At 62.8% G+C, this 56,482-nt stretch carries 54 protein-coding genes and 4 pseudogenes (1 of these 58 cut by a window edge); 17 read left to right on the plus strand and 41 right to left on the minus strand.

Annotated features, from left to right (window positions below; all coding sequences use genetic code 11):
• The coding region (locus J3E64_RS06200) for a hypothetical protein (RefSeq protein WP_253341035.1) at positions 1 to 222 on the plus strand (222 nt) is incomplete at its 5' end.
• A gap of 131 nt (positions 223 to 353) precedes the next feature.
• Here the strand turns inward: J3E64_RS06200 and J3E64_RS06205 are convergent.
• Positions 354 to 1,277: a flavin reductase gene (locus J3E64_RS06205; RefSeq protein ID WP_367398605.1), complete on the minus strand. Its 924-nt coding sequence runs from the start codon at positions 1,275 to 1,277 to the stop codon at positions 354 to 356.
• An 81-nt stretch (positions 1,278 to 1,358) separates the two neighbouring features.
• Positions 1,359 to 2,186 carry an enoyl-CoA hydratase gene (locus tag J3E64_RS06210; RefSeq protein ID WP_253341039.1) on the minus strand — a complete coding sequence of 276 codons (828 nt, stop codon included), beginning with the start codon at positions 2,184 to 2,186 and terminating at the stop codon, positions 1,359 to 1,361.
• A 211-nt stretch (positions 2,187 to 2,397) separates the two neighbouring features.
• On the opposite strand from J3E64_RS06210, the gene J3E64_RS06215 reads away from it, so the two are divergent.
• Positions 2,398 to 3,564, plus strand: coding sequence for an acyl-CoA dehydrogenase family protein (locus J3E64_RS06215; protein ID WP_367398606.1), 1,167 nt, complete (start codon positions 2,398 to 2,400; stop codon positions 3,562 to 3,564).
• Between the two features lie 78 nt (positions 3,565 to 3,642).
• On the opposite strand, the gene J3E64_RS06220 is transcribed toward J3E64_RS06215, so the two are convergent.
• From J3E64_RS06220 to J3E64_RS06300, 20 genes and pseudogenes are all read right to left on the minus strand, one after another.
• Positions 3,643 to 5,814: a 3-hydroxyacyl-CoA dehydrogenase NAD-binding domain-containing protein gene (locus tag J3E64_RS06220; protein WP_253341049.1), complete on the minus strand. Its 2,172-nt coding sequence runs from the start codon at positions 5,812 to 5,814 to the stop codon at positions 3,643 to 3,645.
• Positions 5,815 to 5,845: 31 nt separating this feature from the next.
• On the minus strand, positions 5,846 to 7,054 hold the full coding sequence (locus J3E64_RS06225; RefSeq protein WP_253341051.1) for an acetyl-CoA C-acetyltransferase: 1,209 nt from the start codon (positions 7,052 to 7,054) through the stop codon (positions 5,846 to 5,848).
• Between the two features lie 415 nt (positions 7,055 to 7,469).
• Complete coding sequence (locus tag J3E64_RS20800; RefSeq protein ID WP_367398607.1) at positions 7,470 to 7,610, minus strand: hypothetical protein; 141 nt, start codon at positions 7,608 to 7,610, stop codon at positions 7,470 to 7,472.
• Positions 7,607 to 8,188 carry a transposase gene (locus J3E64_RS20805; RefSeq protein ID WP_367398612.1) on the minus strand — a complete coding sequence of 194 codons (582 nt, stop codon included), beginning with the start codon at positions 8,186 to 8,188 and terminating at the stop codon, positions 7,607 to 7,609. The genes J3E64_RS20800 and J3E64_RS20805 overlap by 4 nt, the downstream gene beginning before the upstream one ends.
• 80 nt (positions 8,189 to 8,268) lie before the next feature.
• Positions 8,269 to 8,676 (minus strand): integrase arm-type DNA-binding domain-containing protein, encoded by a 408-nt coding sequence (locus J3E64_RS20810; protein ID WP_367398608.1) that lies wholly within the window; start codon positions 8,674 to 8,676, stop codon positions 8,269 to 8,271.
• A gap of 200 nt (positions 8,677 to 8,876) precedes the next feature.
• Positions 8,877 to 9,950, minus strand: coding sequence for a site-specific integrase (locus J3E64_RS06235; protein WP_253341054.1), 1,074 nt, complete (start codon positions 9,948 to 9,950; stop codon positions 8,877 to 8,879).
• A gap of 65 nt (positions 9,951 to 10,015) precedes the next feature.
• Positions 10,016 to 10,171, minus strand: a pseudogene (locus J3E64_RS20815) (helix-turn-helix domain-containing protein); the annotation flags it as partial.
• 12 nt (positions 10,172 to 10,183) lie between these two features.
• Positions 10,184 to 10,492, minus strand: a complete 309-nt coding sequence (locus tag J3E64_RS06240; RefSeq protein ID WP_253341056.1) for a DUF736 family protein — start codon at positions 10,490 to 10,492, stop codon at positions 10,184 to 10,186.
• 3 nt (positions 10,493 to 10,495) lie between these two features.
• The gene (locus J3E64_RS06245; RefSeq protein ID WP_253341058.1) at positions 10,496 to 10,717 is read right to left on the minus strand and encodes a DUF2274 domain-containing protein; all 222 of its coding nucleotides are present in this window, start codon (positions 10,715 to 10,717) and stop codon (positions 10,496 to 10,498) included.
• A gap of 15 nt (positions 10,718 to 10,732) precedes the next feature.
• Positions 10,733 to 12,004, minus strand: a complete 1,272-nt coding sequence (locus J3E64_RS06250) for a TrbI/VirB10 family protein (protein WP_253341060.1) — start codon at positions 12,002 to 12,004, stop codon at positions 10,733 to 10,735.
• Positions 12,004 to 12,966, minus strand: coding sequence for a P-type conjugative transfer protein TrbG (trbG, locus tag J3E64_RS06255; RefSeq protein ID WP_253341062.1), 963 nt, complete (start codon positions 12,964 to 12,966; stop codon positions 12,004 to 12,006). The genes J3E64_RS06250 and trbG overlap by 1 nt, the downstream gene beginning before the upstream one ends.
• Positions 12,963 to 13,814 (minus strand): conjugal transfer protein TrbF, encoded by an 852-nt coding sequence (trbF, locus tag J3E64_RS06260; RefSeq protein WP_253341064.1) that lies wholly within the window; start codon positions 13,812 to 13,814, stop codon positions 12,963 to 12,965. The genes trbG and trbF overlap by 4 nt, the downstream gene beginning before the upstream one ends.
• 5 nt (positions 13,815 to 13,819) lie before the next feature.
• Positions 13,820 to 15,130, minus strand: coding sequence for a P-type conjugative transfer protein TrbL (gene trbL / locus J3E64_RS06265; RefSeq protein WP_253341066.1), 1,311 nt, complete (start codon positions 15,128 to 15,130; stop codon positions 13,820 to 13,822).
• Between the two features lie 39 nt (positions 15,131 to 15,169).
• Complete coding sequence (gene trbJ / locus J3E64_RS06270) at positions 15,170 to 15,901, minus strand: P-type conjugative transfer protein TrbJ (RefSeq protein ID WP_253341068.1); 732 nt, start codon at positions 15,899 to 15,901, stop codon at positions 15,170 to 15,172.
• Positions 15,898 to 18,366 carry a conjugal transfer protein TrbE gene (trbE, locus tag J3E64_RS06275; RefSeq protein ID WP_253341078.1) on the minus strand — a complete coding sequence of 823 codons (2,469 nt, stop codon included), beginning with the start codon at positions 18,364 to 18,366 and terminating at the stop codon, positions 15,898 to 15,900. The genes trbJ and trbE overlap by 4 nt, the downstream gene beginning before the upstream one ends.
• Positions 18,360 to 18,626: a VirB3 family type IV secretion system protein gene (locus J3E64_RS06280; RefSeq protein WP_253341080.1), complete on the minus strand. Its 267-nt coding sequence runs from the start codon at positions 18,624 to 18,626 to the stop codon at positions 18,360 to 18,362. The genes trbE and J3E64_RS06280 overlap by 7 nt, the downstream gene beginning before the upstream one ends.
• Positions 18,626 to 18,961, minus strand: a complete 336-nt coding sequence (locus tag J3E64_RS06285) for a TrbC/VirB2 family protein (RefSeq protein ID WP_301287163.1) — start codon at positions 18,959 to 18,961, stop codon at positions 18,626 to 18,628. The genes J3E64_RS06280 and J3E64_RS06285 overlap by 1 nt, the downstream gene beginning before the upstream one ends.
• A 2-nt stretch (positions 18,962 to 18,963) precedes the next feature.
• The gene (gene trbB, locus J3E64_RS06290) at positions 18,964 to 19,941 is read right to left on the minus strand and encodes a P-type conjugative transfer ATPase TrbB (RefSeq protein WP_253341082.1); all 978 of its coding nucleotides are present in this window, start codon (positions 19,939 to 19,941) and stop codon (positions 18,964 to 18,966) included.
• Positions 19,938 to 20,348: a CopG family transcriptional regulator gene (locus J3E64_RS06295; protein WP_253341084.1), complete on the minus strand. Its 411-nt coding sequence runs from the start codon at positions 20,346 to 20,348 to the stop codon at positions 19,938 to 19,940. The genes trbB and J3E64_RS06295 overlap by 4 nt, the downstream gene beginning before the upstream one ends.
• The gene (locus tag J3E64_RS06300; RefSeq protein WP_253341086.1) at positions 20,348 to 22,384 is read right to left on the minus strand and encodes a conjugal transfer protein TraG; all 2,037 of its coding nucleotides are present in this window, start codon (positions 22,382 to 22,384) and stop codon (positions 20,348 to 20,350) included. The genes J3E64_RS06295 and J3E64_RS06300 overlap by 1 nt, the downstream gene beginning before the upstream one ends.
• A gap of 397 nt (positions 22,385 to 22,781) precedes the next feature.
• Here J3E64_RS06300 and J3E64_RS06305 point away from each other — a divergent pair.
• The 12 genes and pseudogenes from J3E64_RS06305 to J3E64_RS06360 form a co-directional block, all read left to right on the plus strand.
• Positions 22,782 to 22,936: pseudogene (locus J3E64_RS06305) on the plus strand (IS3 family transposase); the annotation flags it as partial.
• Between the two features lie 95 nt (positions 22,937 to 23,031).
• Positions 23,032 to 23,577, plus strand: a complete 546-nt coding sequence (locus tag J3E64_RS06310) for an RNA polymerase sigma factor (protein ID WP_253341094.1) — start codon at positions 23,032 to 23,034, stop codon at positions 23,575 to 23,577.
• An 80-nt stretch (positions 23,578 to 23,657) separates the two neighbouring features.
• Positions 23,658 to 24,737 carry a FecR domain-containing protein gene (locus J3E64_RS06315; protein WP_253341096.1) on the plus strand — a complete coding sequence of 360 codons (1,080 nt, stop codon included), beginning with the start codon at positions 23,658 to 23,660 and terminating at the stop codon, positions 24,735 to 24,737.
• Positions 24,738 to 25,015: 278 nt separating this feature from the next.
• On the plus strand, positions 25,016 to 27,409 hold the full coding sequence (locus J3E64_RS06320; RefSeq protein WP_253341098.1) for a TonB-dependent receptor: 2,394 nt from the start codon (positions 25,016 to 25,018) through the stop codon (positions 27,407 to 27,409).
• Positions 27,410 to 27,438: 29 nt separating this feature from the next.
• The gene (locus J3E64_RS06325) at positions 27,439 to 29,082 is read left to right on the plus strand and encodes a PepSY domain-containing protein (protein ID WP_253341100.1); all 1,644 of its coding nucleotides are present in this window, start codon (positions 27,439 to 27,441) and stop codon (positions 29,080 to 29,082) included.
• Complete coding sequence (locus J3E64_RS06330) at positions 29,079 to 29,381, plus strand: hypothetical protein (protein ID WP_253341102.1); 303 nt, start codon at positions 29,079 to 29,081, stop codon at positions 29,379 to 29,381. Before J3E64_RS06325 ends, J3E64_RS06330 begins: the two co-directional genes overlap by 4 nt.
• Positions 29,378 to 29,689 (plus strand): DUF3325 domain-containing protein, encoded by a 312-nt coding sequence (locus tag J3E64_RS06335; RefSeq protein WP_253341104.1) that lies wholly within the window; start codon positions 29,378 to 29,380, stop codon positions 29,687 to 29,689. Before J3E64_RS06330 ends, J3E64_RS06335 begins: the two co-directional genes overlap by 4 nt.
• Positions 29,686 to 30,477, plus strand: coding sequence for an energy transducer TonB (locus J3E64_RS06340; protein WP_253341106.1), 792 nt, complete (start codon positions 29,686 to 29,688; stop codon positions 30,475 to 30,477). The genes J3E64_RS06335 and J3E64_RS06340 overlap by 4 nt, the downstream gene beginning before the upstream one ends.
• Before the next feature lie 593 nt (positions 30,478 to 31,070).
• Positions 31,071 to 31,301 carry a hypothetical protein gene (locus J3E64_RS06345; protein WP_253341108.1) on the plus strand — a complete coding sequence of 77 codons (231 nt, stop codon included), beginning with the start codon at positions 31,071 to 31,073 and terminating at the stop codon, positions 31,299 to 31,301.
• A 15-nt stretch (positions 31,302 to 31,316) separates the two neighbouring features.
• Complete coding sequence (locus tag J3E64_RS06350; RefSeq protein WP_253341110.1) at positions 31,317 to 33,143, plus strand: hypothetical protein; 1,827 nt, start codon at positions 31,317 to 31,319, stop codon at positions 33,141 to 33,143.
• A 111-nt stretch (positions 33,144 to 33,254) separates the two neighbouring features.
• Positions 33,255 to 36,791: an ATP-binding protein gene (locus tag J3E64_RS06355; RefSeq protein WP_253341112.1), complete on the plus strand. Its 3,537-nt coding sequence runs from the start codon at positions 33,255 to 33,257 to the stop codon at positions 36,789 to 36,791.
• Positions 36,788 to 38,533, plus strand: a complete 1,746-nt coding sequence (locus J3E64_RS06360) for a phospholipase D-like domain-containing protein (RefSeq protein ID WP_253341114.1) — start codon at positions 36,788 to 36,790, stop codon at positions 38,531 to 38,533. Before J3E64_RS06355 ends, J3E64_RS06360 begins: the two co-directional genes overlap by 4 nt.
• A gap of 176 nt (positions 38,534 to 38,709) precedes the next feature.
• Here the strand turns inward: J3E64_RS06360 and rlxS are convergent, their stop codons facing one another.
• From rlxS to J3E64_RS06390, 6 genes are all read right to left on the minus strand, one after another.
• The gene (gene rlxS, locus J3E64_RS06365; protein WP_253341116.1) at positions 38,710 to 40,677 is read right to left on the minus strand and encodes a relaxase/mobilization nuclease RlxS; all 1,968 of its coding nucleotides are present in this window, start codon (positions 40,675 to 40,677) and stop codon (positions 38,710 to 38,712) included.
• A 322-nt stretch (positions 40,678 to 40,999) separates the two neighbouring features.
• Positions 41,000 to 41,149, minus strand: coding sequence for a hypothetical protein (locus tag J3E64_RS06370; protein WP_253341118.1), 150 nt, complete (start codon positions 41,147 to 41,149; stop codon positions 41,000 to 41,002).
• 186 nt (positions 41,150 to 41,335) lie between these two features.
• Positions 41,336 to 42,070: a lytic transglycosylase domain-containing protein gene (locus J3E64_RS06375; protein ID WP_253341119.1), complete on the minus strand. Its 735-nt coding sequence runs from the start codon at positions 42,068 to 42,070 to the stop codon at positions 41,336 to 41,338.
• Positions 42,058 to 42,627, minus strand: coding sequence for a S26 family signal peptidase (locus tag J3E64_RS06380; RefSeq protein ID WP_253341121.1), 570 nt, complete (start codon positions 42,625 to 42,627; stop codon positions 42,058 to 42,060). The genes J3E64_RS06375 and J3E64_RS06380 overlap by 13 nt, the downstream gene beginning before the upstream one ends.
• Positions 42,624 to 42,836, minus strand: a complete 213-nt coding sequence (locus tag J3E64_RS06385; RefSeq protein WP_253341123.1) for an AlpA family transcriptional regulator — start codon at positions 42,834 to 42,836, stop codon at positions 42,624 to 42,626. Before J3E64_RS06385 ends, J3E64_RS06380 begins: the two co-directional genes overlap by 4 nt.
• Positions 42,837 to 43,031: 195 nt before the next feature.
• Positions 43,032 to 43,358, minus strand: a complete 327-nt coding sequence (locus J3E64_RS06390) for a DUF736 family protein (protein ID WP_102156385.1) — start codon at positions 43,356 to 43,358, stop codon at positions 43,032 to 43,034.
• Between the two features lie 378 nt (positions 43,359 to 43,736).
• Here J3E64_RS06390 and J3E64_RS06395 point away from each other — a divergent pair, with 378 nt between their 5' ends.
• Positions 43,737 to 44,039 (plus strand): DNA-binding protein, encoded by a 303-nt coding sequence (locus J3E64_RS06395; protein ID WP_253341125.1) that lies wholly within the window; start codon positions 43,737 to 43,739, stop codon positions 44,037 to 44,039.
• 21 nt (positions 44,040 to 44,060) lie between these two features.
• Here J3E64_RS06395 and J3E64_RS06400 read toward each other — a convergent pair whose 3' ends face one another.
• From J3E64_RS06400 to J3E64_RS06440, 9 genes and pseudogenes are all read right to left on the minus strand, one after another.
• A complete protein-coding gene (locus tag J3E64_RS06400; RefSeq protein WP_253341127.1) occupies positions 44,061 to 44,669 on the minus strand; it encodes a hypothetical protein in 609 nt (202 codons plus the stop codon).
• Between the two features lie 164 nt (positions 44,670 to 44,833).
• A complete protein-coding gene (locus J3E64_RS06405; protein WP_253341129.1) occupies positions 44,834 to 46,642 on the minus strand; it encodes a ParB/RepB/Spo0J family partition protein in 1,809 nt (602 codons plus the stop codon).
• 100 nt (positions 46,643 to 46,742) lie between these two features.
• Positions 46,743 to 47,183, minus strand: a complete 441-nt coding sequence (locus J3E64_RS06410) for a DUF2958 domain-containing protein (protein WP_253341131.1) — start codon at positions 47,181 to 47,183, stop codon at positions 46,743 to 46,745.
• Positions 47,180 to 47,485 (minus strand): annotated as a pseudogene (locus J3E64_RS06415) (zincin-like metallopeptidase domain-containing protein); the annotation flags it as partial. The pseudogene J3E64_RS06415 and the gene J3E64_RS06410, both read right to left, overlap by 4 nt.
• Positions 47,486 to 47,595: 110 nt before the next feature.
• A complete protein-coding gene (locus J3E64_RS06420; RefSeq protein ID WP_253341139.1) occupies positions 47,596 to 48,585 on the minus strand; it encodes a tyrosine-type recombinase/integrase in 990 nt (329 codons plus the stop codon).
• Positions 48,582 to 49,511 carry a tyrosine-type recombinase/integrase gene (locus J3E64_RS06425; RefSeq protein WP_253341148.1) on the minus strand — a complete coding sequence of 310 codons (930 nt, stop codon included), beginning with the start codon at positions 49,509 to 49,511 and terminating at the stop codon, positions 48,582 to 48,584. The genes J3E64_RS06420 and J3E64_RS06425 overlap by 4 nt, the downstream gene beginning before the upstream one ends.
• A complete protein-coding gene (locus tag J3E64_RS06430) occupies positions 49,508 to 50,440 on the minus strand; it encodes a tyrosine-type recombinase/integrase (protein WP_253341150.1) in 933 nt (310 codons plus the stop codon). Before J3E64_RS06430 ends, J3E64_RS06425 begins: the two co-directional genes overlap by 4 nt.
• Positions 50,441 to 50,556: 116 nt before the next feature.
• Positions 50,557 to 51,243, minus strand: a pseudogene (locus J3E64_RS06435) (ArdC family protein); the annotation flags it as partial.
• Positions 51,244 to 51,683: 440 nt separating this feature from the next.
• Entirely contained in the window at positions 51,684 to 52,460 is a 777-nt protein-coding gene (locus J3E64_RS06440; protein WP_253341152.1) for a DUF2285 domain-containing protein, read from the minus strand.
• 456 nt (positions 52,461 to 52,916) lie between these two features.
• Here J3E64_RS06440 and J3E64_RS06445 point away from each other — a divergent pair, with 456 nt between their 5' ends.
• Positions 52,917 to 53,819 carry a helix-turn-helix domain-containing protein gene (locus J3E64_RS06445; RefSeq protein WP_253341154.1) on the plus strand — a complete coding sequence of 301 codons (903 nt, stop codon included), beginning with the start codon at positions 52,917 to 52,919 and terminating at the stop codon, positions 53,817 to 53,819.
• On the opposite strand, the gene J3E64_RS06450 is transcribed toward J3E64_RS06445, so the two are convergent.
• Positions 53,793 to 54,104: a helix-turn-helix domain-containing protein gene (locus tag J3E64_RS06450; protein ID WP_253341163.1), complete on the minus strand. Its 312-nt coding sequence runs from the start codon at positions 54,102 to 54,104 to the stop codon at positions 53,793 to 53,795. The two genes, J3E64_RS06445 and J3E64_RS06450, sit on opposite strands and share 27 nt — an antisense overlap.
• Before the next feature lie 61 nt (positions 54,105 to 54,165).
• On the opposite strand from J3E64_RS06450, the gene J3E64_RS06455 reads away from it, so the two are divergent.
• On the plus strand, positions 54,166 to 54,519 hold the full coding sequence (locus J3E64_RS06455; protein WP_367398613.1) for a DUF2285 domain-containing protein: 354 nt from the start codon (positions 54,166 to 54,168) through the stop codon (positions 54,517 to 54,519).
• 109 nt (positions 54,520 to 54,628) lie between these two features.
• Here the strand turns inward: J3E64_RS06455 and J3E64_RS06460 are convergent, their stop codons facing one another.
• The 3 genes in view from J3E64_RS06460 to J3E64_RS06470 are tightly spaced (each overlapping or abutting the next) and all read right to left on the minus strand, a layout consistent with a single transcriptional unit that may run on beyond the window.
• Entirely contained in the window at positions 54,629 to 55,495 is an 867-nt protein-coding gene (locus tag J3E64_RS06460; RefSeq protein ID WP_253341167.1) for an energy transducer TonB, read from the minus strand.
• A complete protein-coding gene (locus tag J3E64_RS06465; RefSeq protein ID WP_253341170.1) occupies positions 55,492 to 55,914 on the minus strand; it encodes a YbaN family protein in 423 nt (140 codons plus the stop codon). The genes J3E64_RS06460 and J3E64_RS06465 overlap by 4 nt, the downstream gene beginning before the upstream one ends.
• Positions 55,898 to 56,482, minus strand: partial view of a biliverdin-producing heme oxygenase gene (locus tag J3E64_RS06470; RefSeq protein WP_253341172.1) — the 3' portion only. It continues 21 nt past the right edge of the window; the window shows 585 of its 606 coding nt (coding positions 22–606); its start codon lies beyond the right edge, outside the window — the gene reads right to left on this strand; it ends in the stop codon at positions 55,898 to 55,900. The genes J3E64_RS06465 and J3E64_RS06470 overlap by 17 nt, the downstream gene beginning before the upstream one ends.

The raw sequence follows: 56,482 nt of genomic DNA on the forward strand, positions 1-56,482 counted from the left end.
CTCGGCAATGCTGTCTTCGCCGCGCAGGCCATCCAGCACGATCCGGATTTTGTCCTCGGCCGAGAAGTGGCGCCAGGTTGCGCGCCTAATGTCCTCAAAATTAGGATCGAAGGCGTCCAGAAATCCAGGGGCTATTCACCATACCGGTCACCCGCGCACTGTGTCGGAGGTGCAGCCGACCTGCTCGACGATCCATGTCACCGCCGCCCGCTCGATAGGTAATAGCCTCGATGCTTATTGGCCATAAACGCTGCGCTGTCCCGACGCTCAGGCGAAGACTTGGTCCCCTTAGCCAGATCTCCATTCCTTGTCACAGGCAGGAGCCTCTGGAAACCCGGGATTCTTCGAGCCCATCATCGAGTCAATATGCCCGGCATTTTGCTACCGATGCGGTCCAGCGCACTTTTGAGCCACTGCCCTTCCCAAGGTTCGAACTGCCCCAATACCGTCGCCTCCGAGTCCTTGCCGATTGCAAGAAGTCGGACCATCGTCTGGCGCCCCGGTGCAGTCAGTGCAAGGTTCCCCGCCGGACCATCGGCTTGACGTTCCACAAGGCCCTTCTCAATCAGCTTTTCGACGTCCGATGGTTCGAACGACCGGTCGTAGTAGGCGCCATGCCCTTGAATCTCTTGCGCTGTCATCGGTCTGGCGCCGAGGGCCGCCAGCGCAAAATACTGGTCGAGACTGATATCTATCCGCTTCAACTCCATATGGACGTCCCTGAAAACCGCATAGTGCGCACGGGCCAGCAGGAAAGCGAACGACGAGTCGGCGAATTCTGCACCGGCCATGCCTGCGGCAAGCGCCGAGTATTTGCCGCGATGAAACAAAAGCGGTTTTCGATCGAAATGGTCGAACTCCAGCACTTCACCCACGATGATATCGTGATCGCCGCCTTCATAGCGGTATGCAGTCCGGCATTTGAAGCGCGCCGCGCAGCCATTGAGCAACGGGGTATTGCCTGGACCGCGTCCCAGCGCGAGGTCCGCGAACTTGTTTTCTCCCCGGCGAGCAAAGCGGTTCGACAAGTCCTCCTGGTCTGACGCGAGGATATGGACAGCGAAATGCTCGGCAGCAGCAAATACCGACTGACTGAGCGCGGTCTTGCTGATGCTCCACAACACCATCGGAGGGTCCAGCGACACGGAATTGAAGCTGTTTGCCGTCATCCCTACGTCCGACCCGTCTGGCGCCCTCGTGGTAACGATTGTCACCCCAGTCGCGAACGATCCCAAAGCCGCGCGAAAGTCAGCTGCATCCATGTTCGTTCCTTTCATCAAAACCTTTGGCGCCGTGAGGCCAGGAGCACTGATCAGTTGCCTCGCGCTCCCGCACTTCTCCGCCCGCCCCGTTGCGCCTCAAATTCCCTTGAATACCGGCGCGCGCCTTTCCTTGAAGGCCTGGATCGCTTCCTTGGAGTCTTCGGTCTGAAAGCATCGCATGATATTGCGCGCTTCCTGATCGAGATAGGCGTCCATGTTGAAGTCCTCAGCGGCAACGAGATTGGCCTTTATGTAGCGCAATGCGATTGGCGGACCATCGGCCAGGCGGCGTGCGAACGCCATCGTCCCGGTTTCCAGTTCGTCATCGGCAATAACCTTGCTGACAAGGCCGATCCGCAACGCCTCGTCCGCATCGATTTTGTCGGACAGCATCAATATCTCCCGCGCCTTTGTCGGTCCGACCAGTTGCTGGAGATAGTAGGCACAGCCGAGGTCGCCAGATGCGCCGATGCGGCTGAAGGCCGAGGTAAATGTGGCGGTTGGCGAAGCGAAGCGGAAATCGCACGCGACCGCCATCGACAAGCCCGCGCCGGCGGCGGGTCCACGCACCATGGCGATAGTTGGCTTGCCCATGGTGTGCAGCAACGTGGCTACCTCCCCATTGCCCTTGATGCGCAGGCTGCGCTGTTCTATCCCGCTCATGATAGGGTGGCCGGCCCATTTTGCGGAAACCTTGTCATCGGGGTCGAGCACGCCAAGCTTGCTGACATCAGCACCCGCGCAAAAGGCCTCGCCCACTCCGGTGAGCACGACCACCCGCACACCGGGATCGTTGGCTGCGTCGCGCAGTTCCCGCTGCAGCTGCACCCCCATGGGCTGGCTGAGTGCGTTGCGAACCTCAGGATTGTTCAGCTGGAGGGTCAAAATGCCTTCGTCCAGACTGGAGAGAATAGGTGACTTCATCGTGCCTGCTGACTCCGCTGCTAATTCGATTCATCCCAACCTACACCGGAGCGGAGCAACACGCACGAACGCTCAGCATAAATCAGCCGGCTGACGTCTAATTCCCCGTCGCGTTTTCGATCAAACACTAGCTAGACATCGTTGGCGATTGCGGCGATTGGAGTGAGAGGGTTTTCGGAGGCGCCGTCGGTCGCCTACTGGGAGAGGCAGAATGATGGACATCCTGGGCGTTGCACCACCGGCGTTCATGCAGGACGAGGATATCCTGCTCTTTGCCGACACCGTCGACAAATTCTACCGGAAATACGCAACCCCGGAGCATTGCGTGAAATGGCGCGAGCAGGGACAGGTCGATCGGGGACTTTGGGAGCAAGCTGCCAGGGACGGTCTGCTATGCGCGTCGATGCCGCCGGAATATGGCGGCGGCGGGGGAGATTACCGACACGAGACCATTCTGTCGACGGCCGCAATCCGCCTCGGCGCCGAAGGCTTCGCCGTGACTCTCCACAACAATATCGTGGCACCCTATATCCTTGCGTACGGGACGGAGGAGCAGAAAGCGCACTGGCTGCCGCGAATGGCGTCGGGCGAAATGATCGCCGCTATCGCCATGACCGAGCCTGGCACTGGATCGGATCTTGCGGCCGTTACGACAAGCGCGCGCCGGGAGGGCAATGACTATGTCATCAACGGCGCGAAGACATTTATCTCCAACGGCCAGCTTGCCAACTTGATCTGCGTCGTCGCCAAGACCGATCCCGCCGCCGGCGCTCGGGGCATCTCGCTCCTGATGGTGGAAACCGACCGGGCGGAGGGGTTTCGCCGGGGCCGCAATCTCGACAAGGTTGGCTGCGAAGCTCAAGACACATCGGAACTCTTCTTTGACGATGTCAGGGTTCCGACTACCAACCTGCTGGGTCTGGTGGAGGGCCAGGGTTTTCGTCAGCTCAGTGCCGAGCTGGCCAAGGAACGGCTCACGATTGCATGGCAGGCCGTTGCAGCCATGGAGCGTGCGCTCGAGGAAACCATCCCCTATGTCAAAGAGCGGCAAGTGTTCGGACAGAAACTGATCGAGTTCCAAAATACCCAGTTCAAGCTGGCGGAATGCAAAACCACTGCGGTTATCGCCAAGGTATTTTGCAATCACTGCATGGGTCTCCTGCTCGATGGTAAGCTCGATGCGGATACCGCCGCGATGGCTAAATACTGGGCCACCGAAGCGCAGGGCAAGGTGATCGACGAATGCGTTCAGCTCTTTGGCGGCTATGGTTACATGAATGAATATCCCATCGCCCGCCTCTATCGGGATGCGCGGATATCCCGAATATTTGGCGGGACAAATGAAATCATGAAAATGCTGATTGCGCGTTCGTTATAAACACGGCCGCCCATTAACGCTCAAGGCCATGATCGTCTCGCCTGAGACAATCATGGCCTAGCCACTGTGCCCGTGATTTCAGTAGAAGGTCCGCCCATCCGCGGCCATGGTGCGCAGCATCTGGCCCGGACGGAAGCGTTCGCCGTGACGATCAGCGAGAGCATCGCATTCTTTCACGAACTTTGCGACGCCGACCTGCTCGATCAGGGAGATCGGACCCCCGGTCCACCTTGGGAAACCAAAGCCGAGGACCGCACCGACGTCCGCTTCGCGCGGATCGGAGATGACGCCCTCCTCCATGCACCTGGCAGCTTCCAACGTCATCCGGTACAGGATGCGTTTCTTAAGCTCAGTCTTCACGTCATCGCTGAACGCGTCAGTCATGACAGGTTCCGCCAGTTCGGACAGGCCCGACCAGAGCGTCTTGACCTTCCCGTCATCCGAGTAGTCATAGAAACCCTTGCCATTGCGCCGTCCGTGTCGGCCGTGCTTCGCGACAAGAAAGTCGAGAACCGTGTCGGACGCGGTTTCCTGGTACGCATCGCCGAGGTCGCGTTTGGTCTGGGCTGCCACATGATAGGACAGTTCCAACCCGATCGCGTCCGGCAGGGAAAGCGGTCCGACTGGCATGCCAGTCATCAACCCGATATTCTCGATGATCGTTGGCGCGATGCCTTCGATGAGCATCTCACACGGTTCGTCGAGGTAGCGGGTGATCGTGCGAGATGTGTAAAACCCTCGCGAATCCTTAACGGAAATCGGAGTCTTGCGAATGGCCGCGATGTAATCATAGGCCGCTGCGAGCGCGGCATCCGACGTTCGCTCGCCCCTGATAATTTCGACGAGGTCCATGCGCTCGACCGGGGAGAAGAAGTGAAGGCCGATGAAGTTCTCGGGACGGACCGATGCTGTCGCCAGTCCCGTGATAGGAAGCGTCGAGGTGTTCGTCGCCATGATGGCATCTTCGCCGAGCTGGGCTTCGGCCAGCCGGGTGACATCCGCTTTCACGTCGCGATCCTCAAACACCGCCTCGATCACGATATCGGACCCTTGGACATCGGCGTAGTCGGTGGTCGGTAGAATGCGTGCGAGTATGACGTCGGCTTTTTCCTGGGTCATGCGGCCGCGCGACACCTGCTTGCCGAGATACTTGGCGGTGTAGGCCTTGCCGCGATCCGCTGCTTCCGGCGTCCTGTCTATCAGAACGGTTTCGATGCCCATCTTCGCCTGCACGCAGGCAATTCCGGCGCCCATGAGCCCCGCGCCCAGCACTGCTGCCTTTTTGAAAGTCCGGACTGGATGGCCTGCGGGACGATTAACACCGCTCTTGATCTCGCGCGGGGAAAGAAACAGCGTGCGGATCATCGCGAGGGCCTGAGGTGTACGGACGGTCTTGATGAACTCGTGCATTTCGATCCGCAGGCCGGCATCGATGGGCACCTGAATGCCCTCATAAAGTGCCGCGAGAATATGACGCTGCGCGGGGTAATTGTCGTAGAACTTCACGCGCGACAAGGCCGTGTGCATTGCAATTGCTTCGCTATTGGCCTGCACGTACGGGCCACCACCCGGAACCTGAAACTTGGGCTTGTCCCATGGCTGCACCGCCTCGGGGGAAGACAGAACCCACGCGCGCGCCCGATCGACCGTCTGGCCGGTTGGAACGATCTCATTGATCAGACCGATCGCCAACGCTTCCGCTGCGGTCTTCGTTGCTCCGTCGAGCAGGATGGGCAGGGATTCGCGTATCCCCACAAGGCGCGGCAGACGCTGGGTTCCACCCCCGCCCGGTAGCAAGCCTAGGCCCCCTTCCGGCAAGCCCAGGACAACGTGCTCGTTATCGGCCGCCACCCTGTAGTGGCAAGCCATGGCCAGTTCTGCGCCGCCGCCCAGGGTCGTGCCCTCGATCGCACACGCCACCGGCTTTCCGGAAGTCTCAAGCCCACGGAAGAGCGTTAAATCCTTCGTCATGCGCTCGATGTCATGGGCCAGCGTTTCAGCCTCCTTGCCTGGCTCACCAGGGCCGGCGAAGCTTTCTATGTCGCCCAGATCCCCGCCTGCGCAGAACGAACCGGCCTTTGCCGAAGCAATGACCACGCCTTTGATTGCATCATCCGACCGGATTCGCTCAACAATGGAAGTAAATTCGGAAATCACCTCGGCATTCAAGGTGTTGACCTTCCTTCCAGCCATATCGAAAGTGACAAGAGCGACGCCCTCACCATCTACCTCAACGCGCCAATTGTTCATCTTATCTGCCCTATTTTCGGAGATGTGATAGTCAAACGCGCTGAACAAGCGCCGCTGTGCCCATGCCGGCGCCGACGCACAGCGCCACGACGCCAAATTCCTTTCCGGTCCGCTCAAGCTCGTCGAGCACCGTACCCACGAGCATGGCCCCGGTAGCTCCAAGGGGGTGGCCCATTGCGATGGCACCGCCGTTCACGTTCATCTTCTCGTGCGGAATATTGAGCGCCGACATCATGCGCAGCACAACCGCAGCGAACGCCTCGTTCAGTTCAAAAATGTCGATGTCCGAGGGAGCGAGGCGCTGGGCACGCAGCAGCTTTTCAACGACCGCGGCCGGCCCGGACAGCATGAGTGCCGGCTCCGACCCGATTGATGCGGCACCCCTGAGAATGCCTCTGGGCTTCAATCCCGCACGCTCGCCCGCTTCTGCGCTCCCGATCAGCACAGCGGCAGCACCATCGACGATCCCGGCCGAATTGCCCGGATGATGGATGTGGCTGATCCTGTCGATTTGCGGATAACGCTGGCGAGCCACGCCATCGAAGAGCATTTCACCTATCTGCGCAAAGGAAGGCTTGAGTTTCGCCAGCGTCTCGACGGTGGTATCGCCACGTACGTGCTCGTCATGATCGAGCGCGATCATCCCGACGTCATCCTTCACCGGCACGATCGAGCGCGCGAAACGACCATCCTTCCACGCATTGGCCGCGCGACGCTGGCTTTCAGCTGCATAGGAGTCCACGTCCTCACGGGACCGGCCATCCAAGGTCGCAAGCAAATCAGCGGCTACGCCCTGAGGCAGGGTATAATTGTCGAACATCGACGTCGGATCGGTGGCGATCGCGCCACCTTCAATTCCCATCGGAACGCGGCTCATGGATGCCACACCGCCGCCGATGGCCAATTCGGCTTCCCCGGACACAACCTTTGCTGCAGCGATACTGCACGCCTCCAGCCCCGAGCCGCAGAAGCGATTCACCTGAACGCCTGCGACCCCGGAATCGTATCCCGCGCGCAGGACGGCAGTCCGAGTGATAACACCGCCCTGCTCCCCGACGGCGTCCACACAGCCGAAAACCACATCGTCCACCAGCGCAGTATCCAAGTCGTTCCGGTCTCGCACAGCTTCCAGCATCTGCGCGGCCAGCGACACAGATGTGACGGAGTGAAGGCCTCCGTCTGGCTTTCCTCGGCCGCGCGGACTGCGCACCGCATCGTAAACAAAGGCCTTTCGCGTCATCAAAGGAATCTCCCAAAGTTTTTTTACCTAGCATTTGATCGATTGTTATTGCAACCGCCAACGAAGTGATTTTGCCGTTCGCGTGTCCATGCCCGCTCTATGGCTCAGACGGTGGCGCGAGGCGGTCGCACGACGGGAGAATTCCAGCGAACGTGGCTCGGACGGGCGCCGTTGCCCTGATCCTGGACAACGGGAACGGTTGGGGCAGGTGATCGTCGTCCATTCGGTGCGCGAGGTGAGCAATCTTGCCTGTCGCGACGAGCTCGAGAGCCACCTCGCTGGCGATCCTCTGGTGCAAGACCAGGCGCTGCTGCGGCTGCACTATGTGCCGACAGTCACTCGTGACAGCTTCCGCACTCAGGGTCGAATCTCCACGCTGATCGAGGATGGCCAATTGTTCGAGACCGTCAACGGTCTAAGGCGCCTCTATCCCGCTACCCTTGTGCTTGACCCAGCGGCTGTCATCATCCTGCTCGCTGGCCGAGGTAATGATGGTGGCGTCGACCAGCGTCCCAGTCTTGATCGTGACCGCCTTCGCCTTGAGTTGGGCCGTCACAGCCTCGAAGAGGCTGCTGTCGAGTCCGTCGGCGACCAACACCTTGCGGAAGCGCACGAAGGCTGTGCGCTCCGGCGTCGCTCGGTGCTGGAGAAGCCGCAGAAACGGCGAAACGACGTGCGATCATCAAGCGCGTCGGCCAACTTCATGTCCGACAGATCGTACCAGATCGACAGCAACAGCGCCTTGAATATCGCCAACGGCGGCCAGGCGGGCTCCCCCTTTGCGGCCGAATACATCAGATCGAGGAGAGCCGCGACCGGCTGCCAATCAATCAGCGTTGCCAACTCGTCGAGCGAAGAACCAGACCGCGTGCGACCTGCGAAACCGAACCGCTCCTGACCTATCGAACGATACGCCACGTCTCGCTCTCCTCTTCGGAAAGCCCATAGAATCAGCAACCAACGCCCGTGTCTACACCCACCCGCGCACAGGTCTCTTGAGGACGGCTCCAATTCCAAGCCGGGCCATTTCGTGATTGAGCGCGCCTTCGTTGATTGATCGGGCAAAGCACCCAGCCCCAGCCCGCTAGTCGAGATCCTCATAGCAGTGTTCACGGTCGCTCGGAGGGTGCGCATGACGCTCCCGGCCGTCGTCTGCCCGTGCTTCCGCTTCAGCGTGTCGTAGAGCTCTCGGACTTCCTGCCGGGTGATGTCGATCACCGCGTGCTTCCGAAACTTCGCAAGGTAGCGGTCGAGGTGGTACTTATAGCCGTCGCTCGTGCGCGGACTGTAGGTTCGCTCTGACAGGTGGGCGTCCAGCGCCTGCTCCGGGTGATGCCACTCTCGTCCGGTCCTGCGGTCGGATCGACACCCGACTGAATTTGGCTCATCAGCGCCTTAGCCCGATTGCGGGCCTCGCGGAGACCGATCCGGTCGCAACGGTCTATCTTCATCCGTACGGTGCGGATGTGGCGTCCGTTCCGCCTAACGTCTCCTTGGACGGCGTAGGTGCGAGATGCTTGGTGGCAGATCACCATCAGCCCTTTCACCTGCTCGTCGCGGTGGATACCAGAACCAAGGGGGAGCTCGCGGATGCGAGCCTCGGTGAGGTTGATGACGGCCATCTAGGTCTCCGAAAAGCACCGGCCTGAGCACCGGAAACGCGCCCTCTCTGAGCGGCTCAGGTTGACTTAGATGTCGCGAAAACCTAGCCCCGCGAACCAATATTGACCCTGATTTCCTAAGGTCTTCCGCCGATTCCGGATCTCTTAATCAGCGGGTCCTAGGTTCGAGCCCTAGTGCGTCCACCAATCTTTTCAGTCACTTACTTGACCACACGCAGGTGCCCATAGGGGCCACTGGGGGTGGTTTTGTGCCGTTCCGTTTCCCGGATTACCGTGCTTTCCAGTTGGGGCACGTTAATCAGCAGGTCGGAATAGGGCTGCAAGTGCTTCACCGACATGTGGGCATAGCGCCGCACCATCGATTCCGACTTCCAGCCCCCCAGCTCCTGAAGCACCCAGGTGGGCACGTCATTCTGCCGCAGCCAGCTCGCCCATGTGTGCCGCAGATCGTGCCAGCGGAAATCCTCGATCCCGCAAGCCTTCAACGCCGCACGCCATTTGCGCGTGTTCGCCGAACGGAGCGGATTGCCCCGATAGGTGAACACATGGGTCGGATGCTTGCCCCATTGGCGTTGCAGCACGGCCAGCGCGATCTCGTTGAGCGGAACGCCGAGCGCGCTGCCGTTCTTCGTATCGCCATGCCCGATCGTGGCCATGCGGCGGGCCATATCGACCCTGTCCCATGTCAGACCGAGAATGTTGCCCTGCCGCAGCCCCGTCGTCAGGGCGAAAAGCACCACTTCACGCTGGTGATCGGGCAAGGCTTCCAGCAGGGCTTCGGCCTGTTCGTGCGTTAGATGCCGCACCCGAATCTTGCTGCCCTCGCCATAGGCCTTGAACGCCGGTATCTGGTCGATCCACTCCCATTCGCGCTGGGCCTTGCGGAAGATGGCGCGAATGAGCGCCATATATCGGTTCCGCGTGGCGTCCGTCGCCTTGGGCAAGCGGGTCGTCAGCAACCGGTCGATCATGTCCCGGCTCACCTCGTCGAGCCGCTTGCCGCGAAGATGGGTGGTGAACCAGCGGATACGTTGCACATCGTCCCTGCGGGACTTCTTGTGCGCCTTCTCCTTCAGCCACCGCAAAGCCGCTTCGTCCCAGGTCCGCTTCGGCTTCTTCTTCAGTCGGCTCGCTTCCCACAGCTCGGCTTTCAACCGGTCGTGATATTCCTCGGCCTTCCGCCTGTCGGACGTTCCAGTAGAGCGTCTAACTCTCGTTCCGTCCGGTGCTGTGAACTCGACATAGTATTTCGATGCACGTTTCCAGAGTGCCATATTGCCTCCTTTCGTGAGGCACCCGGCTGCGTCCGTGCGGCATCAGGATAGCCGGAGCGAATCCAGGCGACAAGCTCGGCCTCCACGAAGCGCCATTGGCGCCCGACACGCGCGGCCGGGATGGTGCCCGCCTTGATGAGATTGCGCACCGTGTTGGGATGAACCTTGAGCAGCCGGGCGGCTTCGACAACGGTCAGGATATGCTCGCTCGCCTGGCTCATAGCTCGGCCCCGTCAGCGGCGCCACATCAGCCGTGCCGATGCGCCGTCATCGTCGGGAAACAGTGCAGCGGTCAGCGGGCGCGCAAAGCTCGGATCGTCGAGACGCAGCCGCAGATAGTCGCGCTCCTTCTCGTCCTGCGTGCAGGCCTCCCAGGCATCGCCGATCCGCTGGCGACCGAGCATGACGCGAAAGGCCGGCGCGTTGTCGGAGGAACGGTCGTCATTGGGCACGAGCCGCAGCCGCTCGTTGATGCCAAGCGTGCGAAGATTGCCTTCCCAGCCTCCTTCCTTCGAGGGCTTGAAGATACCGATGACGGACATGGCCTAGCCCTCCCCCGCCTGTTCCTTGCGCGCCTTCGCAAAGGCACGATCGCTGGCGAGGAAACTTTCGAGCATGGCGGGTATGAGATCAGCGACTTCCGCCTTCTCGCCATAGGTTCGGGCGTAGATCGCGGCGTAGTCGGCGAGCGTGTGAGCGAGATCGGGCATCACCGTGATGGAAATCTTGACCGGCGTGCGGTCGGGCAGCTTGTCGAGCTTGAGCAAGGCACGTCTCCTTTCTTAGCGCCCGCCCCAGGGCCGGAGCGTCAGATCCTTGTGAACGAGGACGCGCAGCGGCCATCCGGGACGGACGGTAATGGTGGGCTGGATGTTGAGGTTCTTGGACACGATCGGTTGGCCGGCCTGGGCGGCGGACTGCTGGGACGATTGGCGAATGGCGCGCACGAGATCGCTTGCGTCGTCGCCGATCGACAATTCGGTGCCGACGCCAAGCAGGGTCGAAAGGCCGACGCCCTTGAGCAATTGCCAGCTATGGAAGTCGACCTCGTCCTCGAGGCCGGCATAACCGGCGGCATCGGTGGCGGGCAGATTGTCGATCCGGATCGAAGAGCCATCGGGCAGGATGATACGCTGCCAGACAAGCAGCGCGCGACGCTGGCCGAAAGCGACTACGCTGTCGTAACTGCCGATCAGGCGCGCGCCTTGCGGGATCAGCAAGGTCCGGCCGGTCACGGTATCGAACACATTCTCGGTCACTTGCGCCACGACCATACCGGGCAGATCGGAATTGAGGCCTGTGAGCAGGCTGGCGGCGATGACGCTGCCAGCCATCACCTCATAGGGCGAAGTCGGGGTCTGGAGCGGATGGGCGTTCGTCACGCCGCCAGCAATCTGCTGGCCGAGAAAATCGAGTTTGCGCTGCTGGTTGTTCTGATCGCGGCCCGGATCGAGGGCCAAGCGGTCGCCGTCCGATCGTTCGGTTTCGTCCGCGCCCGGCACTGACGGTATGGGCGCACTCCCCAATGCCGACGCAATCGAGGCCGCCGGCGAGCCGCCCGCGGACCGGATCATCACGCCTGCTTCGCGCGCCTGCCTCGCCTGTGCGGCGATGCGCTGGCGCTCGGCTTCGGCCGCCTGCTCTGCTGGCGTCATGCCTGAAGTACTTCCCGGTTCGAGGCCAAGCTCGCGCTGGCGTTCGAGGATCGGTCCGCCCAGATCGCCCGGCAAGGGCGCGCCCAGGATCGGCGTATCGGGCGTCACCTTGCTGTAGTCGCCAGGAAGATTCATCACCTCATCGGCGGGCGTATGGCGTTCGGTGATCGCCTTGCCGTCATCGCCGCTGACGATTCCGACCGTCTTCGGCCCGAGCGCCATCCAGGCCACGCCGGCAATGGCGAGCGCACTCGCCGCCGCGCCGCCGATAATGACGCCGCGACGAAAGCGCACGACGCGGCGCGGTGCAGCTCGAAGCTTCAGCGTATCGGGGGCAGCCTTGCGCGGCGTTTCCGGTGTTTGCGGATCGGGAGCATAGGGTTCGACGGGATCGATCATTACTGCCTCCCGTCCGTCCGGCTGATACGCACGACCTGCTGTGGGTCTTCGCCAAGCCGCAATTCGGCCGCCGCGAAGAGGCGATCGACGATATAGTGATTGCCGCTAACCCGGTAATTGACGAGCTGGTTGTCGCCCAATGGCCCGACGACGAAGAGCGGCGGCGCCTCGCCCTGATCGAGCCGCGCGGGAAACTCGATATAGACCTTCTTGCCGTCATCCCATGCGCGCAGCGGGCGCCAAGGTGGATCGTCGCCCGATATCGCGTAGCGGAAGTGCAGATCGCTCAGCGCGATATTCTCGGCGACTGGCCTTGCCTGTTCGGTGCGGGCATTCTGACGGCGTAGCGCCACAAGCCGGTCCTGCGGATAGGTCCAGCTGATCGCCGCCATCCACGTGGCATCGGTGCTCTCGAGCGCGAGATGATAGGCGCGCCGGTCGGTCGTGATGACCATGTTCGTCGCAAGGCCGGGTGCGAAGGGTTTGACCAGCACATGCACACGGGCACCCTCGCCCGCGCCGCTGGTCGTATCACCGATAATCCAGCGCACTGTGTCGCCCGCCGAAACCGCCACCAGCTGCTCGCCGGGCTGAAGCGCGATATCGCTGAGGCGTTCGGGCGCGGCATAAAGGCGATAGAGCGCGCCTTCGGTCCAGGGATAGACCTGCACCGCATTGATATAGCCCGAACTGCTCGGTTCTTTCGTCGCCGCCCGGTTCGCGGCATCGACGCGTGCGGTCGGCGGACCGGCCTCCGGCTTCACCGATGGCGGCGGCTGAAGCTGTCCGGGAAGCGGAAGCGGCACGGGCGTCTCGACGATCTCCACCGGCTTCGCCGGTTCGGCCTCCTCAATTGCCGCACGAAAATCGGCGGCGTCATAGTGGATCGCGGGCGGCGGGGTCTTGCCCGCGCAGGCAGCAAGCGCCAGCGCGGAGGCTGATACGAACAGCAGACGCGTCATGGGTTGGTTCCTTTCTGATCGGAAGTCTCGGCATCGGGCGCGGCGGGGTTCGCACGCGCAGACAGAGCCGGCAGTGGTTCGATGCTCCCCGGAGCGATCATGGGCTGCGGAAGGCTTGTCGGCGCCGGAGGCTGCGTTTCATCTGCGGGCTTTGTGGGCGGCGCGCCTTCGAGTTCGCGCGCCCAGTCGACCGCGTTGACGAACAGACCGAGCGGATTCTTGCGCAAGGAATCGGCCGTTTTCGGCGGCCGCATCACCACGGTCAGCATGGCGGTCCAGCGTTCGGTTCGCGCCAGACTGCCGCGCTCGAAAATGCTCTCGGTCCATTTGACCTGAAAGCTGTTGTCCGAAGCGCGCACGACGCTCGTCACCTGCACCGACACGCTGCGCTGGCCGATCCCGGCAAAGGGATCGTTGGAACGCGCATATTCATTGAGGAACGTCGCCGCGCGGTCGGTCGCGAAATCATAGGCGGTGAGCCAGTTGGTCTTCACCAGCACCGGATCGGTCGAGACCGAACGCACATTGGAGATGAACCGGGCCAGATGCCATGCCACCTGCCCGTCGGTCGGTTTGTAGTTCTGGATCACCGGTGCGACGCTGCGCGCTTCACCCAGGCGATCAACCTCGACCACATAAGGCGCGACGCGCGACTGCATCGACTGCCAGACATTCGATGCGATCAGCACGCCCGTCAGCCCAAGACAGGCGAATGCGACGAGCCGCCAGTTCCTCGCCTGTACACGCGCCGAGCCGATACGCTCATCCCAGAGCTGGCCGGCGCGCTGATAGGGCGTCTCGGGTTCGGGCGTCTGCCCATATCGCTGGATGGATCTTTTGAAGAACATGGGAATCAGTCCTTTTCGCTGAGGTCGGGATTGGCGCCGCTGCCGGGCCGGTCGCCTTCGCGCACGGTCTGCATCGCCATGTGGCGGCGGTGTCGGGTATTCTGTTCGTTGCGCAGGCGCTGCGCCCAGGCCGGCGTACCTGCGCTTTCGGTCGCAGTTGAGGATGCGGCGCTCGCACCGCCCGATCCGCGCATGGCAAAATCGCGGCCTCTTGCGGCGCTGTCGCGGAATGGCGCTGCGACGCGCGAGGCCATCGCGCGGGCACCCTGTGCCGCCGCACCACCAGCAGTGCTGGCGATGCCGCCAAGGCCTGCTGCAACCGTCGAATTGCCAGACGTCGCCTGCCCGAGCCGGTAGGAGGTGGATGCGGCCGATCCCATCGCCGTGCCGGCGCGGATCGCCTTCATGCCGCCCGATCCGGCAGCCATCGCGGCGCGCGCACCGATCAGCCCGGCCCCGCCCGCCATAATCGCCGCCCCTGCCGCCGTACCGACGGCGGCGCCCGCGCCAAGCTGCGGTGCGCCCGAAACAAGCCCCGATGCGATACCGGGACCGAAGATGCCAAGCCCCATCAGCGACAAGGCGCCGAGCAGTAGCGTCATCGCATCCGAAGTATCGGGATCGGGACCGATCAGCGCGGCCAGCTCGGCGAAGAAATTGCTGCCGATGCCGATGATGACCGCCAACACCATGACCTTGATGCCCGAGGACACGACATTGCCCAGCACCCGTTCGGCGAGGAAGCTGGTCTTGTTCCACAGCGCGAAGGGCACGAGGATGAAACCGGCGAGCGTCGTCAGCTTGAACTCAAGCACGGTGATGAAGAGCTGGATCGCGAGGATGAAGAAGGCCAGGACGACCAGGAACCAGGCGACCAGCAACACGACGACGATCAGGAAATTGCCGAAGATCTCGGGAAAACCGAGCAGGTCGCTCACCTTGTCGATCATTGGATGCGCGGCTTCGAAGCCGGTCCCGGCGATGGCGCCGGGATGCAGGAGGTCATCGGCCGACAGGCCGCCTCCGCCGGCAGTGATGCCGAGCCCGGCGAAGCTGCGATAGATGATGTCGGCGAGCCGCTGAAAATTGCCGATGATGAAGGCGAAGGCGCCGACATAGAGCACCTTCTTGATCAGCTTGCCGAGCACATCCTGGTCGTTGTCCATGGCCCACCACAGCGCGGCCAGGGTCACGTCAATGCCGATCAGGACCGTGGTGAGGAACGCGACATCGCCCGACAGCAGCCCGAAACCGCTGTCGATGTAATTGCCGAACGCCTCCATGAAGCGGTCGATGATGTTGAGATCAGGGTTCATCCAGGCTCGCCTTCTCGAATATGTCCGACGCGCGGTCGGTTACGGCTGCGTGTAGGCGGTGGCCGTCCCGACGAAGCGTTTGGTCTGTTCGCGGGCCGCGTCCATTGCCTGCTGCTGGCGGGCGCGTTCGATCGCATCGGCGCGGTATTGCGCCGCCATCATCTGCTGGATCTGAAGCTGCTGCTTGGTCGAAAGCGCGATAAGCTGGTTGGTCGCTTGCTGCGCCTGCAGGCTACCGTTCGCGGACTGGCTTTGCGAGACCAGTTCGGTCAGCAGACCAGAATCGGCCTGGACATTCTCGACCACCTGCGCCTGAACGCGCATCGTCTGGCGATAGCCTTGCTTCGCCGCCTGCCACTGCGCCTGCGCCGCCGCCAGCATCTGGTCGGTGGTCATCGCAGTGTCGAACACGTCCGGGAATTGTTCGCGCAATGCCGCTTCGGTCGAAGTGAGATCGAAGGCAATGCCCTCCGCCTGGTTCATCAGCGTATCGATGCGCTGCATCGAACGGGTGAGCTGGGTCAGCGAGGAGAAGTCGAGGCGCTGGAGGTGCTTGGCCATATTGGTCAGCATTGACGCTTCGTTCTGCAGCGACTGGATCTGGTTGCTGATCTGCTGCAGCGTTCGCGCCGCGGTCAGGACATTCTGCGCGTAGTTCGACGGATCGAACACGACACCGCCAAACTGCGCATGAGCTGGTGTAACCGGCATGATGACCGCGCCAGTGAGTGCGGTGGCCGTTAGGGCGGCCGCGAAAATGGGGGATTTCATAGGTCTAACTCCTTCTGTTCGGGGGTGGAAAGGTCAGGCTCGGCCCTTGGCGTGCTGGGGAATTCCGCCATCACGTCGGCCGCCCAGGGCAGGCCGCGCGCGGCGAGGAAAGCGGCGGCGAAATCATGTCCGCCATGCTCGGCAAGCGTTTCGTCGATCAGCTTCTGCGTGTCGGGATCGGACGCGCCGCACAGCGCGAGCGCGACCGGGCCGAGCGCCAGCTCGAACAGCCGGTTGCCGCGCCGCGATTGCAGGTAATAATGCCGTTTGGGCGTCGCTCGCGCGACAAGCTCGATCTGGCGTTCGTTGAGCCCGAAGCGTTCATAGGCTGCGCGCGCCTGCGGTTCGATCGCCCGGTCATTGGCGAGCAGGATTCGCTGCGGACAGCTTTCGATGATGGCGGGCGCAATCGCACTGTCGGCGATATCGGCGAGCGATTGCGTCGCGAATACGACCGACACGTTCTTCTTGCGCAGCACCTTCAACCATTCCCTGATGCGGGCGGCGAACAGCGGATTGTCGAGGAAGACCCAGGCTTCATCGAGTACGAGCAGCGTCGGGCGTCCGTCAAACCGCTCTTCGAGCCGGTGGAACAGGTAGGTCAGCACCGGCAGAACGACGCCGGCGGTGTTCATCAGCGCTTCGGTCTCGAAACACTGCACGTCGCAAAGCGTGAGGCTGTTTTCGGCGGCGTCGAGCAACCGGCCGAACGGTCCTTCCAGCGTGTAGGGCAGCAAGGCCGCCTTGAGCGCGTTCGATTGCAGCAATACCGATAGTCCGGTCAGCGTGCGTTCCTCGGGCGGTGCGCTGGCAAGGCTGGTCAGCGCCGACCACAGCGCCTCCTTGACCTCCGGAATGACATCGACCTTTTCATGCGCCAGCAGCGAGGCAACCCATTCGGCGGTCCATGTGCGCTCGCCGTCATCATGGATGTTGCGCAGGGGCTGGAACGCCAGCGCGTCACTCTCGCCCAGCGCATGATGCTCACCGCCCATCGCCAGCACGGCAGCGCGCGCGGAGAACCCTTTGTCGAAGATATAGACTTGGGCACCGGGGTAGCGCCGGAACTGCAAGGCGAGCATCGCCAGCAGCACCGATTTGCCTGCGCCGGTCGGACCGACAATAAGCTGATGGCCGACATCGCCGACATGGGTAGAAAGGCGGAACGGGGTGGAGCCCGACGTTTCCGCATAGAGCAAGGGAGGCCCGGCCAGATGATCATTGCGCGCCGGTCCTGCCCAGACCGAGGATAGCGGCATCAGATGCGCAAGGTTCAGCGTATGGATCAGCGGCTGCCGGACATTGGCGTAGACATGGCCGGGCAGGCTCGACAGCCAGGCTTCGACCGCGTTGACGCTTTCGCGGATGCAGGTGAACCCCAATCCGTTCACGATCCGCTCGACGATGCGGACCTTTTCGTCAGCCCTTGCGCGATCCTCGTCGCTGACCGTGATCGTGGCGGTGTAGTAGCCGAACGAAACATGGTCGCCGCCAAGGGCCTGCAAAGCGAGATCGCTATCGGCAACCTTGTTGTCGGCATCGCTGTCGGTCAGCGGCACCGGCTCGTTCATCATCACCTCGCGCATGAGCTGCGCGATCGACTTGCGCTTGTTGAACCATTGCCGGCGGATGCGGGCCAGGGCCTTGTTGGCGGCGGTCTTGTCGAGCGCGATGAAGCGCGTCGCCCAGCGATAGGCGAAGTTCTGATGGTTGAGCGCATCGAGAATGCCGGGCCGCGTGGCGCCCGGAAATCCCATCACCGTGACGGTGCGCAGATGCTGATCGCCCAGCATCGGCTCGATCCCGCCACTGAGCGGCGTATCGACCAGCAACCCGTCCAGATAGATCGGCGTGTCCAGAACGGCGACCGGATGGCGCTTTGCGGATATGCATCCATGCAGGAATGTCAGCGTTTCGGCGTCGTCCAGCGCGCGGATTTCCGGCACGAAGCCCGAAAGCAGGTCGAGCACGCGATCGGTCTCGGCGATGAAGGCGCGCAGTTCCTGCCGCCAGTCGCGGCCTTGGCTAGCGTGCTCCCGTTCTAGCAGCGCTCGCTCCGCCCGGCTCACCTGATCGGCGGGCGGCAGGTAGCACAGCGTCAGATGATAGCGGCTCTCGAAATGCTGCCCCTTGCGCCCATCGAAATGCGCGCGCCGTTCCTCGTCCACCAGCCAGGAAGCGGGATCGGGAAAGACGCTGTCGGGATAGCCCAGAGCCTCGATCCGCTCGGCATCGAAGAAGAGCGCCCAGCCCGAACCCAGACGCCGCAGCGCATTGTTCGCCCGCGCACAGACCGAGATCAGTTCGGCTTCGGTCGCGGATTCAAGATCGGGACCGCGAAACCGCAATATACGCTGGAAGCTTCCATCCTTGTTCAGCACCACGCCGGGCGCAACCATCGCGGTCCATGGCAGATGATCGGCAAGCCGGTCGGCCGTGCCGCGATATTCCTTGAGGTTCAGCATGCGAAATAGACTTTCTGCCGGAGGTGCCGCGCCAGGACGGATGCGAAGTCCGGGTCGCGTTTGGCCGCGAACACCGCGAGGCTGTGTCCGGCGAGCCAGAGCAACAGACCTGCGATCCATTGCTGAAGCCCCAGCCCCATCGCGGCGGCGAGCGTGCCGTTCAAAATTGCGATGCCGCGTGGCGCGCCGCCGAGCAGGATCGGCTCGGTGAGCGCGCGGTGCAGCGGCACCTCGAACCCATCGATGGAACCGGCGCTCATCAGACCAATGCTCCGCCGCCGAACGAGAAAAAGGACAGGAAGAAACTCGAAGCCGCGAATGCGATCGACAGGCCGAAGACGATCTGGATCAGCTTGCGGAAGCCGCCGCTCGTTTCGCCGAACGCCAGTGCCAGCCCGGTGATGATGATAATGATGACCGCGACGATCTTGGCGACCGGCCCCTGCACCGATTCCAGAATCTGCTGGAGTGGTTCTTCCCAGGGCATGCCCGAGCCGGCAGCGAAGGCCGCGACCGGCAGCATGAATGTAGCCGCTGCTGCAAGAACGAGCCGTTGCGGCAGGCGCGCAAGCGTAGTCGGATTGATGGTGTGCATATTCAGTCTCCTGTGCTGTGGGGAATGGCGAGATCGGTGACGGCGTAGTCGCCATCGGCATCGAGTCCGGTCACTTCAGCGACGCTCTCGACCTTGCGGCCGGTGCCTCTTCCCGAAATGAACACGACGAGGTCGATGGCCTCGGCGATCAGGCGCCGGGGAACGGTGACGACATTTTCCGAAACGAGCTGTTCGATGCGGTAGAGCGCGGAGCGCGCGCTGTTGGCATGGACGGTTGCGATGCCGCCGGGATGGCCGGTGTTCCAGGCCTTGAGCATGTCGAGGGCTTCGCCGCCCCGCACTTCGCCGACGATGATGCGGTCCGGTCGCAGGCGCAGGGTGGAACGCACCAGATCGGCCATGCTGACGACGCCCGACCGGGTTCTGAGCGCCACCGTATCGGGCGCGGCGCACTGCAGCTCGCGCGTATCCTCGATCAGGATCACCCGCTCGTCGAGGGCAGCCATCTCGTTCAAGAGCGCGTTGGCGAGCGTCGTCTTGCCCGACGACGTGCCGCCAGCAACCAGGATGTTCTTGCGCTCGACCACCGCCATCGACAACGCCAAGGCGACTTCGGCGCGCATGATGCCATCGGCGACGTAATCGAGCAGCCGGTGGATGCGGGCGGCAGGCTTTCTGATCGAAAAGCATGGCGCCCTCGCAACCGGCGGCAACAACCCTTCGAACCGCTCGCCGCCTTCGGGCAGTTCGGCAGAGACGATCGGCGAATTGCCATGTACTTCGGCGCGGACATGGGAAGCGACTAGGCGGATGATGCGTTCGGCCTCGGCCGCCTCAAGCCTGTTGCCGGTATCAACCCGGCCTTCTCCCAGACGGTCAAGCCGCAGCACGCCGTCCGGATTGACCATGATCTCGATGACCTGCGCATCGGTTAGTGCCGCCGCGATGGCCGGCCCCATCGCCGTGCGCAGCATTGCACGCCGGCGGCCCTGCGCCTGGATGTTGGCAGTCCCGCTCATGAGGCCACCTCATTGGCTTGTGCCAGCGGCTTCGCGCCCGAAGCCATCTGGCGGCCGATCTGTTCGATGAACCTGTCGAAGCGTTCGCGCCCCACGGCACGCGCGGCGGCATCGGGCTCGGGGATCTGGGCGTTGAGGCAGAATTGCTGATGGACGAAAAGCGACAGGCTTTCGAGCAACACCTGCACGTCGCGGCCAAGGCGGCCGATCTGCAAGCTCATCCGATCAAGCCGGGGGCCGAACCGTTCATCCAGTTCGTTGCTTCCCTGCCGGGTGAGCCAGGCGTCGAGTGCGGCCACCAATATGTCCGAGCGAGCCACGCCCGGCTGTGCGGCCATTTCTTCCAGCCGCTCTGCGAGTCGGGGTTCGAGGAAGAGCTGATAACGGACCTTGTCGCGGTTCAGCATCACCGATCCCCTCCGAAGCTCGGGATCAGGTCGCCGCGATCCGTGCCTTCGTTGACGGCGACGGCGCGTGCGACATTGCTGAGCGTGGTCATGGCGCGCCGATCGGCGGCGGGATCGCCGTCATCATCGTCGCCCGTGGCAACTTCCGGTGCGCGCCCGGTTGGTTTGGCGGACTGCTCTTCGGGAAGGCCGGGATGGCGCTGCTGCTGCAAGCCGCCTTCCCCGTCCTCGCCAAGGCCGTCACCCTCTGCCTCGATCGCCAGCTTCTCGTGCAGGCCGCGCACCTGTCCGCTCCAGTCGTTGGGCCGCGGCGCTGGACGATCGCGCCAGCACCCTTCCGAGAGTTCGGGTGGCGGCATCACGCGCGATGTGAAATTGCGATCTTCGTAATAACGCAGCTTCTTCGCGCGGATCGGGGCCAGCCCCGATACCAGCACCAGTTCGTCGGCGGGTGGCAATTGCATCACCTCGCCTGGCGTCAGCAGCGGGCGGGCGGTCTCCTGCCGCGACACCATGACATGGCTGAGCCAAGGCGCGAGGCGGTGCCCGGCATAGTTGCGCTGCGCACGCAGTTCGGTCGCGGTGCCAAGGGCATCGCTGATCCGCTTGGCTGTGCGCTCGTCGTTGGAACTGAACGCGATGCGGACATGGCAATTGTCTAGGATGGCGTTGTTCTCGCCATAGGCCTTGCTGATCTGATTGAGGCTCTGGGCGATCAGATAGGCACGGATGCCGTAACCCGCCATGAAGGCGAGCGCGGTCTCGAAGAAGTCGAGCCGCCCCAGCGCCGGAAACTCGTCCAGCATCATGAGGAGCTGATGCTTGCGGCTTTTCTTGGGGTCGCCCTCCAGCCGTTCGGTCAGGCGACGGCCGATCTGGTTCAGCACCAACCGGACCAACGGCTTGGTACGGCTGATGTCGGATGGTGGAATGACGAGATAAAGCGATACCGGGGACTTCGCATCGACAAGATCGGCAATGCGCCAGTCACATGAACTGGTGTTCCGCGCCACGATCGGATCGCGGTATAGCCCCAGGAACGACATGGCCGTCGACAGGACGCCGCTGCGCTCGTTCTCCGATTTGTTCAGGACTTCGCGCGCCGCGCTGGCGACGACCGGGTGAACCTGCGGATGTTCTTTCGTCCCGAGATGATTGGTCGCCATCATCCGGCGCAACGTGTGCGCGAACGATCGCTGCGGATCGGACAGAAAGGTGGCGACACGCGCGAGGGTCTTTTCTTCCTCCGCATAGAGAACATGGAGTATCGCGCCGACCAGCAGCGAATGACTGGTCTTTTCCCAATGCGACCGACGCTCCAGCGCACCTTCGGGATCGACCAAGATATCCGCGATGTTCTGGACGTCGCGCACTTCGTCCGGGCCTTGACGCACCTCCAGCAACGGATTGTAGCGCGCCGAACGTGCATCGGTCGGGTTGAACAGCAGGCAATGCGAAAAGCGCGCCCGCCATCCCGCGGTCAGGGTCCAGTTCTCGCCCTTGATGTCGTGGACAACGACGCTGCCGGTCCAGGACAGCAGCGAGGGAACGACAAGCCCAACGCCCTTGCCCGAACGGGTCGGCGCGAAAGCCATGACATGCTCAGGTCCGTCGTGACGGAGATACTCGCTGCCGTGGCGCCCAAGGAACACACCAGCATTGCGAAACAGTCCGGCGCGCGCAATTTCCCAGCGTTTCGCCCAGCGGGAAGAGCCATAGGTGGTGACATTGCGCTTCTGCCGGGCACGCCAGAGCGAGCCGGCGATGGCCGAGGCGCAGCCGAGAAAACCGCTGGCACCGGCCAGTGTTCCCGCCTTGTCGAACACTTCCGGAGCATAGGCCTCGTAATGATACCACCAACGGAAGAGCTGCCAGGGGCGGTAGATCGGCGTGTCGAATGCAATAGTCCACGGTGCGCCGAGCTGCGCCTGATAGCCCAGCATCGAAGCAGCCCATTGAGTAGCCGCCCACAGCCCCAGAATGACAATGGCAAATACGACGAAAATCTGGCCGACGAGCAGCTTGGTTGGGGTCATGCGGGCCTCCTGGCGAACGGCGCAAAAGCGCGCCTCCGACTGTTGGCCCTATTGTCTGTTCATTCTCTGCTACGTGCCATGTGCCCAACCTGCGCTGGCTTACGCTACACGCAGACATTTCGATGGATTCTCGACTAAGAAGCCCCGAGTGCGTCGGACGGAAACACTTGGGAAGCGAATCATTTGGCAACCTGATCAAGTGCAGCAAGGGATGAAGCTGGCTGGATGTCTGACGATGTTATTAGCGGTACCGTCCGTGGCAAGTTTCTCTCAAGAACATTCATTCAGCCGTCTAAACCGGCTTCCTGAAAGCCACTGTCCGTTCATGCAATCAGAACCGATAACAAAGAACTGGTATCAGGTAGCGCCCCCCGAGGCCTTTCTCTAAGAATCGCCGGGCGTCAGTGCTTCGATGAGCCGACGCTGCGACCGTGTCCGCGAGTTTCTTCTCCTCGCTCAAGCGTGAGCGCGTCCGGTGCTGCACCTACAAAACATGCGAGGAAGCAGGACGTGTTCGATTACATCGAGATGTTCTACAGCCCAGTGCGAAGGAGGTCAGGAACATCCAGCATCCCTTAGCTGCGGATCAAACTTGATGTTGCGGAACGCGCAAGCGTATCGTAATGCGACTCGTTCGCAATAATTGCATGCGCAGATTGTCGCAAGAGAAAGGCGAGTTGGTGCCGCGCAGTAAGCTAATAGCCAACCTGGTCGAAGAGCGGCGGGGCGAAATGGTCAAATATGCCGGCGCGGTCAGCGGTGATGATGCCGGCGCAGAAGATCTGGTCCAGGAGGCTTGGCTGCGCTGCGATCAGGCGGCGCAAAACCAGTCCGTCGAAAGGCCCGCGCATCTGTTGTGGCGGATTCTGCGCAACCTTTCCATTGATCGGGGACGCCGAATTGCCCACGAGGGCCGCACCTTAGTCGGCGGTCGGAACGACCCGCAATGGGAGGCCCTGCCCGACGATCAGCCCTCCATAGAGGACATGTTGATTGCGCAAAGTGAGTTGGCAGCTATCCAGCGTGTGCTGAATGGGCTCGAGCCCCGGACCCGTGCCGCTTTCGAGATGCACCGCTTCGAGGGCGCGAAGCTGCGCGAAATTGCCGCCCGTCTTGGCGTTTCCATCACCACCGCGCACGGTCTGGTGGCAACCGCGATGCGCCTGGTTCGGGAAACCGTCCGGCAGGATTGATACTCCCGGATATTCTTCGCCCGAAAAATTCTCCCCTCCGTGCGTCTCTCAGTTAGAGGGACGAGGATTGTTCGTCAGAAATGACGATGAGCTTCGGCCCCAGAGAGGACGACAGGCGAGCTATGATGGGAGTCTCTGACGACGAAGCGCGCCGCGCAGATGACGATGCAGTGGAATGGGTCATCCTTCTCCGCGAGGAACCCAATGACCCTGAAGTCCGCGCCCGGTTCGACGCATGGCTAGCTGCTTCGCCGATCAATGCCAATGCCTGGGCGACGACGGCCCATGCCTATGACCGGGCGGGTGATGCGCGGCCGGTTTTCTCACGTCCGGTAAGAGTTGCTGAAGAGAGGCCAGTTCTACCACATGGGCCAATTCCTAACATGCGCCGCCGCGGAGAAGATCGCCGCCGCGCTTCGATGAACTTCAAGCGCTGGCTGCCGCGATCAGGCACGATGGTGGCTGGTGTGGCGATTGCCTGTCTCGCAATAATCGTCACACCATCGATTTCGCTGCGCGTGGAGGCCGACCATCTGACCGGTACCGCCGAAGTGAACGAAGTGGCGCTCGATGACGGCAGCAAGATCCGCCTCGCGCCGGAAAGTGCCATCGCAGTCACCTATGCCGCCAATCGCCGTCAAATTCGTCTGCTGAAAGGCGAAGCCTGGTTCGATGTGCAGCGTGATCCCGCCCGGCCCTTTTACGTGGATGCGAACGGCATCACTACCACCGTTCTCGGCACCGCGTTCGATGTACGCCTCGATGCCGAGGGCGCAACGACGGAGGTGGCGCGCGGGCAGGTTCGCGTCGCCTATGACCGCGCCGCGCCGCCGGTCTCCGAACAATTGGCGCCCGGCGAGGCTGTGCGCGTTTCGTTCGACGGTACGGTGCAGCGCGATACACGACCGACGGATCAGGTAGCGGCGTGGCGCAACCGCCAGATTGCTGTACGCGATCGTCCAATCACGGACGTGGTCGACGCGCTGCGCCCCTGGTTTGCGGGTGTCATCTTGGTGCGCGGCGATGGTTTTGCGCGCCAGCGCGTGACGGGGATCTACAACGCAGCTGATCCGGTCGAAGCACTGAAAGGCCTGACGCAGGCCTATGGGGGCTCGGTATCGACGGTCACGCCCTGGGTGATCGTCCTGTCCTCCCGTTAGTCCTCCTCACGGGATGAGGGGTCGAGAAATTAGTTATTCATATGAATCAGCTCGATAGCGAGAGAGATTCCAGAAAATCTGCTGCCTTTCGTTCCTTCGCCGGAAAAACGATCAGGGGCGTGCGTCAATTCAGGTGAGAGGCGTTGTTGCGAAGCATTAGCGATATACCTCCATCTCGGATCGGCGCGCAAAGGAGCAGGTTAATGGTATTTGGGGGTAGTTTCGGAAGCAAAAACCCGCAGGCAAGGCGGGCGCGACGTGTCGTGGCCGCAATGTTGATGATCACAAGCAGCCTTGCGGCTGCGGGGACGGCAATCCCGGCCCACGCGCAGCAAGCGACGCGCAGCTTCGATATTCCCGCACAACCCCTCGCAACGGCGCTTGCTGCATTCGGTCAACAGTCGGGTCTGCAAGTCAGCGCGCAGGCGCCATTGATCGAAGGCAGGACATCGAGTGCGGTTCGGGGCACGTTATCTCCGATGCAGGCGCTCAGCCAGCTGCTTGCTGGGACAGGTCTGACCTTCCGAGTGATCGGCTCCACCGTGACACTCGAGCCGGCGCCTCAAACATCGGGCGATGCAATCCAGCTCGGACCGGTGCGGGTGGAAGGTGAAGGCGCCGCGCGGGGCATATTCTCCGCTTCCGCCGCCGGGACTGGCACTACCGCAAACGGATATGTTTCCGAGCAACCGGCTGCGATCGGCCCCTGGGAAGGCCGTAGCCTGCAAGATACACCTTATTCGGTCGCAATCGTTCCCGCCGAACTCATTGAGAATGTGCAGGCGCTCACGCCCGATCAGCTCTATCGGCTAAGTCCGACCGTGCAGCTCAGTTGGCCGCAGTCGCAGAACGACACCCCATCTGTCTATATGCGGGGCTTTTCAATCAATCCGCCGGCCCGGAACGGCCTTCAGGGGGGCATGTATTCCCATGCTGCGACCACCGAGGATGTCGAGCGGATCGAAATTCTCACCGGCTTGTCAGGTTTTCTCTACGGTCCCGGCAACGTCGGCGGGATCATCAACTACATTTCCAAGCGCCCGACTGCCGAGCGCTACAATGCGGTCACGCTGGGCTACGCCGGCGGCAGCAATTTCTATGCGCAGGGCGATTTCGGCGGGCCGATCGATACCGATGGCCGGCTCGGCTACCGGATCAATGCGATTGTCCAGGACGGCGACACCGTCATCGAGGATTATGGTCTGCGCAAATATTTCATCAGCGGCGCGTTCGACTGGAAGCCGACCGAGCGTCTGCTGCTCCAGATCGATGGTTCCTACCGCGACTATCGTTCCCAACGCCAAGCCTATTGGGGGCTTGCCGCCGGCGTAGTCAGGCCATCGGCCGACAGCATCGATCCCAACATCCTGTGGTCTCAAAAATGGGCTTATCAGGATGTCGAGAGCAGCCGCCTCGGCGCTAATCTGCGCTGGGAAGCGACCGACACGATCACCCTGCGGGCTGCCTGGCTCAACCGGCGCGACCTTCGGGAATATGCGTTGCCCATCAATTCCATTCAGGCCGACGGCACCTATAACCAGATCAGCTACCAGACACCCCCGCAGGACGTTCGAGGTCGGGCATGGAACGCCTATGTAGACTTCTCATTCTCGACTGGCATGATCGATCACAAGCTGACGGCTGGCTACCTCACTACGCGCACAACCCGCTATGATCATCAGGATGGCGAGGTCTCCGTAAACACGCTCGTCGGCCAGCCTCTCTCGACGCCGGGTTATGTGCCTGAGCCGGTATGGCCCTCCCACGGGCAACTACCGCGTTTCAACGGACTGATCGGCCGACAGCAAAGCTGGACGATCGGGGACGACATTACCCTGACCGACCAGTTTTCGATTCTGGCGGGGGTGACGCATGCGACGATCTCGCAGGAGCGCCGCTCGGGTCCGACCGCCGCCTGGACGCAGACCTACGAGAAAAGCGCTGTCACGCCCACGGCCTCGCTTATCTACAAGCCAGTGCCAACCATCACCCTCTATACAACCTATATGGAATCGCTCGAACAGGGCGGCGAAGCGGCTGAGCAGTTCGGCGGCTATCCGGTCGTCAACGCACGCGAGGTACTGTCCCCGCTGATGAGCGACCAGATCGAGGCGGGGGTCAAGGCCACGGTTGGCGGCGTGCTCCTGACAGGAGCGCTGTTTCGGATCGACAAGGGCCTCCAATACTACGACGTCACCGACCCGACCCGGCCGATCTATGTTCAGGATGGCCGACAGGTCCATCAGGGCGCCGAGCTGACCGCGACGGGTAGGCTCTCCCCCGATCTGACGCTGATCGGGGGCGTTACGCTGCTTGACGCCAAGGTCAAGGATCAGAAGCAGAATCCGGCACTGGAGGGCAATCGCCCCGCCGGCGTTTCCGAGCACATGATCAAACTCTATGCCGAATATGATATTGCCCCGGTTCCCGGCCTCACACTGACCGGCGGCGTTAGCTATGTCGGTGCGGCCTGGGCGAATGCGACCAATAGCGATCGGCTACCGGGCTATGCCATCGCCGATGCGGGTGTGAGGTATATGGTCGATGCGGGCGGCAAGCCGCTCATGCTCCGGCTCAACATCACCAACATCGCGAACGAGCGCTACTGGATCAACAGCCAGTATCTCGGTGACGCCCGCACCGTACTGGCTTCGGCCAGTATCAAATTCTAGCGCGGCAGCGACGTGGCCGGGAGCATCCGATGAAGGAGGGGTTTCGGCAGTCGATGGCCTGGCTGCACACCTGGACCGGCCTGCTCGTCGGCTGGCTGCTGTTCTTCGTCTTCCTCACGGGCACATTCGGCTATGTGAATGCCGAGGTCAGCCACTGGATGCAGCCGGAGGAGCCGATGATTACGGCGCTTCCTCCTGCCGCTGACCTGCTGACCAAGGCCGAGGCCCGGCTGATCCTACAAGCGGCGGATGCCGAGAGCTGGTCGATCATCCTCCCCGGCGGCCGGGGCAGCCAGGAACTGCAGATACGATGGCGCGAGCGCCCCTCCGCTGGCAGCGCGCGCGGCGAGACCCGGTCCGAAACGCTCGATCTGATGAACGGCAAGCCGGTGGAATACGAGGTCAGGGAGACGGGCGGCGGCTTCACGCTCTACTGGATGCATTTCTTCCTGCATTATGTCCCGCAGGACGTCGGCATACAGATCGTCGGAGCCTGCTCGATGATGATGCTGGTCGCGATCCTGACTGGGATCGTCGCGCACAGGAGGATCTTCCGGGACTTCTTCACATTCCGGCCCGGCAAAGGGCAGCGAAGCTGGCTCGACGCGCACAATCTGCTCGGCGTCACGTCGCTGCCCTTCTTCCTGATGATTACGTGGTCCGGCCTGATCTTCTATATGTTCGCATATCTGCCGGCGGGGTTGAATACGCTCTACCCCGACCGGGCGGCACATGAAGAGTTTCGCGAATATGGCTATGGCATACCGGCCGCCAAACGAGCGCCCGTCGATCACGCGCTTGAACCACCAGCCATTTCAATGTCGCAGCAAGCCCCGCTTGCGCCGCTCGCGCCGATGCTCGCGGATGCAGAGGCCAGATGGGGCGCTGGCAAGGTTGGCGCCTTGATGATCGAACACCCCGGCCGCGTCGGTGCCAGAGTCAGCTTGCAATCGCGCGAGACGCCGACACTCGGCCGGCAAGGGCGCCGTGATACGCCTCTGCTCCATTTCGATGGCGTGACGGGCGGCTCCATCGAGGCCGAGCCCCATCGTGAGATGTGGCCCGGCCGGTTCAATGCGGTGATGCTCGGTCTGCACGAGGCGAGCTTCGCCGGCCCTATTCTCCGATTGCTCTTCGTCGGCGCCGGTCTGGCCGGGACCGCCATGATCGCCACCGGCCTGCTGCTCTGGTCGGCCAAACGCCGGGCAAAGCTGGCAAGGAGCGGCAGACCGCATGCCGGCCTGATCCTTGTCGACACGCTCAATCTCGGTACGATCATCGGCCTACCGATCGGCATTGCCGCCTATTTCTGGGCCAACCGCCTGTTACCGGTCGGGATGGAGGATCGGGCCGCATGGGAGATGCACAGCATCTTCATGGCCTGGGGATGCGCGTTCGTCTTCGCACTCTGGCGGTCGAAGGCGCGTGCCTGGCCTGAATTGTGCTGGTTTGCGGCAGGCGCCTGGGGTCTGATCCCGGTTCTCAATGCGCTTACCACCGATCGACATCTTGGCGCGAGTGTTCGTGGCGGCGACTGGATTCTGGCGGGATTCGATCTGTCGGCCTTCGTCACCGGCCTGTTTTTCGTGCTTCTCGCTCGCAAGGCCGCAAGCGGTACCAGGGTGCAAGCAGAAGGCCGAGTGGACCGTAGGTCAATTGAGGCGGTGGCATGAGCCGCACCGGCCCAAACGCCACACGATGGTCCATCGCCTCGCGCACACTGGCCGCAGCATTGGGCGGCTATGCGCTTACGAGCCTTGCCACGATCACTCTGCCGCTTCTGCTCGAGACCATCGGCGTGGATCGTTCGCAAGCGCTGATCACTACAATGATGGCCGGCTTTCTAATGTATGCCGCGATCATCATGGCTGTCTTCCATGCCCGCAGCGCAATGTCGGCATGGGCGTGGCTTGTAGGTGCTTCCCTGGCATTGGGGATCGTTGTTCTGCTGCTGCCAGGAGCGACTGCATGATGCCGTTCGCCGCTCTCCTGCTGTCGTTCGCAAGCTTTGCGGCATTGGCGTTGTCGATGCCCCAGCATCACCGGGATCTTTTCGGCAATGTGCCCGGGCGGTCGCGGGAGTTGAGGTTGCGGGGAAGTGGTTGGATGTTGCTGACCGCTTCCATCCTTCCGGCGGTCCTCGATCAAGGCATCTCCGTCGGCATCGTGCTCTGGTTCGGGGTCATCACGGTCTCCGCATTGGCGGTGGCTATGCTGCTGACCTACCGGACACGCATCCCTGCACCTGGCTTCCTGCTCTTTAGCAGGAGGGGCGAATGAATCTGATTGACACCGTTGCTCCGCGTTCGGCGGCATCGATCCAACACGATAATTCCGTACAGGCTGCGACACCTCAGGCTGCACCGACGGCCGAGTGGCGATCATCCACCCGTTACGCCGATCAGCCAATGAGCCTTGGAACCCGCCTGTTCGGGATCAGCGGCGTTTCCATGATCGCACTGCTGATTGTCGGCGGATCTCTGTTCACCTGGCGGACCTATACAGCGGCGCCCGCACCTGCCGCGATCAGCGTGTTCGATGTCACTCCGCCCGCGGCTCCTCCAGAGCCTGTGAGTGAGGTGCCGCCCGGACCGGAAGTCGTGGAGAAGCCCATACCCGATCCGGAACTGGCGAAAATCGAACCGCCGGAAATTCAGCTCCGCAATGACAATCCGATTTCTCTGCCGATACCCAGACGGATTCCCGACCCCGGCCCACCCATCGAGAGGTCGACCGCGCCAGAAGCGAAGCCGCTACCGCCTGCGCCGCAAGTCTCCAACGGCCAGCCTACATGGGAAGGGCTTGTATTGGGCGCGCTCAATCAGGTGAAACGCTATCCGGTATACGCGCAGAGCCGCCGCCAGCAGGGTGTTCCCTGGATACGTGTCGTGATCGACCGGGAAGGCAGAGTACTGTCGGTACGGCTAGAACGGTCATCGGGTTTCCGCTCGCTCGATGACGAGGCTGTGAAACTTCCTAACCGGGCGCAGCCGCTGCCCAAACCTCCAACGGAGGTTCAAGGCGCGACAATCGAACTCATCGTGCCGGTGGAATTTTTCATACAATGACTCGCCTAACTTCACGGCGCCTTTGATCGGCGGCGCTCGCCGACATTCCGGTCATTCCCGGCCTAATTTCGCCTCCCTAGAGGCTGCCGTTCGTTCGCCGACCAAATGACCGCAGGGTGGGCCGTCTGCAGTCTGGCCGCTTCGAGGTTACGACGTGGAAGCAGGCATTAGATACCCAGTAGGCTCATACAACAGCTGTATCGAGCCTGCATGGACTCGGTGCTCGGCTAGCGGATTGACGCAGGGCGGCTGAGCTCGGGCCAACCGAGACGAAGCTAGCAGCGAGGCCCCAAGTTCGACGAGCACAGCAAAGGGTGCATCATCACCTTTGCCGCTAGGCTGTCGGCGCGTCTTCCCCCAAGGGTCAGGCGCGAGCACGAACGGAAACGTCGAGTTGACTCGAAATCCTCATAAGTATCGGTTTCAACGACATTTTAGCGAGCCGAGAGCGGTTGGGTAAGTCGCTCGAAACTCGCGATACATATATATATTTTTGAGAATATGTTTGGAATATATGCCACATATGTTGACGTATGCCGGGATTTTAGAGCAGCATAGTCAGCGTATACGAAACATATTTGGGCGATTCGCTTATGGGCGCGGACGAAAAAAAACACGCAAAGTTCCGGGAATTGGCCGAGAAGCGCACCAACAAGGCGCTCGAAGCCGTGCGCCTGATTGGCAACCTCGCGAACCGGCAAACCTATGTTTATGAGGAAGCCGAAGTGCGGAAAATCATGAAGGCGCTGCGGGACGCGGTTTCCGAGGTGGAGGCGCGGTTCGGCAAGACATCGGGCCGCAGCGGCGGTGAGTTCAAGCTGTAAGGCGAAGGATCAATCGTGAGCCACATCAAGCAAGTCACTCCGATCAAGATTGCGGACATCGACTTCACCGTCTCCCGCCAGATTGAGCAGTGCCCGAAGACCATGATGCTGCGGGAACTGGCGATGAATGCCATTGAGGCCGCCGCGAAAGCGCCTGCCGGACGGCGGATCGTGGAGATCAAGGGCAAGGCGATCTCCGAGTGTGGCGATACTCGCAAGCTCACGATCTGGAACACCGGGCCCGGCATGAGCAGCACTGAGCTTGACCATATCTGCGATCTGGCGGCGTCACTTGGCAAGGACATGGCGCTGGAGGGCAATTTCGGCATGGGGGCGAAGGTCGCTTCGCTTCCATCCAACACCCTCGGTATGCGCTATCGGTCATGCCGGAATGGCGTGGTCAGCCAAGTGGTGCTCGGGAAGCGCGAAGGCATCTACGGCAAGGTCTGGATTCCGATCGAGGACTCGTTCGAGGAAGTTGTCGACGTGACCGAGCAGGTTGCGCAAGAGTTAGAATATCGGCTCGACGAGGATTGGACCGAGGTGGTCCTGTACGGCAACCGGCCCGATCAGGACACGGTGGCCGATCCCTATGATGGCGACCCGAAGCAGGACCGTCAGTGGATCACGACCTACCTCTATCACCGCTTCTACAGCCTCCCCGAAGGTGTCGAGCTGAACTTGCATGAAGGAACTCATCCCCGAGACGGTCGGCGGCAGTTCAAACCGATCCCGGAACGCGCAGATGCATTCGGTCGCGTTGAGGCTGTTGATGTTGGCGACGGTATCCGCATTCACTACCTATACGACCCGGCCTATCAGGACGGTGGGCACAACAAGTCGATTTCGGGTTCTCTGACTTCATCGGTGAGCACGACTGCCATCGTGTTCCGCGATGAAATGTACGATGTCCGCAAGGGCCGGAAGTGGGCGGCGGATGCCCCGGCGTTCGGTATCCCGTTCGGCGCTCGCCATATCTCCGTCCACGTCGAGCTGCCCGATAACTTCCCAGTTCGGCACGAACCGTATCGCCGCTTCGTCCAACTTGCCGGCGGAGATCAGCGCCAGGTGGTCGTTGAGGATTTCGCCGAGCTTGTGTTCCGCAACCGGCCCGAGTGGCTGATCGAGATCATCAACTCGCTGGCCCCCAAGTCATCTGCGTCCACTGACGACCTACGGAAGGAGTTGCAAGACCTGCTCAACCAGCTTCGCGTCAAGACCAAGAGTCCGCGCGAGGCGCCGGAAGGTCTTCACCTTGTTGACGATGGCGGGGCAAGGGGCGCCCGACCTGACCACAAGGACGGCTCCGGCGGTGACAGTGATAGGACGCCCATCAGTCCTACTGACCTGATCTTCAATCCCGGCGGTGCCAAACGCGCCGACATCTCAAAGAACTTGGAACAGGCACCCGAGATCATTCCTCTGCGCGACCCCGACCAGGTGGAAGAGAAGGGCATTACCGGGAAGGCGGCGCGGTATGTACGGGAGACGAATCAGCTTTTCGTCAACCTGACTTATTCGGCAGTCGGGGCGGCGCAGGAAGACCTTAGCCTGCGGTATGCGACCTACGAGGAACCCGAGATCGTTCGCGAGTTAGCGCGCCAGTGGGCTGAACGTCTGGTCATGGGGAGGGTCGGTTACGCGGTCGTGTACGCCCAAGCCAAGCAGCTCATCCGCGAATGGACTTCCGACGATGTGAAGAAGGCGCTCGAACCCGAGAGTTTGAGCTTGGCTGCCGATGGGTGGCGAGATGCGGTTAGTACCGCGTACCGGAGCATCAGCCGAAGGCTGGGTGCGGCGAAGGTGGACGAGAACGACGATGCGGAAGCAACCTGGGCGTGATCTCTGCTTGGTATCCGTTCAAGGGAGTGTGCTGGTGGCTTGCGGCCATGACTATGAGCCATCACGAGCCGCGTCATTTCCAATCTACTTCTAGAATGTGGGAGGCCGGGGTTGGCACGTCGAAATAGACCGAAAAACGCAGGATTTATTGAAAGCCTTCGTGACCCCGGTGACTATCTGATCACTCCTGACGTCAAGACCGGCCGGCCCGGTCTTTTTGAAGCTTTCTCCGAAAATGACGAACCGCTTATCGTCAAGGAATGGAAGCGGGCGGCCAACAAGGACGATGCCGATCTCCAGGAGATCTGGCACCACGAGCTGCGCCAGCTTCATCGGTTGGGTGGTTATCCCAATGCCGTCGAAACGATCGCGCCGCTGCATTCGGCGGGCATCGACGCTAAGGGCTTCTACCTCGCTCTGGCGCCGGGAGAGCGCCGACCGCTCCAGTTGCTGATCGATCGGGCGCCGGGCGGCCATTGGCTGCGCCAATATCGCTCTCCCGGTCCCCGCGCGCGCATCTGGCGCAATCTCAAGCGAGTGGCCGCCGGCCTGGAGACGCTCCATGCCCAAGGCTTGCTGCATCGCAATCTCGATGGCTGGTCTATCCTGACTACCGGTTCGGAAGAACCGGACTTCCTGCTTACCGGTTTCGAATGGTCGATGCGCATCATGGGCGCGACCGCAACGCCGCGCCGGCGTGCTGCAGCCAAGGGTGGGACCGATTCTTTCAATCAGGATTGGAGCCAATTTGGCGGCCTCGCGGCTTTGCTGCTGGGTGCCGATCGCCAGCGCCTCGTTGACAAGGCCATCATACCGTCGGCGGTCGCCGATCATCTGTCGGCGAGCGAGGTGCGGCTGCTACGCGAACTCCTGCATATCGACCCGCTCGACCGCCTTGACGGCGAAGTTGTCGCGCAGCGTATCGATGAGATCATCGGGTCTCTGGGGGCGGAAGCGGCAGGGCGAGACGCCAAGCTTCACATAGTTTTCCGTCTTGCACCGGGCGCGCCGATCACCGACCGAATCCGTCGCGAGGATCCGGATATCGAGGCCGATGATCTGATCGCGCAGTTCGAATGGATCCGTGCCGATCTTGCCGAGACGCCGCTGCTACTGTTCGTGCGCACCGGAGAGGAAGGCGACGATGGGCGGCTTGTGCTGCGGGGCCACCGCCTGTGCTATTCGCTCAAGCCCTACCAGGTGAATCGTGAGGCCTCGCCGAGTTGGGACTTCGCGTTGTGCGAAAGTGTCGAGCGCGACGCACCCGTTCCTTATAATCTGCTCGGCCAGCAGCCCGTTCCCGTCGAGACGCTGGAATTGATGACGCAGCGCGAAGCCCGCGAACGGTTCCCGCGCTTACGGGGCAAGCTGCGCAGCTGGGACGAGATGCGTCGCCGTTTTGCCCGCCTGGCGTCAAGCGTGAGCGAAGAGGACCTAACGCACCGCGCCTTCGTCCTCACCCAGTTTCTTGAAACCTTGCTCGCCGCCACGGACGTCTTTCCGGTCGATGTGGTGAAAGAGCCTGCAAGGCTAGCTGATGCCGATGATCAGCTTCGCCTCAAGGTCCGCACCCGTGTCGAGAGCGAGCGCGACGCCCTGTCCGATGCACTCGGTTTGCGCCGGCCCGCTGTTCGCCTGCACGAGATGCTAGCCGGCGACGGTATGCGTCGCGAAGGCTGGACGCTGACCGAAAGCAAATTGCTGGGCAGTCGGGAAAGCAACGACACCGACTGGAAGTTCGAGCAACTCGACAGCAGCGGCAAGGGACCCAAGCTCTATGAACTTTCTGGCGAGACGCCGCCGTTACCGCTGACCAGCGCCTATCTCATTCCGAGTGACGCGGTGGGGCGCGATGTTGTCTTCCAGCGCCGGATTAAAGCAATGCGGGCGCTGCGCGATCATGAGGAACTCCTCAAGATGATCGGCGACCGCAGGCGTCGGTTGATGGAGAGCCACGATCCCGTCGAGCGCGACGCGGCCTTCCTGGCGCTGGACGATTCCAAACAGCAGGCGCTCGCCGAAATCATCGGCACCTTGCCCATCTATCTGGTCCAAGGACCGCCGGGTGTAGGCAAGACCTTCCTCGTCCGAGAACTCGCCATGCGTCGGTTCAAGGAAGAGCCAACGGTGCGCCTGCTGCTGACGGCCCAGAGCAATGCGGCGATCGATCATCTGCTCGAGGAATTAGTGCCGGCGATCACGGAATGCGTTGACCCTCCGCTGATCGTGCGTTCGCGGGCACGCGACGCGCAAGCTGAAGCGAGCGAATACGACACCAGCGAGAAGGCAAAGGGCCTGCTCGCCGACTTCGTCACGAGCCCTCTCGCGCAGGCGGCTGATGAGCGTCTCCGCAAGCGGCTGGTCGCGCTGGCAGGACAAGGCGGGCCAAAACGCGCGATCGGCACGCAATCACCCGGCGCCATGCTGAAGGCATTTGAGAGCGTCGTCCTGCGTTCGGCCAATCTGGTCTTCGCGACCACGGCCGCGGGCGATCTTGAACGGATGATCGACGAGAAAAGCCAGTTCGACTGGACGATCGTTGAGGAGGCGGGGAAGGCAACGGGAGGCGAACTGATCGCCCCCCAGCTTCTCTCGCACCGCCGGCTAATGATCGGCGATCATAAGCAGCTGCCCCCGTTCGGCGCCGATCGCATGATCGAGATACTGAAGGATCCAGACAAGGTGGCTACCGCGCTTGCAGTCGGCCAGGAGTTTATCGGTCGCACATTGCGCGACGAAACCACCGACGAGATACTCGACGAACTCGAAGAGGAACTTGACGTGCCGGCGCTGTGTGGCCGTGCGCTCGAACTCGTCACCCTCTTCGAGACCATGATCGAGGCTGAACTGGAGCGCCAGGCAAAAGGCCGGGGTGGCCGGCCGATCGCCAAACGTCTGGAGCTTCAGCACCGTATGCATCCGGCCATCGCGCGGATCATTTCCAAATGCTTTTATGACGGCACGCTTGACACCCATCCGGATTGCCGAAAACGGTTCGAAACCGAGGAGCGCCCCTTCCGATCGGCCGATTCAAGATGCCTTCCCGAAAAGCCGATCGTCGTTGTCGACATGCCCTCACTTCAGGCAACGATCGACAAGAAAAGCGGCGACCGTCGCCCGCGCTGGCACAACCCGGACGAAGTGAAAGCGGTGTTAGATGTGCTTGCACAGTTGCGCCCGGTCCAGGGGAAGAAACCCAAGCTCGCCATCCTGTCACCCTATCGCGAACAGGTAACCAGGCTACGCCGCATGATCGACGATGCGGCCGACGGATTTAAACATTTGGCGGGCTTTGCGGCCGCAACCCGGCATGATCGCTATGTCGAGACCGTCGACTCCTTTCAGGGCAGCGAAGCCGACGTCGTTATCGTCTCGCTGGTCCGCAACAACGATCATAGCAATGTTAAAAGCGCCCTTGGGTTTCTCTCAGACTTTCGCCGCATGAACGTCCTGCTGAGCCGCGCTCGCTGGCAGCTTATCCTGATCGGCAGCATGGAGTTTCTCGCCGAGATATTGAAGGTTGCCAAGGGCACCGAGAGCGAAGCGGACGTGGCATTCCTGCAATTGCTTCTGGACGGCCTGGCTGAAGAGAAGAATAAGGGATTTGCGGCGTTCCGCTCGCCCGGGGACTTGGGGGGCGGACGATGAGCGTGATCCGCGTTGCCATCCCGATGCTCAGGGGCAAGCGGCGATTTCACATCGACAAGGGGCGTCCCTGGAGCATTGTCGAACATGTCGTGCTCGCTGCTCTCGTCGAGCGGCCGTGGCTGTCGGCCGATCTTGCCGAACAGACCAAGCTTCCTCGCCGGCTCATCATCGAGCTTCTCATCCGGCTGATGCGAGCAGGCTGGGTCGAGCTGTCGCAGGACAGCAAGGGCGTCCTATTTTCCGCCAGCCCGCGCGGCATCGAAGCGGCGAAACGCGACGAACTGCCGATCGTGCCCAAGCGCCTCTCGCGTTGGATGGGCTTCGCGATCGATCGGATATCCGGTACGGTCTACCGTCCCCGCGAAATGCCGTGCTTCGAGAAGCATGTGCTCGAGGAAAGGGCGCGTAGCGAGCGCATCGTCTGGCTTGAGCCACCCTCCGGGGACGTGGTCCCCGAAGTCCATGACATTGTCGGGACCCTGTTTCATGAGGACGAGCACTTCGCCGGGATAGACCCCGAGGGCAGCCGCCTCGTGACGCGTTACGCGCTCGTCACCGTGCGCGACGATAAGATCGAGGGCTTATCGGGTCGCGCGCCTCAGCATCTACGCGATGCTGTCTTGGAAGCAGCAAGACGTGCGCCAGTTCGCGTGACGGACGAGCCCGTGCACTTCACACCGGCGATCCCTGCGATCGAGGACAGCGACGCGCTGCCGGCGACGACCAGCATCGCGTTTACATCCGACGATCTGATTCTTGGTGGCGCCGACCATAAGCGATGCTTCGAAGATCTGCTGGCCCGTGCCCGCCACCGCGTCATCATCCATTCGACCTTCATCGATCGGGAGAAATTCAACGACTGGCTGCCAGCGATACGGGTAGCAGCCAGAAACGGAGTGCGCATCGATATTCTCTGGGGCGAGAGCGACGACAAGGGAGAGACCAATGGGACGCTGAAGGCGGTCCTGGCGTTGCGCAGCGAACTCGCAAACGAAGCTGGCGATATCCGCCTTCACAGCTTCTCCACGGGCTCGCATGCCAAAATGCTGATCGCCGACACCGGCCGCGCCGATCGCTTCGTTGGAGTACTCGGTTCATGCAATTGGCTGTCGAGCGGCTATCAGAGTTTCGAAGCGTCTGTTCGGCTGCGTGATCCCCGCATCCTGCGCGCTCTGATCAATCAGTTGGTAGAGCTGTCGCAAGGCGGCTCCGCATATTGGACCGAACTCACCTCGGAATTTCTGCGGCTGGCGGATCATGTCCGCGACATGCCGGTTCCTTCAGGTTCCCGCGGTGACGCCGCGCTTGTGCTTGGGCCTCAGCACAAACAGTTTGTGCGCGAAGCGCGTGACAACGCGGAACACGACATTTTCGTCACCAGCCATCGTTTCAGTCCAGGCGGCCGGCAGGCCGTCATCGTGCCGGCTCTCGCGGCGGCCGAGCAGCGCGGCATCGCTTCTGCGGTCTTCTACGGGACGCCAAGTGGAAAAGGCGCCAGCAAGGCCGTTTCCGAGAATGTCTTCGAAGGTGCGAAGTTCGGCGTGAGCATCACACCGGTCCATGACCCACGCCTACATGCGAAGATTTTGGCTTGGGACAACGATCACGTGCTGATTTCCAGCCAAAATTTCCTATCGGCGGACCCATCTGACCTCAACATCCGGCGTGAAATCGGCATTTATGTGCGCGGCGCTTCGCTTGCGCGAGTGCTTAAGGAGCGCTTTCGACTTGCGCGGCGTTAGCGTGCTTTGCAGGTTTTACTATACATGATGATCTATCCGGGAAGTTATTTCGGCTTTTACATCAGAGAGAACCGCATTGCGATTTCCGAATAAGCGCCCGCTGGGGAACGACTGCTAACGCCCTTTCTGCGGCGACAGCGGACTTTCGGGAGTGTCGAACTTCCCGGCATTCCCATTCACGAAATCGACGGCCCGCGCTGACGGCCGATGGTCCAATTGATGCTGTCGCCGCGCATGATGCCGGACACTTGCTTGTCCAGATGCCGCTCCAGCACCGGCCGCCAGGGAACCAGCGTGAATTCACGGGCTTTTTCGATTAGCGCATGGCGTCCCGACGCCAGTTCGACCGGACGCCGGTAGACACCTTCGATGCGCTCGCCGGGCCTGGCTTCGGCATAGGCCAGGCCCAGTTCGCCCGATAGTTGCCCCGCGACCCGGTTCAGCTCACGCCGGCGGAGCGTCGCTAACAGATTGGCGCGGTAGATCACGCGGCCCTGTTCCTCCTGGGCCAGACGCTGCTCGATCAGCCATTGGCGGCGCTGGACCAGTGCCGCACGCGCTTCCCTCCCGAACCCGGCAGGTCGCAACGGCTCGGGAGCGGCGGCGACAAGCTCCCGGTCCAGCCAGGTCGCGCCATCCGTTCCGACCTGCCGGTCGAGGGGGATCGCGGACAGCGTATCGACGATTACCGGAGCAGCCCTCGCCCGATGTGCTTCGAACGCCCCGGCCCGCTCGACATGGTCCGGCGCGATGCTCCATGTCCCGTCCACATCCCGCTCAACGCTTCGCATCGTCCGGCGCATCGCTTCCAGACGCCGCACATGGGTTTCGGCAAAGGTCTGGGTGGCCGTGGAATCGTGGCGCAGGTGGATGTCCACGCTGTAGCGCCCGTCATTGGCCGCCGCGATCTCCGCAATGGTGCGATCGACGGCACGGGCCTCGGTCGGCTTCGGCGCGATCCGGACGACGGCGTTCTCCGGAATGACGCCGGTCGCGTCACCCCTGCCGATATCGACATAATGGCTGCGGCCATCGGTGCTGTCGACGATCAGATAATGGCGGTCATTCACCTCATCGGAGAGGCCGCGCTCGACAATGCGTCCAACGATAGGCGTCATTTGTGCCGGTTCGGCTATCGCATAGTCGGCCGCCGCGCGCTGAAGGCCATGCTCGGTGAAGGCGCGCTGCATGGTCCGGATGATGTCGCCGCGTTCGCCCATGCGACGAAGCGTATCGTCCATGCCTTCGGCAAGCTGCCAGCGCCCCGGTTCGATCTCGTCGGCAAGGCCTAGGTGCCCGAGTTTCTGCAATCGGCCGGCGCGCAAGGATTGGTGAAAAGGATCGCGATCCGTCACGGCCACGATGCGGGTGTCGTCCATGTTGCGCAGCAAGCGCCGGTCGATGCTGGTTAACCGCTCCTGCTCGATCTCATGGGCCAGGCGGTTTTCGATTTCGATATCGGTGCGCGGCCCAAGGTCGAGCGAGACCAGTTCGGCGGCACGCTCCCGAAGGCCCTGCGTCAGATATTCGCGGCCGATGACGAGATCCCTACCCTGCTCGTCCTTTCCCCGAATGACGATGTGGGTATGGGGATGGCCCGTGTTGAAATGATCGACCGCGACCCAGTCGAGCTTTGTGCCCAAATCCTGTTCCATCTGCGCCATCAGCCGGCGTGTGAGCGGCTTCAGGTCGTCATACTGTTCGCCATCCTCCGGCGAGACGATGAACCGGAACTGGTGACGGTCATTTACCTGCCGCTCGATAAATGCCTTGCCGTCCGCCCGATCGATCTCGGCCGAGTAGAGCTGACCGCGTTCACCATCGCGGGTAACGCCGTCACGCTGGATGTAGCGCAGATGTGCGCGAGCCGCGCCCAGCCCCTTGGCTTTGTCGAACCGGACGATCCGCGACTTCACCATGACGCGGCGGTGGCGCCAGGTGGCGAACCGGTCGCGGCTCGCAAGCTGCCGGCCCGCGACATTGCCGCGCGCGATGCGACTGCCGGTAAAGGCGCGGGCGATGCGGCGTGCTCCGCCCGCCAAGGTGCGCGCCTGAAGCACCCGCTGAAGATAGGTGCGCGCTTTCCTGCCGCCCGCGCTGCGGGGCTTGCCGAGCCTGGGTGTAAAATCGTCGTCGTCGCTCATCGCAGCGGCTCGCGTGATGCGGAAATGATGGTAGAATGCGAAGGCTGCGCCGCGAGCCCCGAGCAAATCAACGAGTCTCGCTCGCCCGCCTGTGAAATCAACGGCTTAGCCGTGCCCTGTCTCGCCGCACCGGCCACCTGTCTCGTGAAAAAACGATGTGCAGACAATGGCTTGGGCTCGCTTGAGAGACCGAGCTTTAATCTTGCACTCCCGCGCCCTTCCCCCTCAAAATGCCTGAATCCACGCAATTCCGCCATTCGCAACCAGGCAGAGAGCGCAAACCGTCTCCCAGCGATGCCGACCCCACCTTCATAGCGGACGATCAATCCGGCCATGGATCGACCGTGGCTTCCAGCTCCGCAGCTTTCGAAAGCGCCGCCTGCAACTCCGCTTCGATCTGGTGAATTTCGGCTGGATCGGTGATGGCGCGAAGCTCGGCGCGCAGTTCCTCGATATGCTGTTCGACTGTCATGATTTCCTCCGTCATGTGAAAGACGGAAGGCGGCGCCCGGTATGGAGCGAACCGGGTCAAGGGCCGCGCAGCGGCCGCGCCAGCGGCGATGGGGGTGCCGATTTTGCGGCAGCAAAATTGGGGGAACCATCGTCCTTGAGGCGGTTCGATCCATGCCGGATACTGGGTGGAATTGAGCGGACAACCCTACTTCCTTTCGCGCGATGAGGATGGTTTCGGGTCAGTCGATGGCAGGTTCAACGGCACGAACAGCCCGCCCGATGCCGGTTGTTCGGGGACTGAATCTGTCAGGGCGGGAGCCGGTTCAGCTTCCTCGCGCGCCACATTTTCGGCGCCGCCGAGCGGAAAAAACAGCCGCGTTCCCGACAGGACCGCAGGCGGCATCGAGGGCGTCGCTGCAACCTCGGCAAGCTGTGCGATGTAGGCCCGCGTCTCGGCCGGGAGCGCCTGCCCGGTGCGCAGATGGCGCTCGTAACGTGCCGGTCCGGCATTGTAGGCGGCGAATAATCCGGGATAGCCGAACCGGTCATACATGGCGCGCAGATAGGCCGCGCCCGCCAATATATTGTCGTGCGGATCATGTGGATCGCCACCCAGACCATGTTGCCGACGCATTGCCGCCCAGGTGCCCGGCATGAGCTGCATCAGCCCCATCGCGCCCGCACGGCTGGTGATCGGGCGGCCATGCAATTGGGTCAGCCCGGCGCTTTCGGCCTGCATGACGGCGGCGATCCAGGCTTGCGGAATCCCGAAACGGCGCGAGGCTTCGGCGATATAGGGCCGCCAACGCTCGACCGCCGGTGTGGCATGGAAACCCGGTTGCGATACGTCTGGCGCATCTGCGGTCTGGGCCACGGCAGGCATGGCGAGCGCCATCGACGCCGCCAGCGCGGACGAAACGAGGCGGCTCAGCGCAGCCATAATGGTGTCGCCTTGCCGATCACGCTCGTGTCATCGACCGGCCCGAAATAGCGCCCGTCGAAGGAATCCGGATGATCCATCAACAGGAATAACCGCCCATCGCGCAGGCGCTCGCAGCCATGCCACCAGGGCAGCGGACGGCCCTGCCGATCCACCTTTTTCCGCGTCGCCGTCAAACGCCCGTCGATGAAAATGGTCGGCCCCAGCGCGCAGACTTCGCTCCCCCTGCGCGCGGCGACACGCTTCAGAAGCGGCACATTGGCGGGCAGATAATGGCGTCTGGCGGCAAGCTGGCGAACGCTGCCGGGCGTATGCACCAGCACCATGTCGCCGCGATCGATGCGCGCACCGGGATCGATGCGCCAGAGGCCGACCGGCGCGCTCGCAGAGGCATTCCAGACGAGACGCGGCGCGGGATTGACCGCAAAATCGAGCACAGCGGATGCTCCGAGCAAGGCCAGGCCGACAGCACCGGCCAGCAGGATCACGCGGCGGCGACGGGGGCGCCTGGTGAGCGATGGCTGCCATTCGAGCAGCGGCTGAGGCGGCCGGGTCATTGCGATGTCCTCGTCCTCGCCCGTCCGGTCGACCAGCTTTCGAGGTCGGCGATATGGTAGCGCACGACGCCGCCATGCTTGCGATAGCGCGGGCCACGGCCGCGAACGCGCATCTTCTCGAGCGTGCGTGCGGACAGGCTCAGCCATGCGGCCGCCTGCTTGGTGTTCAGGAACGGGCTTCCCGCCCGCGCCTCTCTCGCATCGTCCATCGCCGGTCTCCCGCCAGGATTTCTTTGGGGGTGTCACGCGGCCGAAGGGGGCAAACGACCGCGTGACGAAGCGACGATGCGCGCAGACAGGCGGGCTGTGAGCGCTCGATTTTCGCGATCTGCAAAATCGTTAGGGAACGGGAGGCGAACGCCGCGAAAGCCCCCACGCGCTTGGGCGTGGGGGCATCGGCGCATTCAGTCGGCGGGATTCCAGATCAGGGCGTAGACATCGTCATCGTCCTGCTCGGCGGCGCGGCCGAGATTGACGTAGATGCGGCGCGGCCCGAATTCCGGCGCGGCGATGGCGAGCGAGACATAATCCTTGCCCGAACGTTCGCCGGTCCTGATCCAGCCCGCGCCGAGTTCGACAGGCCCGGACAGCACCCGGTAATCGGGCTGGTTGGGCGCGGATTTGGCGCGGTTGGGGACGATTTCGACATCGGTGCGGATCGAGAGCGTCCTGATCTGGCCCTTGTAGACATCGGTATCGGGATCGCGGGTGACATAGCCGATTGCAGACATGGTGGAGGTCCTTTCGTGTGTTCGCCGGAGCCGATCCCCGGCGATGAGCGGACCGTGATGGACGGCCCGGACGGGCCGCATCCGAAGGACCGCAGCGAAGCGGAGGACCGCCGGGACGGGCTATTTTGAAGCGCAGCGGGCGCGAGGAGCCGCAGCGAAGCGAAGGCGGGGAAAATAGTCCGCAACCGGGGGTTGCGGGCAGGCCGGGACCGGCCATAGGTCCGCCGGGAAAGAGCCATGGATCGCTCCGGCGGCCACGAAAAGCAAGCGAGCTTCTGCCCTATGGCTGCGTCGCCCGCCTTCGAACCGCGATCAGAAAGGAGTCGCTCCGCGCGCCGGGTCCGATATGCTGCAGGCCGCAATTCCGACGGAGGCCCTATGACGATTACCGGATCGCTGGCCCGCGCGGCGCGGGCGCTGGTGCAATTGCCGCGCGATCATGTCGCCCGCCTCGCCGCGCTGAACGCAAGCGCGCTGGCCGATTTCGAGGCTGGCCGCGCCGAGCTCGATGACGATGCCAAAGCCCGGCTGCGCCACGCGCTGGAGGAAAGCGGCGCGCTGTTCCTGCCCGAAGAGGACGCGGGCGGCATGGGCGTTCGCCTCAAGTTCACCGCGAAGGATGTGCGCGCGATCAACAGGCTGGAAGGCGAAGGCGGCCCGGTGGGCGAGGACGATGTGTGATGACGCCCGGATCGCCCGGCATCAATTGATGAGGTCGGCAATGTCGTTGTTGCGCCAGGGTTCGGGCAGGCTCGATTGCGGGCAATAGCGCGCGCTGCTTTCCCAACCGCTGTCGGATTTCGTGGTGAAGCTGGTGTTGTTGGGGATTTCGTACGTCGAGACGTTGGTGGAAATATGTTCCTCGGTGCCCCATGCCGCGCCGCCTTCCGAACAGGTTTCGGTCACGCGGTAACTGTTCGCGCCGGTCTTTTCGATCGATTTGAAATCGCAGGGGACGCGCGAAGTGTTGATGCCGCTCTTGCGCACGAGCATGAGCGTGGCGTTCGACGCCTGCCCGCAAGATGTGCCATCCGCGACATAAAAGCCGTGCTGCAAAGGCAGGCTGGCGACGGTTTCGCCCTTGGGGGCCGACGCCTGTTGCGGTTCGGCTCCGGCTGTATCGCCGGCAGCCTCGCCACTCACCGGGAGCGACGTGGCGACGGGCATTGTCTCGCCCTCTCCCTCGCTTTCGGTCGATGCCACCGTGTCGCTTTCATTCGTCGCGGCGGCAACCTCGCTGCCGGAAGGGGCGGATGTCTCGCTACAGGCAGCAAGCAGGCCAATAGAAAGCAAAAGCGAAACGCGCCGCATGGAAGGACTCCGATCAAGCAATGCCGGGCTGCAACTATTTCGCTTCGACGCTGCCAAGTAAAGGTAAAAGAACAGCCGTCCGCGCCCTATACCGGGCGCGGACGGCGAAGATTATCGTAGCTTCCGAACGAGAACGGGGACGGCATTGCCGTCCCTTGCGTCCATCATTCCGCCGCGACAGCATAGGGCTCGACCGGCTCCATCTCCACCGGCTGCGGCGCGGGCAGACCCTTCACATGACGCTGCACATCCTTCCATTTCGCCAGTGTGGCGAAAGGCCGGGCGGTGTAGCTGGCGGCGGGAAAGCGCAGCCATTTGGGCACCCAGCCCTCGACCTTCCTGCGGTCGTTGCTGCCGGTCAGATGATCGCGGATGATGGACTTCTGCGTCTTGATCTTCTCCGCGACATGGGCGTCGGCGGTGTGCTTGCCCGCAACGTCGCGCAGCACCGCATTGACCACCTGTCGGTCGCGGATCAGGTCCAGCAACGCATCGTCGGGCGTCCACAGGCTCGCCATCTCGACGGCAAGATAACCGCCGACAGCCTCGACCACGGCGCTGCCCGCTTCGAGCGTCTCGCCCATGACGACGGCCAGAACCGCAAGCACGTCGCCGTCCGGCAGTGCAAGCAGCCGGGCGAAGATAGCGCTGGTATCCTCGTCCATGCCATTGCCGCCGGTGACGGTCGGTTCGTCGGGCGCGAAGTCGAGCAAGGCCAGAACCGCACGGCGCTTCTCGTCGAATCTGGCTTCTGCGGCGCTCGTCTCGACGCTTTCGGCCACCGCCTCGTTGCGGCAGGTCTGCGTCTCGGTGCGCAGGTTCCACAGGGGCGAGCCGGTGACGGCATGGGCGATCATGAGCCGCAGCGCCACGCCGGGGTGATCGGTCAGCACGGCGCGGGTGGCGGCATGGCGATGCAGGTCGATATAGGCCTGCAAGCTGCTCGTCACTTCGGGCCGTGCGTTGTTCGCCGCTTCGCTGGCACCCGCCTTCGCCGCCTGCGCGCGCGCTTTCCTTGCCTCCTTGGCGGATAGCCAGCCTTCATGCGTTTCGACTTCGCCGCGATGGCTGATGGTGATGAACACCTTGCCGCCCTTGGCCCTGGGCGTCTTTTCATATTCCCATGAATGGAAATATTGCCCCGGCTCCATGACCTCGACATCGGCCCAGCCCGCTTCGATCAGCGCATCGCGTCGGGCGGCAATCGCGGCGTTCTGCGCGGACCAGAACTGATCGCTGTCGGCGAAATAGCCGTCCTCGCCGAACAGGTCGGTGACGATCCGGCCCTTGTATTCGCCAAGCGGAAAGATCGCGGCCTTGGTCGCTATCGACGCGCCGCCGAACAGCCACGCCTTCAATTGCGAGCCGGTCGGGACGTAGGTTTCGGGATCGTCGAACAGCGCCAGCCAGTCCTTCTGCTGTGCCTTGCTGGCCAAGGTCAGATGGCGGACGGTGCCCGCGTCGATTTCTTCCCTGCGATAGAGATCGCGGATGCGCGGGATGAGATTGCCGAGCGCGAGAATGCGGCGGACATAGAGGTCGGTCAGCCCGAAAGTCTGGCCGATCTGTTCGGGCGTCCGCCCTTCCTTCTGGACGAGCCGGGTGAAGGTCTCCCATTGGGAAACCTCATCGGGATCGAGCCGGGCGATATTCTCGATCAGCGAGGCTTCCAGCGCGGACGCATCGTCGCCGTCCTCCATGATCGCACAGGGCAGCGGATCGGCTTCGCCGTTCTCCTGCGCGGTGATCTGCGCGGCATGGAAACGGCGCGATCCGGCGACGATCTCGAACGCCTCGGGCCTGCCTCCCTCGGCATCGCTCGGGACAGGTCCCGGTCGCACCAAGAGCGGCACGAGCACGCCGCGCGCGCGGATCGAGGGGAGAATGTCGGACACGTCCGGGGCCTTGCGGCCATAGCGCATGTTGGCCTTACTGACCGAGAGCTTGCCAAGTTCGATATTTGCGAGTTGCATGGTTGGGCACTCCTTCTTGGGGTGAACCGGCTGCATCCGTCGATCTTGGGAAGAGTTGCGGATGCAGCCGGGAAAAGCGCGGAAAAGAGTCCGCGCGGGCTCATCCGTCCTTCATGGGCGGAATTTCGGGATTGCGGGGTGTGAGCACATCGCGCGCCCGCGCGGCGGTGGCGAGCAGGGCTTCGGCTTCGGTGATGCGGCCTGCGATCCGCGCCGCTTCGGCATAGGCGGACAGCGGAAAGCGCGGCGCGAAATAGAGGTCGCGCTCGATGCCGAGCCCGCCGGGCAGGCGGACGGATTCGATTTCCGACAGGCTGAACGCGCCAAGTTCCGGGCAGCCGAAACCAAGGTCGGCCAGTCCGAACAGCGTGTCGCCGTCTTCGTCCAGTTCGCTCGCCAGCCATGTCGCCGCGCCCATCGGATTGAAGAATTTGACCACGGGCAACGGGTCGGGTTCGGGCTGGCCGTCAGCCTGCGCGGCGATCCGGGCGATATCGTTGGCGCGCAAGGCGGCCCGGATTTCGGGGGTCAGGAGGATCATGCGGCGGCCCTCCGCTCGTTGCCTGTGGTGTCGGCGTCTTCGACATCGCCAAAGGCGAGAATGAAATCGGCGGCCTTGCTGGCGTGGCTGGCGGCGCGGAAGATCGCGCGATTGTCCTCCCGCAAGACCTCAAGCCACGATCCGACGTAATCGGCGTGACGCACGGTCGGCACGATGCCGAGCGCGGCGCAGATGAAGGCGGCGGAGATTTCGGCGCACAATTCCTCGCGCGCATAGGGCTTCGATCCGAAGCGGCCCGACTGGTCGCGGCCCAATCGCTTGGCGTGGCCGGTCCAGTGCCCGTTATGCCGATATCGGCATAATGGCCATAATGCCGCGACCCGGATTATGCCGCACGGCCTCTGGTTGAGGGTATTTTTCTGGCCTCCGGCCGCGCGGCGGTTCGGCATAATCAGAGCCCTTCCAGGAACGCGAGGAGTTGGTCGTCAGGTCGGAACCGGCCTGACGGCGTGGGCGGAGCAGCGACGCGGGCGAGCGCCTTTTCCTTCATCCGCATGTCGGCGTGGATGTAGATCTGGGTGGTCTCGACGTTCTCGTGACCAAGCCAGAGTGCGATCACCGCTGGATCAACGCCGTGATGCAGCAGGTCCATTGCGTTGCTGTGGCGCAGCGTATGTGGCGTGACCCGTTTCGCGCCAATGCTCGGGCATGTCCGCGCAGCCGTCAGGCAGTGCTTGCGGACCAGATGTTCGAGCGCATCGCGGCTCAGCCGCTCGCCCCGGATCGACGGGAACAGCGGCCTGCTTTCCTCCTTGTCGGCGCCGATCCACGTCGCCAGCAGCTTGGCGGTATCACGGCGAAGCGGTGTGGCACGCTCCTTTCGGCCCTTGCCCAAGCAACGGATGTGCGCGCCGGTGCCGAGCACCACATCGCCCAGCGTGAGGCCGACCAGTTCGGATGCCCGGAGACCAGTCTGCACCGCGAGCAGGAGCAGCGCGTGGTCGCGCCGTCCCGCCCATGTCGAGCGATCCGGCGCTGCCAGCAACGCGGCCATCTCGTCAGCATCGAGGAACGTCACCGTGCGCTTCACGTAGCGCTTGTTAGGCATCGCGAGCACGCGCTGGCAGTGCAGCAGCCAGGTCGGGTCGGTCATCGCGACGAAGCGGAAGAACGACCGGATGGCGGCGAGCCGGGTATTGCGGCTGCGCGCGCTGTTGCCGCGCGCCGTCTCGGTGTGGACGAGGAAGTCGGCGACCAGATCGGCGTCGATGTCCTCGACCGTCAGCTTGACCGGCGGCTTGCCAAGCTCAGCACTTGCATATCGGAGCAGCAGCCGGAACGTATCGCGGTAGCCCGCGACCGTGTGGCGGCTCGCCTCCAACTGCGTGCACAGCCGATCGGTGAAGAAGCGCTGGATCAGCGCGGGCAAGGCGGCGCTCATCGTGCCACCTCCCCAGCGGTGGCGCGCGCCATCGCCAGATCAAGCAGTTCCGGCACCGCTTCCAGATACCAGTATGTGTTGGAAGGATCGGTATGACCCAGATAGGTCGTGAGCCGGATCATCTCGCGCGCCGGGTCTTTGCCGGTGCGATACCAGTTGATCATCGTGCGCACCGCGAAGGTGTGACGCAGATCGTGGATGCGCGGTCCCCGGCCATGTCGCTGATACCGTTGGTGGGATCGCAACCCGATCCGCTGGCTGGCCTGCGCGAAGTTGTAGCGGGCCGAGCAGTCGGTCAGCCGCGTCGCCTTTTCGGTGACGAACAGCGGTTTCGCCGCGTGTCCGATCAGGCGGTCCCGCTCGGCAAGGTAGGCATCAAGATGTGCCACCACGCCCGGATCGAGCGGCAGCAGTCGCTCGCGGCCAAGCTTTCCACGCCTGACCCGCAGCACGCCCTGATCAAGGTCATCGCGGTCGAGCGCCAACGCTTCGCTGATCCGCAGGCCGGTGACCGCGATCAGCCCGAACAGCGTCGAGCAGGTGTGCCCCCGCAGGCCGTAGACCGACGGCAGTTCACGGGCGGCTGCAACGATCTCCGCGATCTCGGCGGTGGTGTAGATGTGCGGACGAGGCCGGTTGGAAGAGTCCGGCAGCAACCCTTGCGGCGGCACCTCGTGCGCGGGATCGAAGCCGCTCAGCCATTGCGCGAACAGGCGCACTACGCGCAGCCTCGTAGCTCTGGTCGACCCGTTCGCGTCTGCCAGCGTTGCGTGCCAGCGCAGGAACAGCGCCGTGCAGATGTGGGCCGCACCTTCGGTATCGGCATAGCTGGTGAAGCGGCGCAGGATGCGCTCGCTAGTGCGCAGATCGTAACCGAGGCTGCGGCGAACGCTAAGATAGCGATCAAGCTGGGGCATGAGGCTCATTGCGCGCCTCCCGCCACCGGCCAGGGCATCGCAATGGATCGCAGCCCGTCGATGTCGAGCCGGGCATATATCATGGTCGATGAGCGCGAACGGTGCCGCAGCACGTCGCCGACCTCGTCAAGCGATGCGCCCGCGTTCACCAGTTGGGTCGCAAGGCTATGACGCAGCAGGTGCGATCCCACATAGGGCGTCACCGGCTTCTGTCCGGTCGCCTTCAATGCGTCCTTGAGGATCGCGTTGACGATCTGCCCGTCCTTGAACGGTCGATAGGGTGCGCGCTGCGTGACGAACAGGGTGCGGCAGGTCGCCGGGCCACGTTCCTCGCGCAGATAGGTGCTCAGCGCGTCGCCGACCTCCGGCGTGATCGGCATCCGGTCGTGCAACTGGCCTTTGCCGCGCACCGTCAGTTCGCCAGCACGCCAGTCGATGTCGTCGAGTTGGATCGCGATGACTTCGACCGCGCGCAGGCCGAGCCGCGCCATGATCAGCAGCATCGCATAGTCGCGCGCGCCATATCGCGGATTACTGCGCGCCGAAGCGAGCACTGCCTCGACCCCATCGGGCGACAGATGCCGGGGCAGCCGCGCGTCCCAACGCTTGGCCATCTTGGGAAGGCTCAGCGCCAGATTGCTGGCCGTCGCCCCACACCCGAACAGATATTGGAGGAAGATGCGAACATGCGTCGCAACCGTCTTGTCGCGGCGTGCTGCCGCCAGAACATGCTCGATGAAGCCGATGACATCGGCGGGTCGAAGGTCCGCGAGACTGATCGCGCCGTCACCAAAGCGATGATCAAGGAACCGGTTGGCGAACCGCAGCGTGTGATAGATCGTTCGCGCGCTCAGCCCGCGCTGCTTGACGAGATAGTCGTCGAAATTGGCGAGCAGCACCGCTCGCGCGGTCCCCGCCTCAGTAAGTATGTCGGTCATAATCGTGATGCTCCATGTTGCTGGAGCACGGAAGATTATGCCGAACTGGAAGCGCGTGATCATGCCGCTGACCGCGCCATTCCGACGCCGCGCGGCATAATCCGGGTCGCGGCATTATGCGAGAGTTCGTGAAAGGCGGTGCGATAGAAATTGATCTGGTCGCGGAAGGCGGGTTGCGGCGGCACGGCCACGAAATCGCCGCCGGGTGAATAGAAAGCCTCGCTGCCGCCGATGCGGCAATCAGCTCCGGTCGCTTTGATCAGCGCCTCGGCATGGGGAATGATCTCGCGTTCGGGCAGCGGCGCGGGATCACGCGCCAGCCCTTCGCGCAAGCCCTCGCATTGCGCCACGTTGAACACGGTGAACCTTTTGAGGAACGGGACCGCCTTGGCATCTTCGCCCGTCTCACGCGCCTTGGTCTTCTCGGCCTCGGGCACGAAACGGTCGGCATAGACGACCATCGTTCCTTTCTCGCCCTTGCGGACATTGCCGCCAGCTTCCAGTGCCTGCTTGAAGGTGAGCCAGTGCTGCGAGGGGTAAGCGCCGCCGATGGCTGCGCCCCATAGAAGCAGCACGTTGATGCCTGAGTAGCGCCTGCCGGTCAGCGCGTTCATCGGCAGGCCGGGGCCGCCCGTAACGCGCGAATCCCACGGCTGCACCCACGGAAAGCGCCCTGCCTCAAGCTCGGCAATGATCCGCTGTGTGACCTCATCATAGAGATTGACGCGCGGGCCTGCCTCGCCCTTGCGGGTGGAAACCCTGCTGCCCTCGCCGCGCGCGCGTCGCTTGCCCGAACTAGCCATTGCCTGCCTCCTGTCTCGGCTCAAATCCTCGCCGCAGTTCCCGCCGGGCGTGGCGGGTGGGCGGCAGAAGCGTCCGCAAAGGCCCGCAGGAAGCGGCGGGCGGCACCCAAGTCCGGGGTCCCCATCGCGCTAGCGATGGGGAGGGCGCAGGGGCGCAATGCAATGAAGCAGCCGAAGGCTTGCCGCGCGCCGCGGCGGGCCTAGCAGGGCGCGCCGTCCACCCGGCACGCCCAAGGGCCTGCCAACAAACAGCGTCGCCGCGCCGATCAGGTGCGGCGGGCCATATCTCCGGGAGCGCCAGCTCCCGGACATGCGTCAGCGATCATCATCCGAATGGACCGGGACGCGAAGCGGCCCGGCAGAGCTTGGCGACATAAGGAGCCTAGCGGCGTAGAGCGCGGTCGCCCGTTCGCGGGCGAGACGCCGGGTTGCCCTTTCTCCTATCGCAGCAGCGTCCACCAATCGCCGTTCACCAACCGGCGTGCGGAATGGATCATGCGATAAACCCGCATCCTCAGATAGTCAGATCGCCCGTTCCAGTCTTCCAGGACACGGGACCGGCCCCAGAGCAGATAAGCGATATCGCGCTGGCTGGCTCCGGCACAATGCGCGTCCCAGGCGCGCAGCACCACAGCCCATCGCGATGCCCGTGCCGCCGAAAGGCTCCGCGGTCCGGAAAGATGTCCGCACCGCCGCAACGTCATCAAGCGCCTGAGCGCCCTCAGATTGGTGGGTTCATGCCCCTGGGAAAGATGATAGTGAAAGCGCACCGCGCCTTCGAGCAAAGTTCCGTCCAGAACCGCCAGGCGCAGGCGGACAGGCCCATCGGCGATCAGCACATGTTCGGCGTTGCGGCCACGCATTACGACCGCAGGCAGGCACAGGCCGCGCAAATCGAAGCCCTTGGGGGCGGGAAGCGCGGTGACGGGCAGCACCGAAGGATCGCATGTCCAGTCCCATTGCACGGCCGAAAGCTCCCCCGGCCTGGCCGGAGGAAGCGCGAAGCGCAGTCCCGGCAAAGTGGCTGGTTCCTCTTCCCGCACGAGCAGAATGTCGTCGGTCAGGGCGGTGCCGGAGGAAGGCGCGCAGGCCGGCGAACCGCACTTGCGGCGCGCGAACTCCCAGGCGAAGGTTGCGCGATCGGCCCCTGTCAGAGGGACATAGGCGGTGTCGTCGGCCCATGACGAATGGCCCGACGCCGTCCTGGCCTCGTCCATGCTTCCTCTCCTCTTCCGTTCCCGTCGAGCGGGAACGGTGGGAACCGGCGAGGCAGCACAGTGCGGCCAATACCCCGGGGGGCAGACCGGTCAGACTTGCATGATTCTCGGGAATTGCCGAACGCGCTTCCACGAAAGGACGGCAATCGTTCCATTCACCCGGCGAAGTGCCGGGAAACGTCACCTGGAACTCTGCGCTCCCATCCATAGCACATTATCGGTCAGCATGACCGGGTCGATCGCTTCACCGGCCATGTCTGCAAGGATCGCAATTCATACCGAAACGATGAACAACGCGCGACGCAGATCCTGACGCTGGCATATACGCTAAGGCACGATCCCCCAACCGTCCCGGTTTCGGATTGCCACAACGCGGCTGCGAAACGGCTGCAACAACTGGCCTGCTTACCGAAGTTTTTATGCCCAGATCCGTCTTGTTGTCAGGAGGGTTTCGGCATGCCCCAATCCCGGAGGCCGGCCGGACGCGAGATGATCGATTTTAGCGCACCGCGCGGATCACCCCGGCTGAGGCTCGCCAACAGCCTGTCATATGACGGCGTACATATCATACGAGGGGCGCTGACACCCAACGAAGACGGAAAGATCATCGGCGGCTCGCAGCTCAGCATCGCGATCCATGTGGGTGACCCGATCGATCTTGAATGGTCGGAGCCGGGGAGTGACAGGCTCCAGGTTACGCGCGTCGAACCGGGGATGGCGCATATCAATCCGGGCGACAATCCCTTCTTCCAGCGCTGGCGAGGTTCACCGGAGTTGCTGATCGTGGCTTTCGATCAGGCCATGATTAACCGTGTGGGCACGGAAATCTTCGGAAAAGGCGGGGCCATGATGCGCCCATCGGTCGGAAGTGTCGATCGCAATATTCGCAATGCCCTCCCCACCTGGTCAGAGGAACTGATGCGCGGTGGTCCTGGTGGCAGGCTCTTCGTCGAGGGGCTGGCCAAGGCAACGATCGTCCATCTGTTTCGCCAATATGCCGACGGCAGCCCGACCCCGACGCCCATGCGCGGCGGCCTCGGTGCGGCCCGGCTTCATCGGGTAATCGACTATATCGAAGCGCATTTGTCGGAAGATCTATCGGTTCGCGAACTCGCCACGGTTGCAGGGCTGAGCACCCATCATTTCGGTCTCGCATTCCGGCAGTCGACCGGACACCCGCCGCACCGCTACGTCATCCGGCGTCGTATCGAACGTGCAAAGGCCCTGCTTCTCACCTCACAAGCGTCGGTGACGCAGATTGCCCATGCGACGGGCTTTTCCAGTCATGGTCATTTCGCCGCCCATTTCCGGAGGCTCGTGGGCACTACGCCATCACGCTTCAGGCTGGACCGGCTCTGAAATCCCACCACCATCTTCGCGCATCACTTCCTCAACCAAGGCAATCGGGTCGTGGTCCAGCGCGCGCAGCACATCGATCAGTTCGATCAGATCGAGGCGCCGTTCACCGCCTTCATATTTCGCGACGAACGACTGTGGTTTGCTCAGCTTGGCGGCGACTTGCTCCTGCGTCCACCCACCCGTCTTTCGGGCATCGACCAGCAATTGCCGGAGTTTGTTGTGGCGAGGTGAACGAAGAGACTTTGACATGCTGACCGGCGATCTGTGAAATCCGGTCGCACTCATGATCCCGATCTAGGATTATCCCATTTCAGGATGGCTTGACTTTGGCGGGGAAGAGCGCAGGATCGGGTCGCTACTTCCGTGCCATGGAAGAGTGGAACGCCGAAGAGAGAGCGTCATGCGACCGCGCCCCACTCTGCAACCCGAACTGCTGCCAGAACCGCCGTATTCGGACGGTCTCACCGACTATGACTATCGCCTGCTAATAGTGTATTTGCGCCTGCTGGATGCCGAAGCAGATGGTGCGGATTGGGCCGACGTGGCGCGCATCGTCCTTCACCTCGATCCCGCTGACAAACCGCGCGAGGCGCGTGCGGTCCATGCCGCACATCTTAAGCGTGCACGATGGATGCGTGACCATGGTCACCGCAAACTATTGACGGACGCCATGAACAACGTGCGGCCGTGCGACAGATAGTTTCGAACCATCAGAGAGACAGGCTCGGACTATCAAACGTTGCGACCGGGTTCCAGGGAGACTGCTGGAACTACGTGCTCTGAATCGGCGGCGGACTGCAGCGCCCTTGTTAACGAATGAAGAACTCGACTGGTACGGTGAGTTCCACCTCGTCCGGCATTCCTTCGGGAATAGCGGGTAGAGGTTCCGCGCGGCGCAATGTGCCAAGCGCGGCCTGATCGAGCGCGAAGAAGCCCGATTTCCGAGCTATCTCCGCCGACAATATCCGTCCCGCTCGGTTCATGGTGAAGCGAATACGGGTGACGCCTTGCTGACGGGCTGCCCGGGCACGTGCGGGATAGCGGCGATATTTTTCGAGATGCGCCAGTACCAGCGCCTCCCATGTCGCCTTGGCATCGTTCGAAACCTGCCGGCCCTGTGGCGCGGCGATACTTTTTGGCGCCGTTGTCTCGGAAACAGTCGGGCCAGGATCGACGATCTCGATCGTCGGCTCGGGCATGTCCTGAAGCGCTGCGGAAGGGACGGAAAGCCGTATCAATGGTGTAGGAATGACGACATCCGGCTTCGGTTCAGGCTTCGCTTCCTGTCGTTCGAATTTCTCCGGGCCTTCCGGTACTTCACGCACTGGCTCCGGCGGTGCTTCGAAGCTTCGCAAGTTGACAACCACAGGTGGGGACGGCGAGACGTTGACGTTCTCGGCCACATGCCAGCCGAGCGTTCCAGCTGCGGCGACAAGCGAGAGCATCGCCGTCGTCCCGCCCAGCCCCACCAGCCTCGTGCGCCAATCCATCGGCTGGTCGCAATATCGTGTTGGCGGCGCCCATTCGACAGTGGGAACTGATGGTGATTCTCCGAGGTCTGAAGAAATACCGGCGTCGCCATATAGGTAACTCTTCAATACAACAGAATCGCCGAATGCCTCGAAGTCCTGGGCATCAGACATCTGGTCGCGGGTGAGTTGATCCCTCCACGTCATCGGCGGCTCCTCGGCTCGGGCCGGCGCACGATCCAAACCGCCCAGAACAGCATGAAAAGAGCAATCGCGGCCGATAGAATCCAGTTCGGTTGTGCATGCAGCAAGAAGACAAAATAACCGATGGTCATCCCGATGCAGGCCATGATCTTGGCGTTGCGCGGCACTGCGCGTTCGCTTCGCCAGGCTCTGAGCCCCGGACCGAAGCGAGGATGATTGAGGAGCCATGCCTCCAGCCTCGGCGAGGACCTCGCAAAGCACGGCAACGCCAGCAGCATGAAGTCGGTCGTGGGAAGCAAGGGCACCACAATGCCGATGATGCCGATACCGACGAGCACCAGCCCCAGCAGCAGCCAGACGGTGCGCACGGCCCGTCCACGTTGCGAGAGCTCGCCGGGTGAAGGTTCAGCCAAGACGCGCATCGACATGATCCTGTACGCGTGCGAAGGCCGCGATCGCACCATCGCCCACGCGGGACTCCTCGGTCTCATCGAGGGTCACACTGTCTAGCGCGGCGGTGAAGGCGCGCCAGTGCGGCGCAGGGCCTGCCGGCGCCGGGGCCAGATGCCGAGCGCCGTGGTCGTCCGATAAACCGATCTTTGCTGCTTCCTTGCGGAGGAGCGCCGCGCCCATGTTCGAGCCTTCGGCGACATAGAGCCAGCCCAGCGCGGTGGGGATATCGACCGTATCACCAGACACGAACACCGGCGTCATCGTTTGCGGCGGATCTAATTGCAGATCGGTCAGGTCCGCCGCGACCAGATGAAGTCGCTGACGCGCGGCAAGACCGGGAAACAGCGCTTGCAGGCCTGTGTCCTCATACAAGGCGGCGACGTCATGGTGAAAGAGATACTGGACGGCGAGAAACCGCTCATATCGTTCCAGGTTGGCGAATGACGCGGCCGACATGATGGACCGATCGACACCCTCATGCACTTCATGGGTCCGTGCCTTGAGGCGCTTGGCGCGGCTCGCTTCACGCTGCGGGGG

The organism is Sphingobium sp. OAS761, from assembly GCF_024168485.1.
Classification (GTDB): domain Bacteria; phylum Pseudomonadota; class Alphaproteobacteria; order Sphingomonadales; family Sphingomonadaceae; genus Sphingobium.

Coding starts and splice junctions, on each gene's coding strand:
- J3E64_RS06205 (WP_367398605.1), bottom strand. CDS start 1,277: ATGAAAGGAACGAACATGGATGCAGCTGACTTTCGCGCGGCTTTGGGA.
- J3E64_RS06210 (WP_253341039.1), bottom strand. CDS start 2,186: ATGAAGTCACCTATTCTCTCCAGTCTGGACGAAGGCATTTTGACCCTC.
- J3E64_RS06215 (WP_367398606.1), top strand. CDS start 2,398: ATGATGGACATCCTGGGCGTTGCACCACCGGCGTTCATGCAGGACGAG.
- J3E64_RS06220 (WP_253341049.1), bottom strand. CDS start 5,814: ATGAACAATTGGCGCGTTGAGGTAGATGGTGAGGGCGTCGCTCTTGTC.
- J3E64_RS06225 (WP_253341051.1), bottom strand. CDS start 7,054: ATGACGCGAAAGGCCTTTGTTTACGATGCGGTGCGCAGTCCGCGCGGC.
- J3E64_RS20805 (WP_367398612.1), bottom strand. CDS start 8,188: ATGCGCACCCTCCGAGCGACCGTGAACACTGCTATGAGGATCTCGACT.
- J3E64_RS20810 (WP_367398608.1), bottom strand. CDS start 8,676: ATGGCCGTCATCAACCTCACCGAGGCTCGCATCCGCGAGCTCCCCCTT.
- J3E64_RS06235 (WP_253341054.1), bottom strand. CDS start 9,950: ATGGCACTCTGGAAACGTGCATCGAAATACTATGTCGAGTTCACAGCA.
- J3E64_RS06240 (WP_253341056.1), bottom strand. CDS start 10,492: ATGTCCGTCATCGGTATCTTCAAGCCCTCGAAGGAAGGAGGCTGGGAA.
- J3E64_RS06250 (WP_253341060.1), bottom strand. CDS start 12,004: ATGATCGATCCCGTCGAACCCTATGCTCCCGATCCGCAAACACCGGAA.
- trbG (WP_253341062.1), bottom strand. CDS start 12,966: ATGACGCGTCTGCTGTTCGTATCAGCCTCCGCGCTGGCGCTTGCTGCC.
- trbF (WP_253341064.1), bottom strand. CDS start 13,814: ATGTTCTTCAAAAGATCCATCCAGCGATATGGGCAGACGCCCGAACCC.
- trbL (WP_253341066.1), bottom strand. CDS start 15,130: ATGAACCCTGATCTCAACATCATCGACCGCTTCATGGAGGCGTTCGGC.
- trbJ (WP_253341068.1), bottom strand. CDS start 15,901: ATGAAATCCCCCATTTTCGCGGCCGCCCTAACGGCCACCGCACTCACT.
- trbE (WP_253341078.1), bottom strand. CDS start 18,366: ATGCTGAACCTCAAGGAATATCGCGGCACGGCCGACCGGCTTGCCGAT.
- J3E64_RS06280 (WP_253341080.1), bottom strand. CDS start 18,626: ATGAGCGCCGGTTCCATCGATGGGTTCGAGGTGCCGCTGCACCGCGCG.
- J3E64_RS06285 (WP_301287163.1), bottom strand. CDS start 18,961: ATGCACACCATCAATCCGACTACGCTTGCGCGCCTGCCGCAACGGCTC.
- trbB (WP_253341082.1), bottom strand. CDS start 19,941: ATGAGCGGGACTGCCAACATCCAGGCGCAGGGCCGCCGGCGTGCAATG.
- J3E64_RS06295 (WP_253341084.1), bottom strand. CDS start 20,348: ATGCTGAACCGCGACAAGGTCCGTTATCAGCTCTTCCTCGAACCCCGA.
- J3E64_RS06300 (WP_253341086.1), bottom strand. CDS start 22,384: ATGACCCCAACCAAGCTGCTCGTCGGCCAGATTTTCGTCGTATTTGCC.
- J3E64_RS06310 (WP_253341094.1), top strand. CDS start 23,032: ATGCGCAGATTGTCGCAAGAGAAAGGCGAGTTGGTGCCGCGCAGTAAG.
- J3E64_RS06315 (WP_253341096.1), top strand. CDS start 23,658: ATGACGATGAGCTTCGGCCCCAGAGAGGACGACAGGCGAGCTATGATG.
- J3E64_RS06320 (WP_253341098.1), top strand. CDS start 25,016: ATGATCACAAGCAGCCTTGCGGCTGCGGGGACGGCAATCCCGGCCCAC.
- J3E64_RS06325 (WP_253341100.1), top strand. CDS start 27,439: ATGAAGGAGGGGTTTCGGCAGTCGATGGCCTGGCTGCACACCTGGACC.
- J3E64_RS06330 (WP_253341102.1), top strand. CDS start 29,079: ATGAGCCGCACCGGCCCAAACGCCACACGATGGTCCATCGCCTCGCGC.
- J3E64_RS06335 (WP_253341104.1), top strand. CDS start 29,378: ATGATGCCGTTCGCCGCTCTCCTGCTGTCGTTCGCAAGCTTTGCGGCA.
- J3E64_RS06340 (WP_253341106.1), top strand. CDS start 29,686: ATGAATCTGATTGACACCGTTGCTCCGCGTTCGGCGGCATCGATCCAA.
- J3E64_RS06345 (WP_253341108.1), top strand. CDS start 31,071: ATGGGCGCGGACGAAAAAAAACACGCAAAGTTCCGGGAATTGGCCGAG.
- J3E64_RS06360 (WP_253341114.1), top strand. CDS start 36,788: ATGAGCGTGATCCGCGTTGCCATCCCGATGCTCAGGGGCAAGCGGCGA.
- rlxS (WP_253341116.1), bottom strand. CDS start 40,677: ATGAGCGACGACGACGATTTTACACCCAGGCTCGGCAAGCCCCGCAGC.
- J3E64_RS06370 (WP_253341118.1), bottom strand. CDS start 41,149: ATGACAGTCGAACAGCATATCGAGGAACTGCGCGCCGAGCTTCGCGCC.
- J3E64_RS06375 (WP_253341119.1), bottom strand. CDS start 42,070: ATGGCTGCGCTGAGCCGCCTCGTTTCGTCCGCGCTGGCGGCGTCGATG.
- J3E64_RS06380 (WP_253341121.1), bottom strand. CDS start 42,627: ATGACCCGGCCGCCTCAGCCGCTGCTCGAATGGCAGCCATCGCTCACC.
- J3E64_RS06385 (WP_253341123.1), bottom strand. CDS start 42,836: ATGGACGATGCGAGAGAGGCGCGGGCGGGAAGCCCGTTCCTGAACACC.
- J3E64_RS06390 (WP_102156385.1), bottom strand. CDS start 43,358: ATGTCTGCAATCGGCTATGTCACCCGCGATCCCGATACCGATGTCTAC.
- J3E64_RS06395 (WP_253341125.1), top strand. CDS start 43,737: ATGACGATTACCGGATCGCTGGCCCGCGCGGCGCGGGCGCTGGTGCAA.
- J3E64_RS06400 (WP_253341127.1), bottom strand. CDS start 44,669: ATGCGGCGCGTTTCGCTTTTGCTTTCTATTGGCCTGCTTGCTGCCTGT.
- J3E64_RS06405 (WP_253341129.1), bottom strand. CDS start 46,642: ATGCAACTCGCAAATATCGAACTTGGCAAGCTCTCGGTCAGTAAGGCC.
- J3E64_RS06410 (WP_253341131.1), bottom strand. CDS start 47,183: ATGATCCTCCTGACCCCCGAAATCCGGGCCGCCTTGCGCGCCAACGAT.
- J3E64_RS06420 (WP_253341139.1), bottom strand. CDS start 48,585: ATGAGCGCCGCCTTGCCCGCGCTGATCCAGCGCTTCTTCACCGATCGG.
- J3E64_RS06425 (WP_253341148.1), bottom strand. CDS start 49,511: ATGAGCCTCATGCCCCAGCTTGATCGCTATCTTAGCGTTCGCCGCAGC.
- J3E64_RS06430 (WP_253341150.1), bottom strand. CDS start 50,440: ATGACCGACATACTTACTGAGGCGGGGACCGCGCGAGCGGTGCTGCTC.
- J3E64_RS06440 (WP_253341152.1), bottom strand. CDS start 52,460: ATGGACGAGGCCAGGACGGCGTCGGGCCATTCGTCATGGGCCGACGAC.
- J3E64_RS06445 (WP_253341154.1), top strand. CDS start 52,917: ATGCCCCAATCCCGGAGGCCGGCCGGACGCGAGATGATCGATTTTAGC.
- J3E64_RS06450 (WP_253341163.1), bottom strand. CDS start 54,104: ATGAGTGCGACCGGATTTCACAGATCGCCGGTCAGCATGTCAAAGTCT.
- J3E64_RS06460 (WP_253341167.1), bottom strand. CDS start 55,495: ATGACGTGGAGGGATCAACTCACCCGCGACCAGATGTCTGATGCCCAG.
- J3E64_RS06465 (WP_253341170.1), bottom strand. CDS start 55,914: ATGCGCGTCTTGGCTGAACCTTCACCCGGCGAGCTCTCGCAACGTGGA.